51 protein-coding genes and 1 tRNA gene (1 of these 52 running past the window's edge) are annotated in these 57,209 nt (G+C 61.0%); 24 read left to right on the top strand and 28 right to left on the bottom strand.

Annotated features, from left to right (window positions below; translation table 11 throughout):
• Positions 1-200 precede the first annotated feature (200 nt).
• Positions 201-815 carry a L,D-transpeptidase gene (locus tag CO655_RS07460; RefSeq protein ID WP_097609210.1) on the top strand — a complete coding sequence of 205 codons (615 nt, stop codon included), beginning with the start codon at positions 201-203 and terminating at the stop codon, positions 813-815.
• An 81-nt stretch (positions 816-896) separates the two neighbouring features.
• Here the strand turns inward: CO655_RS07460 and CO655_RS07465 are convergent, their stop codons facing one another.
• A complete protein-coding gene (locus CO655_RS07465) occupies positions 897-1,802 on the bottom strand; it encodes a DMT family transporter (RefSeq protein WP_038687854.1) in 906 nt (301 codons plus the stop codon).
• A gap of 145 nt (positions 1,803-1,947) precedes the next feature.
• On the opposite strand from CO655_RS07465, the gene CO655_RS07470 reads away from it, so the two are divergent.
• On the top strand, positions 1,948-2,421 hold the full coding sequence (locus tag CO655_RS07470; RefSeq protein ID WP_003587651.1) for an Lrp/AsnC family transcriptional regulator: 474 nt from the start codon (positions 1,948-1,950) through the stop codon (positions 2,419-2,421).
• A 175-nt stretch (positions 2,422-2,596) separates the two neighbouring features.
• Here CO655_RS07470 and mgtE read toward each other — a convergent pair whose 3' ends face one another.
• The gene (gene mgtE / locus CO655_RS07475; protein WP_010032984.1) at positions 2,597-3,970 is read right to left on the bottom strand and encodes a magnesium transporter; all 1,374 of its coding nucleotides are present in this window, start codon (positions 3,968-3,970) and stop codon (positions 2,597-2,599) included.
• A 264-nt stretch (positions 3,971-4,234) separates the two neighbouring features.
• A complete protein-coding gene (locus CO655_RS07480) occupies positions 4,235-5,464 on the bottom strand; it encodes an MFS transporter (protein WP_097609203.1) in 1,230 nt (409 codons plus the stop codon).
• 292 nt (positions 5,465-5,756) lie between these two features.
• Between CO655_RS07480 and CO655_RS07485 the strand changes: the two genes are divergently transcribed.
• Positions 5,757-6,701, top strand: a complete 945-nt coding sequence (locus CO655_RS07485; RefSeq protein WP_097664252.1) for a diacylglycerol kinase family protein — start codon at positions 5,757-5,759, stop codon at positions 6,699-6,701.
• Between the two features lie 12 nt (positions 6,702-6,713).
• Here the strand turns inward: CO655_RS07485 and CO655_RS07490 are convergent, their stop codons facing one another.
• Complete coding sequence (locus tag CO655_RS07490) at positions 6,714-8,063, bottom strand: glutamine synthetase family protein (RefSeq protein ID WP_097664253.1); 1,350 nt, start codon at positions 8,061-8,063, stop codon at positions 6,714-6,716.
• A gap of 436 nt (positions 8,064-8,499) precedes the next feature.
• On the opposite strand from CO655_RS07490, the gene CO655_RS07505 reads away from it, so the two are divergent.
• Positions 8,500-9,867 (top strand): aspartate aminotransferase family protein, encoded by a 1,368-nt coding sequence (locus CO655_RS07505; protein ID WP_097664255.1) that lies wholly within the window; start codon positions 8,500-8,502, stop codon positions 9,865-9,867.
• A gap of 426 nt (positions 9,868-10,293) precedes the next feature.
• On the opposite strand, the gene CO655_RS07515 is transcribed toward CO655_RS07505, so the two are convergent.
• The 4 genes from CO655_RS07515 to CO655_RS07530 all read right to left on the bottom strand — a co-directional run bounded on the left by CO655_RS07515 (position 10,294) and on the right by CO655_RS07530 (position 15,940).
• Positions 10,294-11,781 (bottom strand): glycosyltransferase family 39 protein, encoded by a 1,488-nt coding sequence (locus tag CO655_RS07515; protein ID WP_097664257.1) that lies wholly within the window; start codon positions 11,779-11,781, stop codon positions 10,294-10,296.
• 1 nt (position 11,782) lies between these two features.
• Positions 11,783-13,282: a glycosyltransferase family 39 protein gene (locus CO655_RS07520; protein ID WP_097664258.1), complete on the bottom strand. Its 1,500-nt coding sequence runs from the start codon at positions 13,280-13,282 to the stop codon at positions 11,783-11,785.
• Positions 13,283-13,294: 12 nt separating this feature from the next.
• The gene (locus tag CO655_RS07525; RefSeq protein WP_097664259.1) at positions 13,295-14,311 is read right to left on the bottom strand and encodes a glycosyltransferase family 2 protein; all 1,017 of its coding nucleotides are present in this window, start codon (positions 14,309-14,311) and stop codon (positions 13,295-13,297) included.
• 135 nt (positions 14,312-14,446) lie between these two features.
• Positions 14,447-15,940: a glycosyltransferase family 39 protein gene (locus CO655_RS07530; RefSeq protein ID WP_097606329.1), complete on the bottom strand. Its 1,494-nt coding sequence runs from the start codon at positions 15,938-15,940 to the stop codon at positions 14,447-14,449.
• Positions 15,941-16,115: 175 nt separating this feature from the next.
• On the opposite strand from CO655_RS07530, the gene CO655_RS07535 reads away from it, so the two are divergent.
• Complete coding sequence (locus CO655_RS07535; RefSeq protein WP_097664260.1) at positions 16,116-17,078, top strand: lysylphosphatidylglycerol synthase domain-containing protein; 963 nt, start codon at positions 16,116-16,118, stop codon at positions 17,076-17,078.
• Here the strand turns inward: CO655_RS07535 and CO655_RS07540 are convergent.
• The 4 genes from CO655_RS07540 to CO655_RS07555 are packed head-to-tail and all read right to left on the bottom strand — an operon-like array spanning position 17,046 to position 19,389.
• Positions 17,046-18,287, bottom strand: a complete 1,242-nt coding sequence (locus CO655_RS07540) for an RNA polymerase sigma factor (RefSeq protein ID WP_097664261.1) — start codon at positions 18,285-18,287, stop codon at positions 17,046-17,048. The two genes, CO655_RS07535 and CO655_RS07540, sit on opposite strands and share 33 nt — an antisense overlap.
• Before the next feature lie 9 nt (positions 18,288-18,296).
• Positions 18,297-18,656, bottom strand: a complete 360-nt coding sequence (locus tag CO655_RS07545; RefSeq protein ID WP_097664262.1) for a YciI family protein — start codon at positions 18,654-18,656, stop codon at positions 18,297-18,299.
• A 3-nt stretch (positions 18,657-18,659) separates the two neighbouring features.
• The gene (locus tag CO655_RS07550; RefSeq protein WP_097664263.1) at positions 18,660-19,019 is read right to left on the bottom strand and encodes a YciI family protein; all 360 of its coding nucleotides are present in this window, start codon (positions 19,017-19,019) and stop codon (positions 18,660-18,662) included.
• Between the two features lie 10 nt (positions 19,020-19,029).
• Positions 19,030-19,389 (bottom strand): YciI family protein, encoded by a 360-nt coding sequence (locus CO655_RS07555; RefSeq protein WP_097664264.1) that lies wholly within the window; start codon positions 19,387-19,389, stop codon positions 19,030-19,032.
• 27 nt (positions 19,390-19,416) lie between these two features.
• Between CO655_RS07555 and CO655_RS33785 the strand changes: the two genes are divergently transcribed.
• On the top strand, positions 19,417-19,557 hold the full coding sequence (locus CO655_RS33785) for a hypothetical protein (protein ID WP_176539228.1): 141 nt from the start codon (positions 19,417-19,419) through the stop codon (positions 19,555-19,557).
• A complete protein-coding gene (locus CO655_RS07560; RefSeq protein WP_097664265.1) occupies positions 19,544-19,759 on the top strand; it encodes a hypothetical protein in 216 nt (71 codons plus the stop codon). Before CO655_RS33785 ends, CO655_RS07560 begins: the two co-directional genes overlap by 14 nt.
• Before the next feature lie 148 nt (positions 19,760-19,907).
• Here CO655_RS07560 and CO655_RS07565 read toward each other — a convergent pair whose 3' ends face one another.
• The 3 genes from CO655_RS07565 to CO655_RS07575 all read right to left on the bottom strand — a co-directional run bounded on the left by CO655_RS07565 (position 19,908) and on the right by CO655_RS07575 (position 22,229).
• On the bottom strand, positions 19,908-21,410 hold the full coding sequence (locus CO655_RS07565) for an AMP nucleosidase (RefSeq protein WP_097606336.1): 1,503 nt from the start codon (positions 21,408-21,410) through the stop codon (positions 19,908-19,910).
• A gap of 84 nt (positions 21,411-21,494) precedes the next feature.
• A complete protein-coding gene (locus CO655_RS07570; protein ID WP_097606337.1) occupies positions 21,495-21,674 on the bottom strand; it encodes a hypothetical protein in 180 nt (59 codons plus the stop codon).
• Positions 21,675-21,890: 216 nt separating this feature from the next.
• On the bottom strand, positions 21,891-22,229 hold the full coding sequence (locus tag CO655_RS07575; protein ID WP_097606338.1) for a DUF2147 domain-containing protein: 339 nt from the start codon (positions 22,227-22,229) through the stop codon (positions 21,891-21,893).
• A gap of 444 nt (positions 22,230-22,673) precedes the next feature.
• Here CO655_RS07575 and CO655_RS07580 point away from each other — a divergent pair, with 444 nt between their 5' ends.
• Complete coding sequence (locus CO655_RS07580) at positions 22,674-22,940, top strand: sel1 repeat family protein (protein ID WP_097606339.1); 267 nt, start codon at positions 22,674-22,676, stop codon at positions 22,938-22,940.
• 187 nt (positions 22,941-23,127) lie between these two features.
• Here CO655_RS07580 and CO655_RS07585 read toward each other — a convergent pair whose 3' ends face one another.
• Positions 23,128-24,240: a pyridoxal phosphate-dependent aminotransferase gene (locus CO655_RS07585; protein WP_097664266.1), complete on the bottom strand. Its 1,113-nt coding sequence runs from the start codon at positions 24,238-24,240 to the stop codon at positions 23,128-23,130.
• A gap of 72 nt (positions 24,241-24,312) precedes the next feature.
• Positions 24,313-24,744 carry a pilus assembly protein PilZ gene (locus CO655_RS07590; RefSeq protein WP_097580237.1) on the bottom strand — a complete coding sequence of 144 codons (432 nt, stop codon included), beginning with the start codon at positions 24,742-24,744 and terminating at the stop codon, positions 24,313-24,315.
• A 436-nt stretch (positions 24,745-25,180) separates the two neighbouring features.
• On the opposite strand from CO655_RS07590, the gene CO655_RS07595 reads away from it, so the two are divergent.
• Positions 25,181-25,627 (top strand): host attachment family protein, encoded by a 447-nt coding sequence (locus CO655_RS07595; RefSeq protein ID WP_097606506.1) that lies wholly within the window; start codon positions 25,181-25,183, stop codon positions 25,625-25,627.
• A gap of 40 nt (positions 25,628-25,667) precedes the next feature.
• Here CO655_RS07595 and CO655_RS07600 read toward each other — a convergent pair whose 3' ends face one another.
• A complete protein-coding gene (locus CO655_RS07600) occupies positions 25,668-26,534 on the bottom strand; it encodes a LysR family transcriptional regulator (RefSeq protein ID WP_010031868.1) in 867 nt (288 codons plus the stop codon).
• A gap of 89 nt (positions 26,535-26,623) precedes the next feature.
• Between CO655_RS07600 and CO655_RS34265 the strand changes: the two genes are divergently transcribed.
• Entirely contained in the window at positions 26,624-26,869 is a 246-nt protein-coding gene (locus CO655_RS34265; protein ID WP_097664267.1) for a hypothetical protein, read from the top strand.
• Here CO655_RS34265 and CO655_RS07610 read toward each other — a convergent pair.
• Positions 26,820-27,152: a hypothetical protein gene (locus CO655_RS07610; protein WP_010031867.1), complete on the bottom strand. Its 333-nt coding sequence runs from the start codon at positions 27,150-27,152 to the stop codon at positions 26,820-26,822. The two genes, CO655_RS34265 and CO655_RS07610, sit on opposite strands and share 50 nt — an antisense overlap.
• 354 nt (positions 27,153-27,506) lie before the next feature.
• Between CO655_RS07610 and CO655_RS07615 the strand changes: the two genes are divergently transcribed.
• Positions 27,507-27,947: a glyoxalase superfamily protein gene (locus CO655_RS07615; RefSeq protein ID WP_097606507.1), complete on the top strand. Its 441-nt coding sequence runs from the start codon at positions 27,507-27,509 to the stop codon at positions 27,945-27,947.
• A gap of 250 nt (positions 27,948-28,197) precedes the next feature.
• Here the strand turns inward: CO655_RS07615 and iolB are convergent, their stop codons facing one another.
• From iolB to CO655_RS07640, 5 genes are all read right to left on the bottom strand, one after another.
• A complete protein-coding gene (gene iolB / locus CO655_RS07620) occupies positions 28,198-28,995 on the bottom strand; it encodes a 5-deoxy-glucuronate isomerase (protein ID WP_097664268.1) in 798 nt (265 codons plus the stop codon).
• A 195-nt stretch (positions 28,996-29,190) separates the two neighbouring features.
• On the bottom strand, positions 29,191-30,108 hold the full coding sequence (gene iolE, locus CO655_RS07625) for a myo-inosose-2 dehydratase (RefSeq protein ID WP_097606344.1): 918 nt from the start codon (positions 30,106-30,108) through the stop codon (positions 29,191-29,193).
• Positions 30,109-30,173: 65 nt separating this feature from the next.
• The gene (gene iolD, locus CO655_RS07630) at positions 30,174-32,024 is read right to left on the bottom strand and encodes a 3D-(3,5/4)-trihydroxycyclohexane-1,2-dione acylhydrolase (decyclizing) (protein ID WP_097606345.1); all 1,851 of its coding nucleotides are present in this window, start codon (positions 32,022-32,024) and stop codon (positions 30,174-30,176) included.
• A gap of 201 nt (positions 32,025-32,225) precedes the next feature.
• Entirely contained in the window at positions 32,226-34,160 is a 1,935-nt protein-coding gene (gene iolC, locus CO655_RS07635; RefSeq protein WP_097606346.1) for a 5-dehydro-2-deoxygluconokinase, read from the bottom strand.
• A gap of 91 nt (positions 34,161-34,251) precedes the next feature.
• On the bottom strand, positions 34,252-35,127 hold the full coding sequence (locus CO655_RS07640; protein ID WP_097606347.1) for a MurR/RpiR family transcriptional regulator: 876 nt from the start codon (positions 35,125-35,127) through the stop codon (positions 34,252-34,254).
• A gap of 208 nt (positions 35,128-35,335) precedes the next feature.
• Between CO655_RS07640 and CO655_RS07645 the strand changes: the two genes are divergently transcribed.
• The 6 genes from CO655_RS07645 to mobC all read left to right on the top strand — a co-directional run bounded on the left by CO655_RS07645 (position 35,336) and on the right by mobC (position 43,137).
• A complete protein-coding gene (locus CO655_RS07645) occupies positions 35,336-36,451 on the top strand; it encodes a Gfo/Idh/MocA family oxidoreductase (protein WP_097606348.1) in 1,116 nt (371 codons plus the stop codon).
• 87 nt (positions 36,452-36,538) lie between these two features.
• Positions 36,539-37,756: an FAD-dependent oxidoreductase gene (locus CO655_RS07650; RefSeq protein WP_097606349.1), complete on the top strand. Its 1,218-nt coding sequence runs from the start codon at positions 36,539-36,541 to the stop codon at positions 37,754-37,756.
• Positions 37,757-38,102: 346 nt separating this feature from the next.
• A tRNA-Ser gene (locus CO655_RS07655) sits at positions 38,103-38,193 on the top strand.
• Between the two features lie 79 nt (positions 38,194-38,272).
• Positions 38,273-39,931, top strand: coding sequence for a tyrosine-type recombinase/integrase (locus CO655_RS07660; protein WP_141514294.1), 1,659 nt, complete (start codon positions 38,273-38,275; stop codon positions 39,929-39,931).
• Positions 39,932-40,275: 344 nt separating this feature from the next.
• The gene (locus CO655_RS07665; RefSeq protein ID WP_097664270.1) at positions 40,276-41,319 is read left to right on the top strand and encodes a hypothetical protein; all 1,044 of its coding nucleotides are present in this window, start codon (positions 40,276-40,278) and stop codon (positions 41,317-41,319) included.
• Between the two features lie 1,494 nt (positions 41,320-42,813).
• On the top strand, positions 42,814-43,137 hold the full coding sequence (gene mobC, locus CO655_RS07670) for a plasmid mobilization relaxosome protein MobC (protein WP_097664271.1): 324 nt from the start codon (positions 42,814-42,816) through the stop codon (positions 43,135-43,137).
• A 95-nt stretch (positions 43,138-43,232) separates the two neighbouring features.
• Here mobC and CO655_RS34270 read toward each other — a convergent pair whose 3' ends face one another.
• Together CO655_RS34270 and CO655_RS34275 are read right to left on the bottom strand one after the other, a co-directional pair.
• Positions 43,233-43,451 carry a hypothetical protein gene (locus CO655_RS34270; RefSeq protein ID WP_245423764.1) on the bottom strand — a complete coding sequence of 73 codons (219 nt, stop codon included), beginning with the start codon at positions 43,449-43,451 and terminating at the stop codon, positions 43,233-43,235.
• Between the two features lie 24 nt (positions 43,452-43,475).
• Complete coding sequence (locus CO655_RS34275; RefSeq protein WP_245423765.1) at positions 43,476-43,721, bottom strand: hypothetical protein; 246 nt, start codon at positions 43,719-43,721, stop codon at positions 43,476-43,478.
• Positions 43,722-43,857: 136 nt separating this feature from the next.
• On the opposite strand from CO655_RS34275, the gene CO655_RS34280 reads away from it, so the two are divergent.
• The 7 genes from CO655_RS34280 (at position 43,858) to CO655_RS07705 (ending at position 54,017) form a co-directional block, all read left to right on the top strand.
• Positions 43,858-44,085 carry a hypothetical protein gene (locus tag CO655_RS34280; RefSeq protein WP_245423766.1) on the top strand — a complete coding sequence of 76 codons (228 nt, stop codon included), beginning with the start codon at positions 43,858-43,860 and terminating at the stop codon, positions 44,083-44,085.
• Between the two features lie 232 nt (positions 44,086-44,317).
• On the top strand, positions 44,318-44,971 hold the full coding sequence (locus CO655_RS07680; RefSeq protein ID WP_097664273.1) for a hypothetical protein: 654 nt from the start codon (positions 44,318-44,320) through the stop codon (positions 44,969-44,971).
• Positions 44,972-45,397: 426 nt separating this feature from the next.
• Positions 45,398-48,196, top strand: a complete 2,799-nt coding sequence (locus CO655_RS07685) for a DNA methyltransferase (RefSeq protein WP_097664274.1) — start codon at positions 45,398-45,400, stop codon at positions 48,194-48,196.
• 3 nt (positions 48,197-48,199) lie between these two features.
• A complete protein-coding gene (locus CO655_RS07690) occupies positions 48,200-50,269 on the top strand; it encodes a DEAD/DEAH box helicase (RefSeq protein WP_097664275.1) in 2,070 nt (689 codons plus the stop codon).
• Entirely contained in the window at positions 50,262-51,449 is a 1,188-nt protein-coding gene (locus tag CO655_RS07695; protein WP_097664276.1) for a GIY-YIG nuclease family protein, read from the top strand. Before CO655_RS07690 ends, CO655_RS07695 begins: the two co-directional genes overlap by 8 nt.
• Positions 51,450-51,498: 49 nt before the next feature.
• Positions 51,499-52,113 carry a hypothetical protein gene (locus CO655_RS33340; RefSeq protein WP_141514295.1) on the top strand — a complete coding sequence of 205 codons (615 nt, stop codon included), beginning with the start codon at positions 51,499-51,501 and terminating at the stop codon, positions 52,111-52,113.
• A gap of 881 nt (positions 52,114-52,994) precedes the next feature.
• Positions 52,995-54,017 carry a porin gene (locus CO655_RS07705; RefSeq protein WP_097664278.1) on the top strand — a complete coding sequence of 341 codons (1,023 nt, stop codon included), beginning with the start codon at positions 52,995-52,997 and terminating at the stop codon, positions 54,015-54,017.
• 197 nt (positions 54,018-54,214) lie between these two features.
• Here CO655_RS07705 and CO655_RS07710 read toward each other — a convergent pair whose 3' ends face one another.
• Together CO655_RS07710 and CO655_RS07715 are read right to left on the bottom strand one after the other, a co-directional pair.
• Positions 54,215-55,111 (bottom strand): alpha/beta hydrolase, encoded by an 897-nt coding sequence (locus tag CO655_RS07710; RefSeq protein ID WP_097606351.1) that lies wholly within the window; start codon positions 55,109-55,111, stop codon positions 54,215-54,217.
• A gap of 64 nt (positions 55,112-55,175) precedes the next feature.
• A protein-coding gene (locus CO655_RS07715) for a lytic transglycosylase domain-containing protein (protein ID WP_097664279.1) crosses the window boundary here: on the bottom strand, positions 55,176-57,209 show its 3' portion. Its footprint extends 42 nt past the window's final position; the window shows 2,034 of its 2,076 coding nt (coding positions 43-2,076); the start codon falls outside the window, past its right edge — the gene reads right to left on this strand; the stop codon is at positions 55,176-55,178.

A 57,209-nucleotide genomic window follows, 5' to 3' on the forward strand; every position in this document is an offset into this window, starting at 1 on the left:
CCAACCAGAACATCAACTGGGTGCCGCCGCAGGGCGGTGAGGGGCCGGTCTATCCGAATATGTGAGGCGGATCGGTATCGCGGCCGACAATTTCAAGTGCTAACGCCTTCGTGATCGGCCGTTGGCGGCCGGTCTTAGCCATTCGTTAACCATAAATTCCTTAGGTTGCGACATCTTCTTGACGCACTAAGGACACATTCATGACGATCTCCCGCCGGGGCTTTCTGATTGCTCTGCCTCTTGTTGTGGCCGGCTGCTCTTCGACCGGCTTGAACAGTCAGACGAATTATGCAGCGCTTCCCGATGAAAAGTTTCCGCTGAAGCAGGTGCCGATCGACAAGATCAAGCCCGAGCTTCGCCGTCAGGAAGTCGCCTACGAAACCGCGCATGCGGCGGGCACGATCGTCGTCGATACGCCGGCGCGTCGCGCCTATTATGTGCTTGGGAACGGCCGGGCGATGCGCTACGGCGTCGGTGTCGGTCGCGAGGGGCTGGCATTTGCCGGGGGTGCCTATATCGGGCGCAAGGCGGAATGGCCGAGCTGGACTCCCACCGAAAACATGCAGCGCCGCGAGGAGCGCTATCGCAGGCTTGCCGGCGGCATGCAGGGCGGTCCGAACAATCCGCTCGGCGCGCGGGCGATGTATCTCTATCGCGGCGGCAACGATACCCATTTCCGCATCCATGGCACCAACCAGCCGGAATCGATCGGGCTGGCCATGTCGAGCGGCTGTATCCGCATGATGAACCATGACGTGATCGACCTCTATAGCCGCGTCGAAGTCGGCGCCAGGGTTGTCGTCATCCAGGCCTGAGCGGCTAAAGCGGACCCATCAAAAAAGCCGCCGCAGCCCTGGCTGCCGGCGGCTTTTGGCTTGGCGCCGATGTTGGCGCGTTCAGCGGCGGCGTGCGGCAATCCCCGTCGAGAGCGCCACGCCGATGCCGGTGATGACGGCGGCGCTGATTTCGGCTGTGCCGACCGTTTCGCCGAGCAGGAAGCCGCCCCCGAGCGTCGCCAGAACCGGCGTCAGCGCCGTGAAGGCGGCGGCCTGCGTTCCGCCGAGGGTGCGGACGGCCGTGCCATAGGCGACCATGGCGACGAGACCGGAAAGAATGCCCTGGCTCAGCACCTGAAGACCAATTTCCGGAAGCGGCGCTTGCGGCAGCGAGATGCCGAAGACGAGGGCCAGCACAGCCATGATCAGGAAAGACCAGACGGCAATCAGCGCGCTGGCCTGAATGGCGGTCAGGCCCGAGCGGCGGAAAGCATGCGTATAGCTTGCCCAGAGTACGGCGCCGGCCGGCAGCAGGACAAAGCTCGTCCAGGGCAGGGAGGCATCGCCAAGGCTGCGGGCAAGCAGGATGAGAACTCCGCCGACGATCGCCAGCAGCCCGGCGATGCGCGTGACATCGGGCCGCTCCCGAAACAGCAGAATGCCGATCAATGCCGTGGCAAGCGGCATCGAGCCGCCGAGCAGGATGCCCGAAGAGGCGGCCGGCGTGGAGTGAATGGCAAGGGTCGTCACCAGGAAGAAGATTGCGCCGCAGCCGGCGACCATGATCGCCAGCACATGTAGCGGCAGCCCCTTCGGCAGCAGGCCGATCCGAAGCCAGACGGGCGAAAGCACGAGCGCCGGAATGCCGAAGCGGATGAGGCCGATATCGATTGGGCCGAGGGAGGTCGCGGCGCTGTGGCGGGTCGCCAGAAACCAGGTCGCCCAGATCAGCACGGTAATCGTGCCGGCGGCATAACCGAGGGACTGCGAAGGCGATTTGTCGTTTGAAAATGCGATCGTGCTCATCGTCCTAATCCTTTCCTCCGTCCGGATCCTGTCCGGTTGAAGTGAAGATTAGCGCCAGATGCCGGGGCATGTCCTTGCTATCTGTGGCTGGAAACTCGTGCTATACGCAATCTTCTGCCAATTGATGCCAATGGATATTATGAAAATGCCAAATCTCGATAAATTCGATATCGCCATCCTGAAGTGCCTGCAGGAAGATGCGCGGGCCACCAATGTCGAGATCGCCGAGAAGGTCAATCTTTCCCCGTCGCCCTGCCTGCGCCGCATCCGCAATCTCGAACGCTCCGGCATCATCCGCGGTTACACCGCCGATATCGACCGCAAGGAAGTCGGTCTCGGCCTGACGGTCTTCGTCGAATTCAAGGTCGTCCACCACAGCCGCGAGAATTCCGAGGCGCAGCAGAAGGCACTGCTCGCCATCCCCGAGATCGTCTCCTGCTTCCTGATCTCGGGAACGGCCGATTTCCTCGCCGAAGTGGTGGTGGAGGATCTCGCCGCCTATGAGCGGCTGCTGACCGAGACGCTGCTGACGCTGCCGAATGTCAGCGACATCCGCTCGAACTTCGCCATCCGCAGCATCAAGACGCATGGGCCGTTGAAGCTGCCCGAGGGGAAATGATTTCCCAATAGTTTTTCTCGCTAATAAAAACCCCTCCCCAACCCCTCCCCACAAGGGGGAGGGACTCAGCTGGGGCACCGTCTCGCTCCCCATCCAGGGTCAATATTTGGGATGCTGGTGCGGCAGTTTAAGCCCCTCCCCCTTGTGGGGAGGGGTTGGGGAGGGGTCTTGGGTGCTACAGCAGCGTCCCGCTGAGGATGAGCAGCGCCACCGAGAAGTAGATGACGAGCCCGGTGACGTCGACCAGCGTGGCGACGAAGGGGGCCGAGGCGCTGGCCGGATCGAGCCGCAGCTTCTGCAGCACGAAGGGCAGCATCGAGCCGCAGATCGAGCCGAAGGTGACGATCCCGATCAGGGCGGCAAACACCGTGATGGCCACCATCTGCCAGTGCGGGCCGTAGTCGTACAGCCCGGCGGTCTGCCAGAAGACGATGCGGATGAAGCCGACGAGACCGAGGATCGCGCCGAGCACGATGCCGGTCGGGAGTTCGCGGAACAGCACCTTCCACCAGTCCGAAAGCTTCAGCTCGCCGAGCGCCAAGGCCCGGATGATCAGCGATGTCGCCTGCGAACCGGAATTGCCGCCTGAGCTCATGATCAGCGGGATGAACAGCGTCAGCACCACGGCCTTTTCCAGCTCGCCTTCGAAATGCTGCATGGCGCTTGCCGTCAACATCTCGCCGAGGAAGAGCGCGGCGAGCCAACCGGCGCGCTTGCGGATCATGCCGGCGAAGCCGATCTTCATATAGGGCTGGCCGAGCGCCTCCATGCCGCCGAACTTCTGGGCCGCTTCCGTCGTATCGGCGATCATCGTATCGATCACGTCGTCGACGGTGACGATGCCGAGCATCTGCCCATGGTCGTCGGTCACCGGCAAAGCGAGCAGATCGTGCTTGCGGATCAGGCGGGCGACGTCCTCCTGCTTCATCAGCGGATCGGCCGCAACCGGAACGCCCTTCTGCGCTACCGTCAGAATGGACGCATCGGGCTCGCCGGTGATCAGGCGGCGCAGCGTCACCACATGCATGAGCGCATGGCTTGCCTCGTCGAGCACATAAATGGCGTAGACGGTCTCGCGCGAACGTTCGACCTGGCGCACATGGTCGAGCGTCTGGCCAACGGTCCAGCTGTCAGGCACGCTGACGAATTCCGTCGTCATGATGCCGCCGGCGGTGCGCGGCGGATAGCCCATCAGGTGCTGGATGGCGATGCGCACCGGCTCGTCGAGGCTGGCGAACAGCCGGGCGCGGGTCTCGGCGTCAAGTTCGAGCAGCACGTCGGCGACGCGGTCGTTGGACATGCCGTGCAGCAGCCGTGCGGCATCCTCGGCGCTCAACAGCGCCAGGATCTGTGCCGCGTTGCGCAGCTCCGGCCGGTCGAGGATGTTGACGGCATAGTCCAGCGGCATGCCGGTCAGCACGCGGCCGGCATCCTGGACGGTGAGTGCGTTCAACGCGTCGACGCGCTCGGCGATCGTTGCACCGCGGCTGTTGTTGATGAAGGCACGGGCGGCATGGCCTGCCCGAAGTGGGAAGCGATTGATATTCATTGAGGCTCGCCTTTCCGTCGATCCGCCGTAGCGTCCCGACGGGCGAGCCGACAGGAGTCGGTCAGCGCACGAGGGCCGCGTACGGCAAAGGCAATCGACTGCTACTGTCGCTTGGCATCTGAGTGATGGCTCCGTTGAAATCCGTGGAAGACAGGTGTCATCCACGTGTCATGCTAGGTGGTCCCGAACGCGGAATAAGTCAAGCGGGAGAAATGCTTAACGCCAGAATGTCGCACCCCCCGGGCGGGTGCGCATACTCATGGCTCAGACGGCCTGCGGACTCCGACCGCGACGTTCCAGCCGGAACGAGGCGGCAAAGACGAAGAGGCCGAGGAAGGAGAGCGCGGCGCCGACGTAACCGGTTGCCGCAAAACCGTAGCCCCAGGCGATGACGAGACCACCCAGCCAGGCGCCAAGCGCATTGGCGATGTTGAAAGCGGAATGATTGGAGGCAGCGGCAAGCGTCTGCGCATCGGCGGCGACATCCATCAGCCGGGTCTGCAGCGCCGGGCCGGCGGCGAAACCGCAGCCGACGAGGAAGACCGAGAGGCCGAGCATGTAGGGGTTGGCGGCGGTCAGCGAGAAGGTGGTCAGCACGACGATATTATAGACGAGCGATCCGCCGATCGTGCCGAGCAGCGACTTGTCGGCCAGCCACGAGCCGATGAAATTGCCGGCGTTCATGCCGACGCCGAAGAGCACCAGCATGATCGGAACCGCAGTTTCCGGCAGCATCGCCACCTCGGTTGTGGTCGAGGCGATATAGCTGAACATGGCGAACATGCCGCCATAGCCGACGGCGGCGATGCCGAGCGTCAGCCAGACTTGCGGCCGGCGGAAGGCGCCAAGCTCGCGCAGGAAGCTCGCTCCTTCGGAAACCCTGTCCTTGGGAACGTGGAACCAGATCAGCGCCACCGTCAGCAGGCCGACGACGCCGACCGTCAGAAATGCCACCTGCCAGTCGAGCGATTGGCCGAAGAGCGTTGTTGCCGGCGTGCCGAGAAGGGTGGCCACCGTCAATCCGAGCATGACGCGCCCGACCGCGCGTGCCCGCCGATGTACCGGCACCATCGAGGCGGCGACCAGGGCCGCAACGCCGAAATAGGCGCCATGCGGCAGGCCGCTGACGAAACGCAGCAGAGTGAAGGTCTCGAAGGTCGGGGCGACGGCGCTGAGAATGTTGCCGGCGGCAAAGACCAGCATCAGCGTCAACAGCAGCGTGCGGCGCGCCATCTTGGCGGCGAGCACGGCGATGACCGGTGCGCCGATGACGACGCCGAGCGCATAGGCGCTGATGACATAGCCGGCCTGCGGCGTCGTCACCGAGAAGGTTTCGGCGACATTGGGCAGCAGTCCCATGATGGCGAATTCGCCGGTGCCGATGGCGAACCCGCCGCAGGCAAGCGCCAGTTGAACCAAGGCTACGGTCGTCGCCGACGGCAGCTCGGCATCCGGCTGGATTTCGACGGGTTCATTGATCGCGATCTGGCTCACGAGAGCTCCTTGAGGCGGTTCTCTGCTTGGCAAAGGCCCTGGCGCGGAGGCGGGCCGATCGTTTGGAATGGCAGGACGTGGAGAGGTATTGGGAACCTCTATCTATCCGTGAGGTCCCTGCCGGCGTCGAGTGCATTTTTTGCAGTGCAGCGTCCTGTTATGTGCATATGTCTATTGCAATTTTTGCATTTCTGGCTCTTCTGAGGAAAAGCGGCGGCGCTTGAAATCGCCGATACCGCAACCATCTCAGGAGCAAGGCAGGAGCAGTTCCGCGCCAGAGAAGGGAGGCCTCATGAAGCTTGTAGGCTTTTTCAATCGCGACGGGGGCACCTTCAGGACCACCGATATGCTGGCCTACGAGAAGAGGGCGGAGGCAGCTTTCCGCGAAGCGGGGCATGATTTCGAAGCCATCGTTTTCTCCGGCAAGGAGATCATTCCCGCCATGGAGCGGGCCGCCAAGCGCGACGATATTGATGGTATCGTCGCCGGCGGCGGCGACGGCACGATTTCGGCGGCGGCATCGATCGCCTGGAAAAACGGCATTGCCCTCGGCGTCGTGCCGGCCGGCACGATGAACCTTTTTGCCCGCTCGCTGCGCGTGCCGCTGGATATCTGGCAGGCCCTCGATGTGCTTGCGACCGGCGAGATCGACAATGTCGATATTGCCAGCGCCAATGGCCGGCCGTTCATCCACCAGTTTTCCGCCGGCCTGCATGCCCGCATGGTGCGCTACCGCAACGCCTACAGCTATCGTTCCAGGCTGGGCAAGATCCGGGCGAGCACAAAGGCCGCTCTCGGAGTGATCTTCAATCCGCCCGAGTTCGAGGTCGAGTTCGAGGCGGCCGGGATGCGCGAGCGCCGCTGGGTGTCCGCGGTCTCGGTCTCCAACAATCCATTCGGCGAGAACGCGCTGCTCTACGCCGATAATCTCAGAAGCGGCGAACTCGGCTTCTATACGGCAAATCCGTTGAAGCCCCTCGGCGTCGCCCGCCTTGCCATCGACATGCTGCGCGGCAAGGTCCGCGAGAATGCCGACGTCATGGTCATGCACCCGGCCGAAGTGCACCTGCACTTCCCGAAACTGCGCTCCAAGGCCAATTGCGTCATGGACGGCGAGCTGCTGCCGCTCGCACGCGACGTCTCGATCCGGCTGCATCCGGGGGAATTGAAAGTCCTCGTCAAGCAGGGGCTCGCCGCTCAGGTGAATGAGGACGAACGCCGCGAGCCTGCAGCCTGAGGCCGGAAGGCTTCAGAGCCGCGGCAGATAGGTGCGGTAGTCGAAATCCGACACGGTGCTGAGATACGCCAGCGCTTCCTTGCGCTTGGTGTCGCCGTAGAGTGCCTGGTAGCGTGCGCCGAAGATATCGGCGATGAAGGGCGAGGTGCGGAACGTCTCGACCGCGCTGAGGAAATCATGTGTCAGCCGCGTCGTATTCGCGGGCGTGTATGAAGGCGTTGTCTCCTCGCCGGGGTCGAGTTCCCGGTCGAGCCCATTCAGCATGCCGCCGAGGATTGCCGCGAGCAGCAGATAGGGATTGGCATCGGCGCCGGCGACGCGGTGCTCGATACGCGCGGCCGGCCCGTCCTTGTCAGGGATGCGGATCGCCGTGCCGCGATGGCCGCTGCCCCAGGTCAGATCGACCGGCGCGAAGGAGCCCGGCTGGAAGCGGCGGTAGGAATTGGCGAAGGGCGCGAAGATCAGCTGCGCCGCGCGCACGCTGTCGAGCAGACCTGCTGTGACCGATTTCAGCAGCTTCGGCTCGCCGCCCTTGGCATCGAGGATGTTGCGGCCCTGGCCGTCTATGACGCTGGCATGCACATGCAGACCGGAACCGGCATGCTCGGAATAGGGTTTGGCCATGCAGGTCGATTTGAGCCCGTGGCGGCGCGCCGCCTGTTCGGCGATGCGCTTGAGATAGAGGCAATCGTCGGCGGCGGCCAGCGCATTGGCGCGATGCATGAGATTGACCTCGAACTGGCCCGGGCCGAATTCCGCCGTCGTCGCATCCGCCGGCAGTTCCTGCGCCTTGGCGTAGGCCTTGAGTGTCTGCAGATAGTCCTCGAGCGCATCGACGGCGCTCATGTCGTAGAGCTGAAAGCCGTTCGGTTCGCCGCGATAGGTAAGGCTTTCGGGCGGGGAGGGACGCCCGGTTTCGCGCCAGTCCGCTGACATCACGTAGAATTCCAGCTCGGTGGCGACGACAGGCGTCAGCCCGCGGCTGCGATAGCGTTCGACCACCGAGGCGAGGATGGCGCGCGGATCCATGAAGCTCGGGCTGCCGTCGAATTCATGCATGGTGGCGAGCGCCTGCATCGAGCCCTCCGGCGCCCAGGGCATCGGCGCAAGGCTGCGCCGGTCGGCGATGACCATGCCGTCGGGATCGCCGATCGTCAGCGACAGGCCGGTAATGTCGTCATTGTCGTCGCCCCAGATATCGAGCGACTGCGTCGACGTCGGCAAGCGGATCTCACCGGCCCAGACCTTGCCTTCGGCGCCTGATGGAAGCTGCTTGCCGCGCAGCTCGCCGTTCATGCCGACGATCAGGATCTCGAAACGCGGGTCGCCACCGGTCTTGCCGTCCATCCTGTCGCTCGCCATGACCTTGAAAATCCTCCGGGACAAGGCCAAGCTCCTATCCCATCGATAGCAGCCTTTCAATCCGCGAGGGTCTTTCACTAGAGCCTTTCCTGGTTAGATTGAAGCATTCTGCCGGAGCAGGTTTTCGTCAGGGCAGAGGCGATTGGCGACGGGCATACCCCAAGGTACGTCCGAGCCGATCGCCTCTGATCCTGGCGGAAACATGCCCGGCCCACCGGGCGCCGCTTCGCTATGGCGAAGCGATAAGTGCGTCCGGCGCTTCCCACGTCTTGCAGATTTGCCAGGCAAATCTGCGGGAGGGTTGGCTGCAACGGGCCGGCTGATCGCCCGGCCGGCTTGGCCGTAGAGCCGGGCTACGACGCGCGCCGGCCGGTCGACCATCCGACTCCGTTTGAGCCAACAGAATGCTTCAATCTAACCAGGAAAGGCTCTAGCCATGCCCGATACTTACCCGCCCTCGAACCTTGCCGCGATCGACGCAGCCCATCATCTGCACCCCTTCGCCGACATGAAGAAGCTGAATGCCGATGGCGCCCGCGTCATCCAGCGCGGTGAGGGCGTTTACATCTTCGATGATCGCGGCCGGAAATATCTCGATGGCTTCGCCGGCCTCTGGTGCGTCAATATCGGCTATGGCCGCCGCGAGATCGCTGAGGCTGTCGCAAGGCAGATGAACGAGCTGCCCTATTACAACACCTTTTTCGGCACCACCTCGACGCCGACGGCGCTGCTGGCGCAGAAGGTGACGTCGCACACGGGCGCGCGTTTCAACCATATCTTCTTCACCGGCTCCGGTTCGGAGGCGAACGACACCTGGTTCCGCATGGCTCGCGTCTATTGGAGCGCCGTCGGCAAGCCGTCGAAGAAGATCGTCATCGCGAGAAAGAACGGCTATCACGGTTCGACCGTCGCCGGCGCCAGTCTCGGCGGCATGAAATACATGCACGAGCAGGGCGACCTGCCGATCCCTGGAATCGTCCATATCGGCCAGCCCTATTGGTACGGCGATGGCGGCGATCTCTCGCCTGATGAATTCGGGCTGAAGGTCGCCCGCGAACTCGACGCGAAGATCGATGAACTGGGCGAGGAAAACGTCGCCGCCTTCGTCGCCGAGCCGGTGCAGGGGGCTGCCGGCGTCATCATCCCGCCGGAAACCTATTGGCCGGAGATCGACCGCATCTGCAAGGCGCGCAATATCCTGCTGGTGACCGACGAGGTGATCTGCGGTTTCGGCCGGCTGGGCGCCTGGTTCGGCCACCAGCATTTCGGCGTCGAGCCGGATCTTGCGCCGATCGCCAAGGGGCTTTCCTCCGGCTACCTGCCGATCGGCGGCGTGCTCGTCAGCGATAGGATTGCCGACGTGCTGATCAACGAGGTCGGCGAGTTCAACCACGGCTTCACCTATTCCGGCCACCCGGTCTGTGCGGCCGCCGCCCTCGAAAACCTCCGCATCATCGAGGCGGAAGGGTTGGTCGAACGCGTGCGCGACGATATCGGCCCCTATTTCGGCAGCGCCTGGGTAGCGCTTGGCGAACATGACCTGGTCGGCGAGGCCGTTAGCATCGGCCTGATGGGCGGCCTGCAGCTCGCTGCCGACAAGAGCACGCGCGCGCGTTATGAGAAGCCCGATCAGGTCGGTGCGCTGGTGCGCAATCACGCGCTGGCGAACGGCCTCGTGCTGCGCGCCACCGGCGACCGCATGCTGGCCTCGCCGCCACTCGTCATCAGCCACGCGGAGGTGGACGAGATGGCCAGGATTACCAAGCTGGCGCTGGATGCGGCCTGGAAAGAGCTGAGATCCTGATGTCGCTCAGCCGGCTGGGTCCATTGCGGTGTGGTGTGTCTCTGTACGCCGGCGGCGAGTTTGGCGAGAACGCCAACCACACTCTCCGTCATCCCAGGCCTTTGAGCCTGGGATCCATGCCGCTGCTGCTGATGGATTCGGTGTGGATGCTCGGCTCAATGCCACTGCTGTTCGGTTTGCGTCGACGGCTGCCCCTCACCCTAACCTCTCCCCGTAAAACGGGGAGAGGGGACGTGCCCCGCGAGAGCGAGGTGGGAACGGAGAGGGCGCGGCAGGTCCCTTCGCCCCGCCTGCGGGGAGAAGGTGGCGGCAGACGGATGAGGGGCGGGCGGCGATCTCTTAGGGCGACGATTTTCTATCACCATAATCACGGCTACACTTATTCCGGCCATTCGGTCGATGCGACCGCCGTACCCCTGATTTCACTCACCCCGACCGCTTGACCCAAGCATATCCGAATCGGTAGCGGTCGTCGCCGCGCTGATAGAGATAGGGCACGTCGATCACCGATGCCGCAGGCGCGGACACGCCGAGATTGGCCTGGAGCCATTCAGCCATGGTCGGCGGAAGCCCTTCGCTTCCCCCCTTCGGCGGGATCAGCCACACGAGAAGCAGCGGTTGCCGGCCGCTAAAATCCGGGCGGAAGCCGGGATAATCCACGGAGAGGACCGGCACATCAGGGATATCCTGCCTGAGATTGCCGGCGAGCAGGCTGTCGCCGGCAAGGATCGCTGCCGGTTCGCCCTGTTTGCGCAAGCTTTCCAGCATCGTAGCATAGGGCCTGTTAAGCCGTTCGTAATGGCCGGTGAAGCGTGCGGCGGCGACGCTGCCGTAAAGGGCGGCCGGCACGCCGATCATGATGACGGCGACGACGGCCATTAAACGCCGGAACGCCGTTTCTGTCGCGAGCCCGGCGGCGTCGATCTTCAGGCAGAAATAGAGCGGCAGGATGAAGAGCATCGGCACCAGCCAGCGATCCTTGATGCCGGCAGCGCCGCCGAAGACGATCAAAAACAGGATGCCGATGACGAAGACGAGCATCATCCGCTCGATGAGCCGCGTCCATTCCGACCGAGCGGCCAATGCCGGGCGAAGGTTCTTGCCGAAGACGACAGCGAACACCGCCACGGTCAATCCGGCAAAGCTGAGGATGGCAAGAGCGAGCGAGCCGACGCCCATGGCCACCTGCATGGGATAGCCGGCATTGTCGCTGGCGGTCATCTTTTCCAGGGTGCGGGCGGTGGCGAAGTCGAGATTGTCCTTCAGCCAGAAGAGATGCGGCAGGGTGATGACGAGGGCAACGATAGCGGTCACCGCCAGCCGTCGATCGAAGATCCGCCCCCGCCAGCGCGCATCCGCCAGCGCGCCGATCAAGGCCGCGGCCGGCAGGATGGCGAAATTATATTTGGCGAGCAGGCCGAAACCGATGCCGATGCCTGTTATCAGATAGGAGGCAAGGCTCGGCTGTTTCAGACTGCGGATGAAGCCGTAGAAGAAGATGCTGGCCGAGAAGAACACCGCGACCGTGTGCGTCAGGTCTCGCTGCATCTCGAAGACCATTTGCGGGATGGTCAGCAATCCGAGCGTCGCGATCGCCACCAGCGCCTTGTCGCGCAAAATGAGACGCGCGGTCAGGCCGTACAGCAGGTAGGCGCTGAACAGCAGGAGATTCTTCACCACCGAAAGCGCGACAAGCGAAACACCGGCAAACTGGAAGACGGCATATTGCAGCCAGTTGTAGAACGGCGGCTGCGGGCCGTAACCGGCGGCGAGCCATTGCGAGCGGAAAACCTGTTCGGCCTCGTCGAGATCGAGTGAATGCGAGGTTGCGAGCCGCACACCGACCTGAAGCGTGAAATAGACGGCCAGCAGCACGAAAATCCAGCGCATGTCGCGAAGACCGGTCTTGATCATTCTATCTGGCCCCCGGCCGAACCCAGGCATAGCCGAGTGCGAAATTATCGCCCTGGCGGCCGAAATAATAGGGAAGCGATAAGGCGCCGATCTCCTGCGGCGTGATGCCCGCCGCCGTCAGCGCCGATGAAAACCGCTCCGGCATGATGGCATCCGCCGCCGTCGCCGTCTTCTTGCCGCGCCAGACGATCAGCACCGGTCCGCCTGCTGTCGCGTAGGCCGGAATGCCGGCAACGGGAAAATCGGGGATGACGACCGGCACATGGGGAAGCTGCAGACGCATGTTGCCGGCGACATAGGGATCCGAGGCAATCACCAGTGCGGGTTCGGCCTGCCGGGTCATTTCGCGGGCGAGATCGGCCATCGGCACATTCGGTCGGCTATAGGTGCCGATCAGCCCGGCGCCGACCACGCGGAAGCCGAGCGCGACCAGCACACAGGCCATCAGCACCGGAACGACCGGCCGGAAGCGGCGCAGCCCGGCGGAAAGATCGAGCCCGGCCGCCTTCATCTTTGCCAGAAAGTAGATCGGCAGCACCAGCAGGAACGGATCGAGCCAGCGCTCACGCACCGTGGTGGAACCGGTGAACAGCACGATCAGAAGGATTCCGGCGAGGCTCGCAAGCATCATCCGCTCCATCATCGCGGTCCAACGGTTTCCGGATGAAAGCATCAGGACAAAATCCCGACGGAAGGCAGCGGCGAAAATTGCGACCGGGAGTGCCGCAAAGGCGAGGATGGCGACGACAAAGGCGAGAATACCTTTGCCGATCCGTACGATGCCGGCGGGTTCGTTGCCGGCGGCCATCTTGACCAGAGTGTCGGAGGAGGCGAATGCGAGATTGCCCTGCAGCCAGATCGCATGCGGCAGGACGATGACGAGCGCGACGGCGACCGCGATCAGCATGCGCCAGTCGAGCGCCCTGCGCCGCCATTCGGCGTCAGGCAGGATGGCAATCAGCGCGACCGCCGGCATCAGCGCAAAATTGTACTTCGAGATCAGCCCGATGCCCGTTGCAAGGCCGAGCAGCAGGTAGCTGCCGACGCCTGGCCGGTCGAGCGTGCGGAAGAAGCCATAGAGGAACAGGGAGCTGGCAAAGAGCAGCGCCGTCGTGTGGGTCAGATCCTGCTGGGCCATGTAGGAGACCTGGGGCAGGGTGATCAGCGCCAGCATGCCGACGGCGGCGAGGGCCTGGTCCTTCAGTGCTTCGCGCCCGGCAAGGCCGTAAAAGAGGTAACACAGGAAGAGCAGGATATTCTTCGGCACGATCAACGCGCTGATCGACATGCCCGTCACCGAAACGACGGCATATTGCATCCAGTTGTAGAAGGGCGGCTGCGGGCCGTAGCCCGCCAGCAGATATTGCGAGAAGAAGGACTGCTCGGCCTCGTCGAGCTCCAGCGAATGCGGAAGCGCCAGTCGCAGCCCGACGTTCAGCACGAAATAGGCTGCAAGCAGCAGAGCCGCGATTCCGATCGTCCTCGTCGCGCGTTCCAGCATCGTGCTGCCGGCTTAGGCTTGGCTTTGATCGTCGAAGATCTGCCGCACGATATAGTTCGGAGAGGCGTCGTCACGGTAATAGGTGCGCGCGATCATTTCCGCCAGAATGCCGGTCGTGATCATCTGCACCGAAGACAGCAGCAGCACGACGCCGACCATCAGCATCGGTCGCGTGCCGATATCATTGCCCATGATGAACTTGTCGAAGCCGAGATACAGCAGGATCAGCATGGCGACGGCGCCGAGACCGAGACCCAGCGAGCCGAAGAAATGCCCCGGCCGCGCCTTGTAGCGCATGAAGAACATCACCGAGAGCAGGTCGAGGATGACGCGGAAGGTGCGCGAAATCCCGTATTTCGAAACGCCGTGTTCGCGGGCATGGTGGGTGACGGCCATTTCGCCGATGCGCGAGCTCGGCACGACACCGGCCACCCAGGCCGGGATGAAGCGGTGCATTTCGCCCATCAGCTTCACCTGCTTGATGATCGAGGCACGGTAGATCTTCAGGCTGCAGCCGTAATCGTGCAGCTTGACGCCGGTGATGCGGCCGATCAGGTAGTTGGCGCACCAGGAGGGTATCTTGCGCAGGAACAGACCGTCCTTGCGGTTCTTGCGCCAGCCGACCAGGAGGTCGAGTTCGCGCCGTTCCAATTCGCCGACCATCGCAGGAATGTCCTTCGGATCATTCTGCAGGTCGCCGTCCATCGTCGCGATCAGGCGGCCCCGGGCGGTATCGATGCCGGCCTGCATGGCGGCGGTCTGGCCGAAATTGCGCTGCAGCTCGACGATTCTCAGCGCCAGCCCCTCGCGCCCGACGTATTTGCGGGCGTTGACGAGCGTCGCATCCGTGCTGCCGTCGTCGACGAGGATCAGTTCCCAGCGATGAGGATATTGGGACATCGCGGCAAGGATACGCTCGACCAGCGGGCCGACGCTTTCCTCTTCGTTGAAAACGGGCACGACCAGCGACAGCTCGAGCGATTGTACCGGATCATTCGTGCCGCGAATGGGCTCTACCGTTGTCTGCAACTTTCATCTCCAAAAGGCCGGGCGGCCTGGCAGTCCTTACTGCCGCCACCGCGTTTGCGGAAGCCTACTACATGAACTGCCCGTCCGTTGCCAGCGGCCAATGCCGGTTTCGCAATCGGCCGACATGCCGCAGCGCTATTGCGCGCCTCCCTCCACCCAGGAGTAGCCAATGGAGAAGGTATGTTTGCCGTCACCGAAAAGATAGGGCAGCGTCAGGGTATTTATCTCTTTCAGATGAATACCCGATCTGACGAGATCGTTGGCGAAGCCGGGAGAGATGGTTGGATCATTTGCGGTTTCGCCGCGCCAGACAACCAGCACCGGCCCCTTCGCAGCCGCATATTCGGGAACCCCGGGGCCGGGGAAGAACGGGATCACGACGGGAACGTCGGGAAATTCGAGCTTCATATTGCCCGCCACGAACTTGGTTCCCGCGACGATGAGAACCGGTTTGCGGGTCGCTGTCAGTTCGGTCACGTAGTTCGCGAAGGGCACGTTCGTTCTCGTATAGGTGCCGATATATTGAATGGCGACGATCCGCAGCAGCAGGATCGACAGGATGACGATCATGAAAACCGGCACCACCGGCCGGAAGCGTGCAAGGCCGGCGGAAAGATCGAAACCTGCTGTCTCCAGTTTCAGGAACAGATAGATCAGCAGGACGAGCAGGCACGGGTCGAGCCAGCGCTCGTGGATGTCGCTGGCGCCGGCGAAGACGACGATGCCGGCGAAGGCGAGCAGGCTGACAACCATCATCCGCTCGATCACCCGGATCATCGGACTGGACGAAGACAGCGCCCGGAAGAAATCCCGCCGGAAGGCAGCCGCGATGAGAACGATCGGCAACGCGGCGAAGCCGAGCACGGCGATGACGAGGGACAACAGCCCCTGTCCGATGCGGGGGAGGCCGGCCGCGGCCTCATGCTCGGCAGTCATCCGCTCCAGCGTCGGGGCCGAAGCGCTGACGAGGTTATCGGGCAGCCAGAGCGCATGCGGCAGAACGATCAGAATGGCGATGACGGCCGCCGCCAGCAGGCGCCAGTCGAACAGGCGGTTGCGCCACTTCCAGTCCGGCAGCACGGCGACGAAGGCGGCAAAAGGCAGGATGGCGAAATTATACTTCGAGATGAGGCCGATGCCGGTGGCAATGCCGATGACGAGATAACTGCCGATCGTCGGCTGGCGCAGCGTCCGGAAAAAGCCGAAGAGGAAGAGCGAGGTCGCAAACAGCAGGGCAACGGTATGGGTGAGCTCGCGCTGCGCCATCAGACCGACCTGTGGCAGGGTAATCAGGCTCAGCATGGCGATGGGCGGGAGCAAACGGCTCTTCAGCACCTCGCGGGCAGCCAGACCGTAGAAAAGATAGCTGCCGAAGAGGATGATGTTCTTGGGAACCGAGAGCGCCCACATCGTAATGCCGGTCACAGAGACGATGGCGTACTGGATCCAGTTATAAAAGGGCGGCTGCGGGCCGTAGCCGGCCAGAAGATATTGCGAGTAGAATGCTTGCTCCGCCTCGTCGAGATCGAGTGTATGCGGCAATGAGATGCGGAGCAGGATGTTCAGCAGGAAATAGACTGCCAGAAAAATGCTGGCGCTCTTGATGCTTTTGGTAATGCGCTCCAACATCGATCTCCAAGTCAAGCCGGCAAGGCCTCGCCATCTCTGCCGCGCGGATCGCCGGCTTGAGGCGATCCCGCCGTCGCCGCCATCAACTCCGCCGTTGTGCGCAACCTTCATTTCTCCTAAAACGCCGGGACGGAACCGAGGCCCATGCCGACGCCAAGCGAGGAATGCCTACTACATGAAGAGTTCGATCGTTGAAAGCCAGCAGTCCTGGTTTATGCGCAATCGCATGACGGCGCTGACGGTCGCAATTGTCGCAGCCTATGCGCTCTTCGTGCAGTGGTTCTGGGGCTGGCCCGTCATCATCCGCCAATGGGCAGATGTCGGGGCAGGCCCCGTGATCGGCGCGCTCGTGGCTCTGACGGGCACCTATTTCCTGCGCACCTGGCGCATTTACGACTATTTTCCGCAGGAGACCGCGGGCCGGTTCGCGACCCTTTTCCGGGTCACGCAGATCCACAATCTCCTGAACATCATGCTGCCCTTCCGGACCGGCGAAACCAGCTTTCCCCTGTTGATGCGCACCGAATTCGGCATTCCGCTGACGCGCGGAACCTCGGCACTCCTCGTCATGCGGCTGCTCGACCTGCACGCTCTGCTGGCGGCTGCCGGCATCGGCTTTGCGCTCGCCGCACCCGATGCGCTCGTCGCATGGTCGCTTTGGGCGGCCTTCCTGCTGCTGCCGGTCGCAGCCTTCGCCGCACGCAAGCCGCTGTTGCGCGTCGCCGCCAGGCTTCTGCCTGCAAAGGTCCAGAGATTGGTCGTTGAGATCGAAAACGGCTTGCCGCTCGATGCCGCGGCCTTTGCGCGCGCCTGGGCGATGACCATCGTCAACTGGCTGGTGAAGGTGATCGTGCTCGCATGGGCGCTCGGCCTGATGGGCGTGTTTCCTATGGCGGCCAGCTTCGGCGGCGCGCTTGGCGGCGAACTCTCCTCCGTCCTGCCGGTGCACGCGCCGGGCGGAGTCGGCACCTATCCGGCCGGCATCACCGCCGGCGCCATTGCGCTCGGAGCGTCGAGCGAACGGGCGGCGCTCGCCGTGCTGGCGCAGGCGAGCGTCAACGCCCATCTGCTGATCATCGTCTCGGCGCTGACGGGCACGGCGATCTCACTGCCGCTCGGGCGCCGCGGCAAGCGCTGAAATCCGCTTTCGCAGAAACGCCTGCTCCGGCTCCTGCCGGCAGAGCGACAAGGCCGTCTGATAGGCTGCGATCGCCTCTTCTCTCCGGCCGAGCCGGCGCAGGAAATCGGCACGGGCCGAATGGGCAAGGTGATAGGCCTGCAGCTCCCGGCGTCCCAGAATGGCATCGATCAGATCCAGCCCTTTTGCCGGCCCTTCGGCCATCGAAATCGCCACGGCGCGGTTGAGCTCGACGACCGGCGAGGGCTGGGCTGCCAGAAGCAGATCGTAATAGAAGGCAATCCGCGGCCAGTCGGTTTCCTCGGCGCTCGCCACCTTCGCATGTTCGGCGGCGATCGCTGCCTGTACCGTATAGGTGCCGATCTCTTCTGTTCGCATTGCCTTGGCCAGGAGCGCCAGGCCTTCCGAGATCTTGGGGCGGTCCCAGAGCGAGCGGTTCTGATCGGCAAGCAGCACCAGCGCTTCCTCCTCGCTGCTGCGGGCGCTGCGGCGGGAATCCTGCAGCAGCATCAGCGCCAGAAGTCCGCAAACATCAGGATGCGGCAGCAGCGCCAGCAGCAGCCGCGCCAGCCGGATGGCCTCTCCGGTCAGGTCGGCGCGAACGACCGCGTCTCCCGACGAGGCGGAATAGCCTTCGTTGAAGACGAGATAGATGACATGCAGCACCCGGTCGAGCCGCTCGGGCAGCGCCTCGCGGCCCGGCACTTCATAAGGGATGTTCGCGGTCCGGATCCTGCCTTTGGCGCGCACGATCCGCTGGGCGACCGTCGGCGCCGGAATGAGGGAGGCATGGGCGATCTCTTCGGTGGTCAGCCCGCAGATTTCCCGAAGCGCCATCGCCGTCTGCGCGTCCGCCGGGATAGCAGGGTGGCAGCAGGTGAAGATCAGCCGCAGCATGTCGTCCTCGATCGCTTCCATCTCGCCCATCTCCGTTTCGTCGACGCTGTAGAGGCTGTCCTCGATGTGCTGCTGCGCGGCATCGAAACGCGCTCGCCGGCGGATCGCGTCAATCGCCTTGAAGCGGCCGGTCGACACAAGCCAGCCGGAGGGGTTGTCGGGAACGCCGTCGACCGGCCATGTTCGTGCGGCCGCTGCAAAGGCATCGTGCAGCGCTTCCTCCGCACGGTCGAAATCGCCGAGCAATCGGATCAGCGTCGCCAGCACCCGGCGAGACTGGCGTCGGTAGATCTCCTCGATGACGCTTTCCAAGGGGGCACCTCAGTTCGGAAGGGTGAGCGTTCGCACCGGTCTCAGTTCGACCGCGCCGTAGCGGGCCGATGGAATTCGCCCGGCGATCTCCTTCGCCTTCGCCATGTCAGGCGCCTCGATGACGTAGAAACCGGCCAGATGCTCCTTCGTTTCGACATAGGGGCCGTCGGTGACGGAGAGCTCATTGTTTCGAACCCGCAGCACGCTCGCCTGGTCAGGCATTTCGAGCGCATCGGAATGGATCATGAAGCCGTCGCGGAACAGCTCCTCGTCGAAGGCGAAATGCGCTTTGATGAGGTCGTCGGTTTCATCAGCTGTCAGTCTGCCGTCGGTGTCGGCGCTGTTATAGATCAGGCAGATGTAGCGCATCGCTCAGCACTCCTCCTTGATCGAATAGGCCGGCCGCACCTCGATCGCGCCATAGCGCGCCACGGGAAATGTCGCGGCGATCGCGGTTGCTTCCTGCATATCCTTGGCCTCGATCAGCACGAAGCCGCCGAGATGTTCCTTGATCTCGGCGAAAGGGCCGTCCGTCGCCGTCACTTCGTTGCTGCGAACCCTGACCGTCACGGCCGTCGACGGCTCGCGCAGCGCAAATGCGACGAGCAGGTGGCCGCTGTCGCGCAGCCGGTCATCGTTGAGGATCGAATCCTTCGTCAGCTTTTCGCCTTCCTCGGCGGAAATGGCGTTGATCTTCGCGGTTTCGAACCAGACCTGGCACAGATATTTCATTGCCGTCTCCTCACGCGTCTTTTCCGAAGGAATGAATGGGCCGCACCTCGATCGCACCGAGCTTTGCAAGCGGGATGCCGGCGGCGATGCGGATCGCTTCGTTGAGGTCCTTGGCCTCGATCAGGATGAATCCGCCGATCGCCTCCTTCGTCTCGGCGAAAGGGCCGTCCGTCACCAAGGTCTCACCGCTGCGCACCCGCACGGTCACCGCCGATGTCGGCGGCTGCAGCGCCTGGGCGACGATCATGTGGCCGCTTTCGGCAAGGTCCTTGTCGTAGTTCAAGGAATTCGCGCCGAGCTCGGCCTTCTCCTCTTTCGTCATCGCGGCGAGCACCGCGCCGTCGAACCAGACCTGACAGAGATATTTCATCGCAGACAGCCTCCTTGGGATGTTTCAATGACTCTGGACGATCGAGCTTCACACATTTCGACAGCGGCGGAAAAAATCTTTGTCGCTGCCGGCTGTCGAAATCGCAAGGCAGCACTCGACAAGGCTTCATCGAAACCTGTCGAGGAGAACGGCAATGACTATTCTTGAAATCGCGCTCGCAAGCCAGATCTGGGCTCGCCGCCATGACAAGCGTCCCCAGGTGTATGACGAAGGCGATGGGCTGAAGATTCTGCTGCGCACCGCTTTCATCGTCGTCGGCTTCACCCTGCTGATAGCAGGGCTGAACCTTGCTGCCGGCCGACCGCAGGTGGTTGCGCAGCAGCCAGCGCCTGTCGTCGCAGGCAGATGAGGAAACGGCCTACAGCAATTCCGGTAAAATGCGCGCCGGTTTTGCCAGGCAAAGCGCGAAGCACTTTTGCCAGGCAAAGCGCGAAGCGCTTTTGCCGGGAATGCGTGAAAACACAGAGATTTCCGTGATTCGAAGAAACGGAAATACTCTATTGGAAGGCTGTCTCGAAGAAGCTGCGCAGCTTGCGCGAATGCAGGGCTTCCTTCGGCATGGCGGCCAGCTTCTGCACGGCGCGGATGCCGATCTGCAGATGCTGGTTGACCTGCGTGCGGTAGAAGGCCGTCGCCATGCCCGGCAGCTTCAATTCGCCGTGCAGCGGCTTGTCGGAGACGCAGAGCAGCGTGCCGTAAGGCACGCGGAAGCGGAACCCGTTGGCGGCGATCGTTGCCGATTCCATGTCGAGCGCGATGGCGCGCGCCTGCGACAGCCGCTGCACCGGCCCGCGCTGGTCGCGCAGTTCCCAGTTGCGGTTGTCGATCGTGCCGACGGTGCCGGTGCGCATGATGCGCTTCAGCTCGAAACCTTCGTAGCCGGTGATTTCGGCGACGGCCGCCTCCAGCGCCACCTGCACTTCGGCGAGCGCCGGGATCGGCACCCAGACCGGCAGGTCGTCGTCGAGCACATGATCCTCGCGCATATAGGCATGGGCAAGCACATAATCGCCGAGCCGCTGGCTGTTGCGCAGGCCGGCGCAGTGGCCGAGCATCAGCCAGGCATGCGGGCGCAGCACGGCGACATGGTCGGTGATCGTCTTGGCGTTGGAGGGACCGACGCCGATATTGATCATGGTGATCCCGGCATGGCCCTTCTTCTTCAGATGGTAGGCCGGCATCTGCGGCAGGCGGGCAAGGGTCGCATCCGTTTCCGGCACGCTCGAGCCGGGCAGGGTGACGATATTGCCGGGCTCGACGAAGGCGGTATAACCGTCGCCGCCCTCGGCCATCAGCTTGCGCGCCCAGCTGCAGAACTCGTCGATATAGAACTGGTAGTTGGTGAACAGCACGAAATTCTGGAAATGCTCGGCATGCGTCGCCGTATAATGCGACAGCCGGGCGAGCGAATAATCGATACGCTGGGCGGTGAACGGCGCGAGCGGCGAGGGCTCGCCCGGCGGCGGGATATATTCGCCGTTGGCGATCTCGTCGTCGGTGGTGTTGAGGTCGGGCGTGTCGAAGATATCGCGCATCGGGACGTCGACGAAGGCGGAGGTCGATGCTTCCACATGCGCGCCCTCGCCAAAGGCGAAGTGCAGCGGAATCGGCGTCGTCGATTCCGAGACGATCACCGGAACATTGTGGCTCTTCATCAGCAGCGACAGCTGCTCCCTCAGGTAATGCTTGAAGAGCTTCGGCCGGGTGACCGTCGTCGTGTAGATGCCGGGCGCCGTGACGTGGCCGTAGGAGAGGCGCGAATCGACATGGCCGAAGCTGGTCGTCTCGATGCTCACCTGCGGATAGAAGGCGCGGTAGCGCGAGGCGATCGGAGCGCCTTGGGCCAGCTCGCTGAAGCTCTGGATCAGGAACGCCGTATTGCGCTCGTAGAGTTCGGTCAGCGTCTCGACGGCCTTGGCGGGATCATCGAAGCTCTGCGGCTGGAAAGGGGATGGAGAGGAAATGTCGAGCGGCGACAAAGGGGAGATTCGTTTGTTCATGACGCATTATAGAGAGTTGTTTTTGACAAGCAAACGACGTGCGCCGGCGGAATCGATTTTTATCTTCTTCCGCGTCTGTACTGCTCACCGCACCGTCGGCGCGCAGAAGCTCCCGTTTCTCTCCAGGCAGGTATAGCTCGCGCCGAAATGCGACTGCGTGCCGCCGCCGCCCTCATGCACGACGACCGCCGAAAATGTGACCGCGAAGATCGCTGCGAACAGCGTGATGATGCTGAAACGTCTTGCCAGAATGTAGAGGTTCATCTCATGCCCCGATACGGCAACCTAATCATGACAAGAGTTTTGTCATGCGGCGGCTGAACGAGTGCTGAGATGCCGGTTCATCCACCGTTCAGCTTGCGGGGCAGGGTCGGGCGATTGTCATCAAGATCGGCGGGCGGAGAAGCTTTCGAAAAATGCCGGCATTTCGGCCGGCATGCTTGGGCGTTTTGGATGTTTGCTGCGTCGGCCTTATCGCCTTCAGAGCCGCGTCCAGGTCTGCGACTTGCAGAGGATTTTCAGGACGCAGCCCTGCATCCGCAGCGAATTGCCGGAAACCTTGCCCGAGCCGCTATAGGTCTTGTCGGCGGCCGGATCGGTGATCTCGCCGGCGTAGCTGCCGCCAGTGCCGGCAAGCGTGCCGATCTTCCGGCCGGTGTATTTGCCGGTTTTCAGCGTCACGCAGTAACTGCCGCCGCAGGCCGCGATCACCGCCGTTTCGCCCGAGGCGGTTTTCCAATTGCCGACGATCGGCTCTTCGGCATGCGCGGTGCCCGCGATCATGGCGATGGCGCCGGCGAGAATGAAGCTGCGGATCATCTTTTCCTCCCTGATGTCCTTTTGACCGGCCGCGAAAATAACTGACGCGAACGTAAAGATAAATACAGGTGATCGCTATCGCCCGAGTTCGGCGAAAGCAGGAAAAAGCGAGAGGTCGAGGCGTTTAAACCTGTCGTCTGCTGATTTCATGATGAACGATCGGTTTATTTTCGAATCTGAATCTTTCGTAAAATTCGAACGAAAACCCCTAAGCTCCAAGGCATCCGATGTTTAACAAAAATCCAATTTTACCAAGTGTTTGCACTTTGTTTGTCTCAAATTAATCATGCATTTTAGGCGTTTTTTGAAAGCCGTTCGGCATAGTGAAGCCATCAAACGAGCGGGGCAAACCCGCCGAAACTGAAGGGCTGCAAGCCGCGATAGACGGCAAGGTCCGGAGGTAAAACAGGGTAAGTCATAAACAGGCTAACAGGGATAAAACCGATGGCACGCTTTGAAATGCACAATGCTGAAACGGCCACCATGGGTGGCGACAACAGCGCCGATGTCTTCTGCGAAATGGGTCTGATGTATGCGACCGGCCGCGGCTGCGCCGTCGATCTCGTCGCTGCCCACAAATGGCTGAACATTGCCGCGATCAAGGGCAACGACCGCGCCGCCGAGCTTCGCGCCGACGTGGCCGCCGCCATGAACAAGATGCAGCTCGTGGAAGCGTTGCGCGCCGCCCGCGAATGGATGACGGTTCACTGAAGCCGTCTCCTGCTGGTGGTTCGACAGAAATAACAACCTCGAAAGAGGGGCGGGCGGGGCGATTTGAAACGCCGATGCCGGGAGAAGAGCACCGCGGCCGGATATCCTCCACCGGCCGCGGTTCTTCGTTAAATTGTCAGCGTGATGTCATCCGAAAACCGCTCACGCTTTTCGGCATCACGCTTGATCAGCCGATCGCCTTCAGCACCTGCGGCAGGGTTTCCTCGAACAGCGCCATGTCGGGCTCCGGTCCGACGCTGACGCGGATGCAGCGATTGAGCGGTGCCACACCGGGCATGCGGATGAAGACGCCATGCTCCATCAGCCCGTCGACGATCGCCCGCGCATAAGCGCCGTCGCGGCCGGCGTCGATCGCCACGAAATTCGTCGCCGAGGGCAGCGGCTCAAGGCCGTTTGCCCGGGCGATGCGGCCGATCCGCTCCCGCGCCGCATGGATCCTGCCGACCACTTCGGTGAGATAGGCCTGGTCCTTGAGGGCGGCGAGCGCGGCGGCCGTCGCCAGCCGGTTCATGCCGAAATGATTGCGGATCTTGTCGAAGGCCTGCGCCGTGCCCGGCGTCGAGATGACGTAGCCGGTGCGGGAGCCGGCAAGTCCGTAGGCCTTGGAGAAGGTGCGGGTGCGCACGATGTTCGGCAGATCGATCAGCGAAGCGATCGACGGCAGCGAATTTGCCGGTGCCGTCTCGCTATAGGCCTCGTCGAGCACCATCAGCGTCGTCTCGGGCAGTGCCCGGGCGAAAGCGACGATGCTGTCGGCGTCCCACCAGCTTCCCATCGGATTGTCGGGATTGGCGAAATAGACGAGCGGCGCATTCTCGCGCCTGACGGCCTCGAGCAGTCCATTGAGATCTTCGCGGTCGTCGACATAGGGCACGGTCACCAGCCGGCCGCCGAAACCGGCGACATGGAAATTGAAGGTCGGATAGGCGCCGAGCGAGGTGACGACCGGCGCGCCGGCTTCGATCACCAGCCGGACGATCTGGCCGAGCAACTCGTCGATGCCGCCGCCGATGGCGAGATTGGCGGGGGAGGTGCCGAGATGAGCGCCGAGCGCTTCCCTCAGCGCGAAATTTTCCGGATCATTGTATTTCCAGATATTGCCGGCTTCCTCGCTTATCGCCGCAAGTACGGAAGGGGCCGGGCCGAAGCCGTTCTCGTTGGCGCCGATGCGTGCCAAGACTGCACGTCCGCGTTGGCGCTCGATGGCCTCGGGGCCGACGAAGGGAACTGTGGAGGGCAGGGCGCTGATGAGCGGCGTGAAGCGCGAAAAGGCGGACATGCGAAGGCAAGTTCCCGGACATGTTGACGGTTGGCGCAACAATAGGCCGGGGTACGGCCAAGGCAAGCCAGATTATTTCGACAGCTGACCGATGGGCGACGCTTGCGGGCGGAAGATCGGCGCACGCCGTGCATCGATCGCTTCCATGTTGCCGACAAGGAAATCGGTGCGCACCACGCGGCGCAGGACCTCGGGATCCATCAGGTTGATGAACCGCACGCCGATGCGTTCCTTGTGACGGTAGACCTCGGCACAGCCGATCCGATAGGCGAGGCCGAGAATGTTGAGATAATAATGCTTCGGCAGACCGGCGGTGGTCGACACGATGAAGGTGGCGCCGCCTTGCGAGATATCGATGATCTCGGCGCTTCGCATCGACACGCCGGTGAGGCACGGCCGGACGGCGACGATACGGGCGGGGCGCTTGACGTGGAACTCTTCCCAGCGCAGGTCGTAAATGGCGGATTTGACCGTGGCAAGGTGTGTGGCGCGGAGCATAGTCATCTTACATTCTCCGTCAGGCAGGGCACAGTTGGGGTTCTTGCTCTGGTGCAAGCTGATCTTGCTCCGGCCAAGGTCACATGAATGTTTTGCGCATTCGTCAAATATAAAATGACAATTTTAACGAGTTTAAATTTTGTTCCCAAGCGGGACGCCCGATGTTCACAATCGGGACGCGGGTCGTCAGTCCAACACCCATTTCGGCCGGGATTTCTGAGGGTGAGATATGCGTCGCCAGCGGTCGGCGCCGCCAATTCCGGCAACACCGCCCACACAAGTCGCCGCGGCGGCGAAGGACAGGAAAACAGCGAGCCTTGGAAACCGGATCGCCGCTCCCATCGATTTCCGGCGCAATTTCTCGAACTCTTTCAACGGCCGGACGTTCTGCCTTGATCGATGAAGCATGGCGCGCTTCGATGACGACAGCGAGGAGTTGAAGATGACCGACGTCAGAATTCCCGGGAAATCATGGGTCGTAGTCTGCAATGGAGCCAAGGCCCTGATCATGCAGAATGCCGGCGATGCCCAACTGGTGAACCTCAAGGTGCTGGAAACCCTGACGCAGCCGAGCGAGCCCGATCGCGAGATCGGCACCGACAAGCCCGGCCGCAGCCACGCCGCCGATGGGTTCAGCCGCAGCGCTGTCGAAGAGACCAGCTGGCAGGAGCAGGCCGAAGCTCAATTTCTGAGACATGTGGCGGAACGAATGGACGAGCTGACCCAGGCAAAGGATGCGCACCGCATCGTCCTCATCGCGCCGCCGAAGGCGCTCGGCACCTTGCGGCCGGCGCTCAGTGCCGAGACGCAGGCAGCAATTTCGACGGAATTGGCGAAAGACTATACCAATCTGCCGATCGACGAGATCGAGCGACATCTCGCCGCCTGATCAAAGGCATCAAGAGAGCGTGGGCTGGCTGGCCCGCGTCTCACCCTGACGATCTGAGCCCGGCAAATAGATCTTCATGATCGGCAAACAGCGCTGCCAGGCGGTCGATGACGATCCTGACCTCCGGCCGTTGTCGTTCATCGTCATGCGCGACGATCCACATCTCGTAGGTCAGATCGTCGATGACAGGCCCGGCGCGCACGAGCTTGCGCTCCTGATCGCCGATGAAACAGGGCAGCACGCCGCGGCCGGCCCCGCCACGGATCAGGTAAAAGAGCATATGCGGCGTGTTCGTCCAGCTGGTGATCCAATAATCCGGCTGTTCGAACGTCCATTTGTCCGCCGGCGTGATTGCGGTGTCGGTGCCAAGCGAAATCCAGTTGCAATTGGTCTGCGCAAAGTCGGCCGCCTGGTAAGCGGCATGGGCCACTTTGACCGAACGGCGGATCGCGACGTTGCCGCTGTCCGGCCGGCTGTGGCGAATGGCGATATGCGCCTCGCGATAGGTGAAGTCGACGCTCGCATCACAGCTCTTGTAGCACATGCGGAAACTGTCCTTCGGCGTCCAGACGCCGGCCAGATGGTCGGCGATGAAGCGCAGGGTCCAGCTGTCGGCGGCCGTGGAGACGATCGGCAGCATCAGCACCTCGCCGCGCCAGTCGGAGATCGCCTGCGCCGCATCCTGCATCCGCCGGACGCGATCGAGCAGCTCCTGACCGTCCTTGGCCAGAAGGTAACCGGTCGGGCCGCGGCTGAACAGCGACCGGCCGGTCACCCGTTCGAGCGCCAGCATGCGCCGTCCGATCGTCGGCGCGCTGAGGCCGGTGCGTGCAGCCGCTGCCGAAAGCCCGCCGCCGGTCGCGACATGGAAGAAGAGTTGCAGATCGTCCCAGCTCGCATCTTTCATGGATGAAAACCCCCTTTCCCCGGCGCCTCTACATAGCCGGCGCGTGAAGGCCTAGCTCAAGTGCTCCAGCAATAGATGGAGGATAGGCAATGCTTCTCAACTGGATCGTTCTCTTCGAGGAAGTCGAAACTCGCAAACGTCGGATGCGCCGCGATCCCATGGCCGATCCGCTCGATGGCCCGGAATGGCGCGGACTTCTCTGGATCATCCCGATCATCGCCTATCTCTCCTCAAGAAGAGGCGAGACGAGGCCGCGCCGCGATAAGGCGCGGATTGAAAGAAGCCTCAGGTTTCGAAGCTCAGTCGCAGCACGTGGTGCAGGAATTCCGGATTGAGCAGCATGTTGAAGCTGACCGTCACCAATTCGCCTTCGCGCTTGACCATGGTGGCGCCGATCTCGTCGTGGATGCCGAGGATTTCGAGAAAGAAATGGCTCGGCATCTCCAGGCCCGGGCTGACTTCGAGCACCGCGCCGGCCAGCGTGATCGTGCGGATCAGGCAGCGCACCTGCGTTCCGGTGCTGAGATGATGGCCGACGAAGATAATGTTGCCCGGCCTGTCGAGGTTGAATTCCCTGTACGCACGTTCCGGCTTGGGATGTTCTGTGTCGAGGTGCATCTGAAAGGCCCTTTTAGCCTCCGCTATCATATGACAAAATTAGCACGAGATTACTGATAGCTGCTGAAGAACATCGTTAAGATTGAAGTCTTCTTGGGAGATTGCCGGAAAATCGCATCGATTTCGGGCAGTTTTGCTCCAAATTTGTTCATGCCCGGCGCATATCGGCCATTCTTGACATGTCGGCGGCCTTCGCGCATACAAAGTCCCGGTTCGAGGCACCGGCCGCTCGCGGATGAAAATCCATGGTGAAGTCCTCGCGATCATGGTCACGGCCCCTTGTGCATGCTGGCTGACGGCAATGCGAGCTCCCATCCACAGTCGAAGAGCATGCCTTTTGCGAAGGCCCACTCCATGACGACGACCTATCCCGGCATTGACGAATTGAAGGCCCAGGCCAAACGCCTGCGCCAGGCGATGAACGATCGCGGCACCGCGCTGACCCACAGTGCGGCGCTCGAAATGATCGCCCGCCAGCACGGCGCGCGCGACTGGAACACGCTGGCGGCGCTGGCGGCGAAACCCCATGCGGCTGCGAAGACACCCCTTTTCGTCGGGGCGCACATTCGCGGCCGCTATCTCAATCAGCCGTTCACCGGCGAGGTTCTGGCGCTGTCGGCCCTGCCGGGAGGCGAACTCCACAGGATCACCATCCATTTCGACGAAGCGGTCGATGTCGTGACCTTCGAGAGCTTTTCAGCCTTTCGCCGGCGTGTGAGCTCGCAGATCGATGCCGACGGCGTCTCACCGAGGAAAACCTCGAACGGCGTGCCGCATCTGGTGCTCGATCTCTAAATCACTTTTGATTCACTTTGAGGCCGTCTGAATCCGGATGATGTCACCCCGGATCGGACCTCGCCATATCGCACGGATTTCTCCATGACCGATCTTTCCCGGGGCAATGCTTTTCTCACCGGCTGGTTGCCGGGCGTCTTCATTGATCGTCCCTGGATCGGGACAGGCTCATAAGATCATCGAGGACCGCGTCGCCGCTGTCGAAATCTTGAGCGATCGATGTCGGGCCTACCTGCGCCGCAAGGCGCGCTTATGCTTTCAGCAGCCATTCGTGCTCGACGGCGTTGTGGAATTTCCAGATCCGCTTCGGCCCGGCCATGACGTTGAGGTAGTAGAGATCGTAGCCGTGCGTTGCCGCGCAGGGATGGTAGCCCTTCGGCACCAGAGTCACGTCACCGTCCTCGATCGCCATCGCTTCGTCGAGCGAACGATCGTCGGTATAGACGCGCTGGAAACCAAAACCCTGCGGCGGATTGAGGCGATGATAATAGGTCTCTTCCAGGAAGCTCTCGTTCGGCAGGTCGTCCTGGTCGTGCTTGTGCGGCGGATAGGAGGAGGTGTGGCCGCCCGGCGTGATCACCTCGACGACGAGCAGCGAATGCGCCGACCTGTCGTCCTCAGGCATGATATTGTTGACGTAGCGCACATTCGTGCCCTTGCCGCGCGTCACCTGCGGATGCGTGCCGGGCGGAATTTCCTTCGCCTGGTGGGTGCCGCCGCCGGGCGCCGAGCAGACGGCGAGCTCGAGATCGGTCTCCGCCGTGACAGACCACGCCGACTCCATCGGGATGTAAAGTGCATGCGGGGCGCCTTCGAACGGGCTCATGCGGCCGCCGAGCGTGCCGAAATCCCTGGTGCCGGCCGACGCCTTGCCCTTGCCGGTGACCCAGACGAGGCAGACTTCCCGATCGCCGGTCTCTCCCGAAACCGTCTCGCCCGGCTTCAAGCGATGCAGATCGAAGCCGACATAGGTCCAGCCGGCATTCTCAGGGGTGACATGCGTGACGCGGCCATGCGTGCCGGATGGTTTCACCTTGAGGTTTGGCATTGGTGGTTCTCCTCGTACGTTAAAAATTCCCCGCCCCAAACCCCTCCCCACAAGGGGGAGGGGCTTAATCTGCGGCGCTGTCTCGCCCATCTTGCGGCGTTCCTTTTGCAAGTGGCGCTGTCTGGAGCGGGGCGGTGCCTCAAGTTAAGTCCCTCCCCCTTGTGGGGAGAGGTTGGGGAGGGGTTTTCTTTTCCGTTATCCCTTCGGGAAACCTTCGGTCTCCACCGAGTAACCGGCAGCCGTCATCACCCGCATCAATTCGGCATGGCCGATCTCGGCCATTTTCTGCGGCGGCGCTTTGCGCGGATCCTGCTCGGCTTCGACGACGAACCAGCCCTCATAGCCGTGGTCAGCCAGCCGCTGGACGATGGCGGCGAAATCCAGCGAGCCGTCGCCCGGCACGGTGAAGGCGCCGAGCGCCACCGCGTCGAGGAAGGACTGCCGGCTGCGGTCCAGCCCATCGACGACCGACTTGCGGATGTCCTTGACGTGAACATGGTTGATGCGGGCGTGGTGATGGTCGATGGCGCGCAGCACGTCGCCGCCGGCAAAAGCCAGATGGCCGGCATCGAGCAGCAGCGGAATGCCTTCGCCCGAATTGCGCATGAAGGCGTCGAGTTCCGGCTCGGTTTCGACGACGGCTGCCATGTGGTGGTGGTAGGAAAGCGGCATGCCCTGCTCGGCGCACCATTCGCCGAACTCGGTGACGCGGCGCGCATAGGCCTTCATCTCGTCGTCGGCGAGGCGCGGCTTGGTCGCGAGCGGCTTGGAGCGGTCGCCCTGGATGGAGCGTCCGACTTCGCCGTAAACGATGCAGGGCGCATTGACCGCCTTGAACAGTTCGATCATCGGCGCGATGCGGTCTTTGTTGGCCGCAAGCTCCTCATTGACCAGCGTGCCGGAGAACCAGCCGCCGCACAGCGTCACGTCGGCGGCGCGCAGGATCGGCAGCATTTCTTCCGGGTTGCTGGGGAAACGGCGCCCTTGCTCCATGCCGGTAAAACCGGCGCTGCGCGACTGCCGCAGGCATTCCTCCAGGGACACATCGTCGCTGAGTTCGGGAAGATCGTCGTTCCACCAGGCGATGGGCGACATGCCGAGTTTGGCCTTCATCAACATTCTCCTTAAAGATAATGCGGAGGAGCGGTGCCGCTCCTCCGAAAAATGACAGCAATGATTTAGCCGATGCGCTGGGCGGCGCGTGCTTCGATATAGCCCTTGCGCGCTTTGTTGACCTCTTCGCGTGGGCTGACCTCGGGCACCGCGACATCCCACCAGTGGCCGCCGGCCTCAGTGGTGATCAAGGGATCGGTGTCGATGACGAAGACCGAGGTTCGGTCGTTCTTCTTCGAGCTGGCGATCGCCTGCTCCAGCTCTGCGATCGAGCCGACCTTGACGGCGATGGCTCCCATGCTTTCGGCATGCGCGCGGAAATCGATCTCCGGCATCACCTCGTGGTAGGAGTCCTTGAGCAGATTGTTGAAGTTGGCGCCGCCGGTGCCCATCTGCAGCCGGTTGATGCAGCCATAGCCGCGATTGTCGAGCACGACGATGTTGAGCTTGAGGCCGAGCATCACCGAGGTCGCGATCTCGGAATTCATCATCATGTAGGAGCCGTCGCCGACCATGACGACGACATCGCGTTCGGGACGCGCCATCTTGGCGCCGAGCCCGCCGGCGATCTCGTAACCCATGCAGGAAAAGCCGTATTCCATGTGATAGCTGCCGGGCGCTGTCGCCGGCCAGAGCTTGTGCAATTCGCCGGGCAAGCCGCCGGCGGCGCAAAGCAGCGTCGTATTGTCGCCGCCGATCGTGCGCACCACCGCACCGATCACCTGCGCGTCGGAGGGCAGGGCGGCATTGGTCGTCGCCATGGCGTTCGCCGCCGCTTCCATCCAGGCCCTTTTCTCGGTCGCGGCTTTCTCAGCAAGTGCTGCCGGCGCCTTCCAGCCGGAAAGGCCCGCCGAAAGCGCCTTCAGCCCTTCGCGGGCGTCGGCGACGACGGGATGGCTGTCGTGCTTCACCGCGTCATAGGCGGCGATATTGAGCCCGATCATTTTGAGGCTGTCGTTCTTGAACAGCGCCCAGGAGCCGGTGGTGAAATCCTGGCAGCGTGTGCCGACGGCGATGACGAGGTCCGTCTCTTCGGCGATCGCATTCGCTGCCGATGTGCCGGTGACGCCGACCGAGCCGAGCGCCAGCGGCAGGGTTTCGTCGATTGACGACTTGCCGGCCTGGGTGACGACGACGGGAATGGCATGGGCCTCGGCAAAGGCGGCAAGCTCCTTCGTCGCCTGCGAATAAAGAACGCCGCCGCCGGCAACGATCACCGGCTTCTGCGAGGCCTTGATCAGCGCGATGGCATTGGCGAGCTCATCCGCATCCGGCTGCGGCCGGCGGGTCGTCCAGACCTTTTCCTCAAACAGGCTCTCCGGATAATCGAAGGCTTCGGCCTGAACATCCTGGCAGAGCGACAAGGTCACCGGACCGCAATCCAGGGGATCGGTCAGGACCTGCATGGCGCGCTTCAGCGCCGAAATGATCTGCTCCGGCCGGGTGATGCGGTCGAAATAGCGCGAAACCGGGCGGAAGGCGTCATTGGCCGAAACCGTGCCGTCGCCGAAATCCTCGATCTGCTGCAGCACCGGATCCGGCGCGCGGTTGGCGAAGACGTCGCCCGGCAGGAAGAGAACGGGAATGCGGTTGACATGTGCGACACCGGCCGCCGTCACCATGTTCAGCGCGCCGGGACCGATCGAGGTCGTGCAGGCCATGAAGCGCGTGCGGAAATTCGCCTTGGCATAGGCGATCGCGGCATGCGCCATGCCCTGTTCGTTGTGGGCGCGATAGGTCGTCAATTCCCCGCGCACCTGATAAAGCGCCTCGCCTATGCCGGCGACGTTGCCATGGCCGAAGATCGCCCAGACGCCGCCGAAGATCGGCACCTTTTTGCCGTCGACAACCGTCATCTGCTTTTTGAGGAAATGCGCGACGGCCTGCGCCATCGTCAACCGAATCGTCTTGCCCATCGGGGTCTCCCGGAGTTTTAACTCTTTATCTTTTTCCCTCCCCAACCCCTCCCACAAGGGGGAGGGACAAACCTGTTCGGCTCTCTGCGTTCCCGCCGCAACCTTTCATCCGGAGGATGCTCGATGATGGCGTGAGGCGGCGCCTCAAGTTAAGTCCCTCCCCCTTGTGGGGAGGGGTTGGGGAGGGGCTTAATTCTATTGCTACTGAAGCCCGCGCGTCTTCAGCCACGCCTCTGTCAGTTGCCGGAAGCGGCCGGCCATGTCGGCGATCGCCTCCTCGTCGTTCATGGCGCCCGAAAGCCAGGCGCGCGCCGCGTCGGCAAAGATCGTCCGGCCGACGGCGAAGCCCTTCACCGAAGGAGCCGCCAGCGTCGCCTCGAAGCAGGAGATCAGTTCCTCGGCGGGCGCCTCGAGGCCGAGGAGCACGATACCGCGGCACCATGGATCATTTTTGGCAATCACCGCGTCGATCTTCTTCCAGGCTTCGCCGGAGGCTTGCGGCTCCAGCTTCCACCAGTCCGGCTTGATGCCGAGCGCATAAAGTTCTTCCAGCGCGGTCGCGATCGTATCGTCGGTAAGCGGTCCGTTCTTGCCGGCGATGATTTCGACCAGCAGCTCCCGGCCGACCTTGCGTGCGGCTTCGAACAGCGTGCGCAGCTTCTCCTGCTGCTCGCCCTTCAATTCGGCCGGGTCGTCGGGATGATAGAAGCACAGGCATTTGATGCAATGGCCGAGCGGCCATTCGACAAGCTGCGAGCCGATATCCTGGCTGAATTCGAAGCGCAGCGGCTTCGAGCCCGGCAGCTCTACCGGCCGGCCGATCCAGGAGAAATTCTTCGTCGCCGCATCGAAAAAGGCGTCGCGGCCGAAGCGTTCGTCGATCAGCATGCCGTAGCCGTCACGGCCGTTCGAAACGCGCGCTGCAGCTTCGACCGCCAGTCGCTTGAAGGCGACGATTTTCTCGTGGCCGACGCCGACTTCATCGGCGACGCTGACAAGTTGCGAGCGGTGATCGATCGCCAGCGCCATCAGGAGCGGGATGTCGCCGCGCCGGGTGGATGCCCAATGAATATGGTTGATCGCCTCGTCCTTGCGCAGCGCCCGATGTTTGCTGCCGGTCTTCAGGAAGAAGTCGAGTTCCGCCCAGGTCGGATATTCCGGCGAGCAGAGCAGCCGGGAGACGGCAAAGGCGCCGCAGGCATTGGCCCAGGTCGCGCAGGTCTTCAGCGGCTCGTCGCGCAGGAAGCCACGCAGGAAGCCGGACATGAAGGCATCACCGGCGCCGAGCACGTTGAAGACCTCGATCGGGAAACCCTGGCCGACGATGCCGGCTTCGAGATCGTCGGCGATCGGCCCGTCATAGACGATGCAGCCCATGGCGCCGCGCTTCAGCACGATCGTCGCCGGCGTCAGGCGGCGGATTTCCTTCAGCGCGCCAAGCACGTCGTCGGCGCCGGAAGCGATGAGGATTTCCTCCTCGGTGCCGACGATGAGATCGCAATCGGGCAGCGTCTCCTTCATCTTCGAGGAGACGCGGTCGGATTTGACATAGCGCTCGAAGCCTTCCGCATGGCCGGCAAGGCCCCAGAGGTTCGGCCGGTAGTCGATGTCGAAGATCACCTTGCGGCCGTTCTCCTTGGCGATGCGGATCGCCTTGCGCTGCGCGGCCTCGGTGTTGGGCCGCGAGAAATGTGTGCCGGAAACGAGAACGGCGCGTGACGACTTGATGAAGTTTTCATCGATATCGCCTTCCTCGAGCGCCATGTCGGCGCAGTCGGAACGATAGAAGATCATCGGCGATACGCCCTCGGCCTCGACCGCAAGCAGCACGAGCGCCGTCAGCCGCTCCTTGTCGGTGACGATGCCGTCCGTCGCGACCCCTTCGCGCGCCGCCTGCTCGCGGATGAACCGTCCCATCTGCTCGTCGCCGACGCGGGTGATGAGGCCGGATTTGAGGCCGAGCCGCGCCGTGCCGATGGCGATATTGGACGGGCAGCCGCCGACCGATTTGGCAAAGGAGGCGATATCCTCCAGCCGCGAACCGATCTGCTGGCCGTAAAGATCGACCGAGGAGCGGCCGATGGTGATTACATCAAGCGCCGGCTCCGGCTGTGAGCCCGGATTCGATTGTACCATGATGTCCTCCCGCTAGATTTTGCGCGGCTTCCAGTGCCTGCGAATTTCAATAATGAAACATTGGTTCCGATATTTTGTCAATTCGGAATGTTTATTCCATTTTCGCTTTTCCAGCTTTTGCGTGCTGGCGCTTGCGCCGCCGCTCGGCGATGGCGACCGGCAGCGCCATGGTGAGCGCCATCGAGGCCGACAGCGAGCGGAAGCCGGCGAAATCGGCCTCCGCCACTTCGAACCAATGCGTGGCGCAGGCGGCAAGCGGCGAGAAGGCCGAATCGGTGATCGCGATAATGGGGACGCCGCGGTCGGCAAGCTCCTGACTCTGGCTGAGGCTGTCGGCCGCATAAGGCGAGAAGCTCGCGGCGATCGCTGCATCCTTCGGCGTTGCGAACTGCACCATCTCGGGATCGACGCCGTTCGGCGAGGCGACGATCTGGTGGCGGATGTTGAGCTTGGAAAAAGCGTAGGTCATATGCGCCGTCAGCGGATAGGAACGTCGTTTGGCGATCAGATAGATCGTTTCGGCGGCGGCCAGGATATCCACCGCTTTCGTGAACGTATCGCTCTGCACCGTCGCCGCCAGCCGGTTGACCGACTGGCTTGCCGCGGCAATGAAGCCGGAGAGCAGGTTGGCGTCCTCGTCGTCGCCGCTCGCCTGCTCCAGGGTGACGAGCCGTTCTTCATAGCTCAGTGTCCGGTCGCGCAGCCTTTCGCGGAAGATGCTCTGCAGATCGGAAAAGCCTTCGTAACCCAGATGGTGTGCCAGGCGCACCAGCGTCGAGGGCTGGACGTCGGAGGCAGCGGCGATGCTCGCCGTCGTGCCGAAGGCGATTTCGTCGGGATTGCCGAGCGCGAAGGCGGCGACCTGCGCCAGCCGCTTCGGCATGCTCGCCTTGCGCTCGATGATGGTGCTGCGCAGGCTTTCGAAATCGCGCGGCACACGTGCGTGCCTCTGGGGGTCATTATCCATGCTTGCGGCTCACGGGATGAAACAAATATTCCATATTGTTGAGCATAAACGATTTCAAACGACACGCCTAATTGTTTTTAATCGCCTGTAATTCAAGGCTTTTAAACAGTTTTGGCAGGGAAGGATACGGAAATGCCGGTGAACGGTCTCTTGTCAAAATGATCCAAATATTCCAAAAATCCCGCGCGCAGTCCTGGAGGAGACGGAAATGAAGCCACTTGGCATCGGTTTGATCGGTACGGGTTATATGGGCAAGTGCCATGCGCTGGCCTGGAATGCGGTGAAGACCGTGTTCGGCGATGTCGAGCGTCCGCGACTCGTGCATCTGGCTGAAGCCAATGCCGGGCTTGCTGAGGCGCGCGCCTCCGAATTCGGCTTCGAGAAGGCAACCGCCGAATGGCGGGCGCTGATCGCCGATCCGGAGGTCGACGTCGTTTCCGTCACCACGCCCAATCAGTTCCACGCCGAGATGGCGATTACAGCCCTCGAAGCCGGCAAGCATGTCTGGTGCGAAAAGCCGATGGCGCCGGCCTATGCCGATGCCGAGCGCATGCTGGAAACGGCGGAACGATCAGGCAAGGTGGCCGCCCTCGGCTATAATTACATCCAGAATCCGGTCATGCGGCATATCAAGACGCTTGTCGGTGAGGGCGCCATCGGCACGGTCAACCATATCCGCGTCGAAATGGACGAGGATTTCATGGCCGATCCCGATGTCTTCTTCTATTGGAAGAGCGAGCTTGCCGCCGGCTACGGCGCGCTTGACGATTTCGCCGTGCATCCGCTGTCGTTGCTCTGGTATCTTTTCGGCCACGTCGAGGCCGTCATTACAGATATGGTGAAGCCCTATGCCGACCGTCCGCTCGGCGCGGGTGGCCGCCGCGCCGTCGAAAATCACGACGCTGCCAACGTGCTGATGCGGCTGGGCGGCGGCATCTCCGCCGTGTTGATGGCGAATCGCGCCGCCTGGGGCCGCAAGGGCCGCATCGCCCTGCAGATTTACGGCTCGAAAGGCTCGATCGTCTACGATCAGGAGCGTATGAACGAATTCGAACTCTATCAGGCCGAGGGGCGCGGCTCCGAACAGGGTTTTCGCAAGATACTGGCGGCCCCCGCCCATCGGCCGTATGATCGGTTCATTCCGGCGCCCGGCCACGGCCTCGGCTTCAATGATCTCAAAATCATCGAATGCCGCGAGCTGATCCGGGCAATATCGGGAGAACCGTCGTCGATCGTGACATTTAAAGACGGTCTCAGGATAGAGAAGTCGGTGCATGCCATGGCACAGTCTTTCCACGAGCGTCGCTGGATCGAAATCGGCTGAAGGTAAGAAGCCGCTTTCCGTTGACGGCGCTCCGGGCAGGGGATAGGCCTTGACGTGGTTGTCGGGCGCAGTTTCGGGAGTGAAATCGTGACGGATAGATTGGTGATCATCGGCGCGGGGCAGGCCGGTTTCGCATTGGCGGCCAAGCTGCGAGCATTGAAGGATACGCGCCCGATCACCCTTATCGGCGCCGAGGATGTGGCCCCCTATCAGCGCCCGCCGCTGTCGAAGAAATATCTGCTCGGCGAAATGAGCTTCGACCGCCTGCTGTTTCGCGACCAGCACTGGTATGGCGACAATGACGTCGACCTTCGCCTTTCCACCTGGGCCGAGGAGATCAAGCCGGACAGCAAGCAGGTTCTGCTGCAGGACGGCTCCGTTCTCGACTACGGCACGCTGGCGCTGGCCACCGGCTCGACGCCGCGCCGGCTGCCGGCCGCAATCGGCGGCGATCTCGAAGGCGTCTATGTCGCCCGCGATAAGCGCGACGCCGATCTGCTCGCCGACGAGATGCGGCCTGGCCGTCGCGTCCTGATCATCGGGGGCGGTTATATCGGCCTGGAGGCGGCGGCCGTTGCCCGCCATCTCGGCCTTGAGGTCACCGTCATCGAGATGGCCGACCGCATCCTGCAGCGCGTCGCGGCGAAGGAGACGGCCGACATCATGCGCGCGATCCATGAGGGCCGCGACGTGGTGATCCGCGAGAAAACCGGGCTCAAGCACCTGATCGGCAAGGACGGCCGCGTCGCTGGTGCGGCACTTTCCGACGGATCGACTATCGACGTCGATTTTGTCGTCGTCGGCATCGGCGTCGTGCCGAACGATCAGCTTGCCAAGGAAGCCGGCCTCGAAGTCACCAACGGCATCGTCGTCGACGAATTCGCCCGCACTTCCGATTCGGCGATTTTCGCGGCCGGCGATTGCGCGGCCCTTCCCTGGCAGGGCGGCCGCATCCGGCTCGAATCGGTGCAGAACGCCGTCGACCAGGCCGAAGCGGCGGCCGCCGTCATCGCCGGCGGCAACGAGCCTTATGATCCCAAGCCCTGGTTCTGGTCCGACCAGTACGACGTCAAGCTGCAGATTGCCGGCTTCAATCTCGGTTATGACGATACGTTGCTGCGTCCCGGCGCCCGCGAAGGCGCCCATTCGGTCTGGTACTTCAGGGAAGGCCGGCTGATCGCCGTCGACGCGATCAACGACGCCAAAGCCTATGTGACTGGCAAGAAACTGCTGGAATCTGGAATTAACCCCGACCGATCGATTCTCGCCGACCCATCCGCCGATCTCAAGAGTCTGCTCGCCTGACCGGGAGGCGATGCCGCAAGGAAAGAGCCCTTTGCCTGACGCAGAGGGCGCGGCCCTCTGCTGAAAGGGCGTGATTGCAATGGTTTGGTTAACCTGTGGTCGCGCGTCATTTTTGCGATCCGAGTGCCTGCGAATCGGAACCGTTTCGCACTCGCTTTCCCCGAGCGCCTGGCGGTAGAGCGCGGTCTCGTATTGAAGAGACGCGCGATCGAATCATGCAGATCACGGGCAGGCAGCAATGCCCCCGTTGCCCAACCGGGTCGAAATGCCGGCCGCTGCATTTCTTCTTATGAAAACTCAAAAAACCCTTGCATTCACAGACCGGTCACCATAGTTAGGCCGCACCGGAGAGGTGGCCGAGTGGTCGAAGGCGCTCCCCTGCTAAGGGAGTATACGTCAAAAGCGTATCGTGGGTTCGAATCCCATCTTCTCCGCCATTTTCCTTTTATTGATTCCATTGAGCTTTCTGGCGTCTTGGTTTGGGTTCGTACCCACACAAGTACCCGGGGCCTGTTCATGTATATCACTCGTCGTGACAACGGTTTTCGCTTCCAGCGCCGTATTCCCAAGGATTTGGAGCCGATTCTCGGCAAATCCCCTATTCGCCTTCATCTCGGTCAGCTTCCTGCCCGCAAGGCAGCGCTGATCGCCCGTTTACTTGTCAGTCATTCCGACCGGTTATTCCACAACCTCCTTCAAAACGGGTGCCGATCCATGTCAGAGACTGCCGATCCCAGAGATGTCATCATTGCCGAGTTGCAGCGTCAGCTTGCGGAGGTCATGGATGTGGCTCGACAGACGATGGAGGCCGGCGAGCAGGCAATGGCGGCGCAGGATAGCTTACATGTCGCCGAACTAGAGCGACAGGCGAGCGAGATCAGAATTGCCGCCCTCGAACGCGAGAATGCCCTCCGGCACGGTGTGAACGCGGTCTATTCATCATTCATGGATACGCAAGCCACGGTTCTACAAACTCTGGAAAAAGCGAAAGCCGAGCGGGACGTTACCTCGGTCACACCCAAGCTGGAGGTACTGTCAGAGAAGATCGCATCTCTGAATGCCGCAGTGGAATTGAGCCTCGGCGGAGGATATGATCGACCGCTGATGTCGATAGCACTGGACCAGTGGCACCGCGAGATTCGCGTCAATCAGGGGATTGCAGAGAAAAAGACGGATACGGATTACAACCGGCTCACGGATTTCGTAACCTTTGCCGGCGATAGGCCGATCAACAAGTATCGGTTTTTCGACTTCCAGAAATTCGCCAACCTGCTGGCGGTCGTGCCCTCGAACTACAACAAGATTCCTGAGCTACGCGGGAAGACACGAGAAGAGGCTGCAACCTACAATGCGAGCCTGTCTGCGGATGAGCGGCTCGAAACTTTATCGATCACTACCATCGAGACGAACTATTTTTCGCCGCTGCAGGTGTTCTTTCAGGATGTAGCGGCCGAGTACGAGTTCCGTTCTCCGTTGGCAGACGTCAAAATCCGCATTCCCAAGTTCGTCAAGGGCAAGACGGTACGTCGTCCATTCACGATCGAGGAACTGAACAAGTGGTTCCCAATTGCCGCCGCGGAGAAAAGGGCGGACATGAAATGGTTCGCCTTGCTCGGGGCGCTATTGGGCGCGCGGGTTGGTGAACTCGTACCGTTGCAGGGCAAGGACGTCTATTGTGTCGAAGGAAATGTGTGGGTCATCGATTTGACCACGGACCTGACAGGCGAGGTGGGGGAGGCCGAAGAACGCCAGGTCAAGAACCCGAGCAGCCGGCGCATCATCGCGCTTCCCGACATCATTATGCGTACGAGTTTCATCGACTACGTGAAAACCCGCCGCCTCGAGGATAATCTTTTCCCGGCCTGTTTTTATCATGGGAAGAAGCGGGTTAAAGACCCAGCAGGCGCAGCGTCGAAGCGGTTGAACGGACAATTGAAGGAGGTTGGAATTCATCGCGTGATGGAAACCACCTTTCACTCGACACGTCATACAGCCAAGGACATCATGCGCCTTGCGAAAATTGACGAGCGCATTCACGACAAGCAGACAGGGCACGCAAACAAGACGGTTTCTCGCGGTTACGGCTCGAAGACACTTCTGCGCGAGGAGATCGAGGTATTGCGGCAGCTGCCCCTTCCAGAAGGATTGGACCTTTCTCCCTATTTCGTTCGCTGATCAATCTGTCGGCGCTTGACCCATGCATCGGTGGCTAGGACCATCTCAGGATCGTCCCTGGGCTGGAACCCTGGAGACTGTGCACGGAGAAAGTTCATGAAAGCCAATGTAAAACTCCACCGATTAGACCGGTGACGCGCGGGCTGGAAGGTCCCACCGGCGAATCCTTGGCGTCGAGCGCGACGTCACGTCCCCAAATTGGGAAGGGACGTTCCCACGCGAGTGGGATATGGCAGTGTCGGAGCCATGACCAGGCACTGCGTTTGTCATTGCGCTGCAACGCCTACGCACTAGCCAAGCGCGTCGACCTTCCGCTTGCGGGATCGACAAAGAACATGCGAGCAATGGTTGCCGTCGTTGCTGATGCCATCCTCACGGCGCGCCACGCTCCTGAACTACGGATTTCGTATCCCCGGCGGAACGGTTGGTGGCACGAGACGCGGCGCTACCGCGATCCCAATCTCACCTTCTACAATGTCGTGCCGGCGATCGACGACCTCTTGGATGCGGGCCTTTTGGTCGAACATGATCTCCAACCCGCCGGCCGTCCAACCGGTATCCAGTCGAGCTATCGTCCAGCTCCATGGCTTGCCGACGTAGAAGTACCTGAATTGCGTCACGAGGTCGGCGAAGTCATCCGTCTGAAAGATGCCGCGGGACGTCTGATCGATTACCGTGACAATGACCGGACACGGCGCGACCGCGCCCTATTGGCAAAAATCAATCGCAGCCTCGTCGAAGCCGAGATTGAGTTGGACGTTCCCACCGCCGTTCGAGACGGCAACGCGATACGCCTTGACGGCTATTCCGTTTTCCCGAGCATGATGTCCCTATACCGCGTCTACAACGGAGCATGGGATCGCGGCGGGCGGTTCTATGGCGGTTGGTGGCAATCCTGCCGCAAGGCGCATCGGCGGCACCTAACCATCGACGGCCATTCCACGGTTGAACTGGACTATCAGCAAATCCATCCTCGTCTTCTATACGGCCTTGCCGGCTGTCAATTGGAGGGGGACGCTTACACATTGCCCGGATGGAGCCGCGGCGTTGTAAAGCAGGCATTCAACACGCTTCTGAATGCCGGGAGCCTTCGAGAGGCGCTAGGGTCGATTTCCGAGAACTTGCGTGAAGACCGTAATGCGGCCAAAGCTTTGATCGCTGATATCAGAACGCTGCACCCTGACATTGAAGCCTATTTCCACAGCGGAATCGGTCTACAACTCCAGGCTCTCGATTCTGAAATCTGCCGCAAGGTTCTTGTGGAGATGCATCGAAGAGGCATCGTCACGCTCCCCGTCCATGATTCCTTTATCGCCGCTGACGAGCATGAGGACACGCTTTCGCAGGTGATGCAAAAAGCCTTCTCACTGGTTTCGAAAACCGTCTGAAAGCCTTTTTGAAACATGGGTTTATTCGCAAACTAGACTACAAACGGGGCCCGTAGGCCCCGCGACGCATACGTTCTTCTCTCTATGGACGGCCTTTGTTCTATCTGTGAGGTCGTACATGGAGACGGGCCATTTCATCTAAGACCACGCACCCTAAATCCGATATAGCCAGAAACGTGGGATTCCGCCTCGCCAGACATATGAAAGAACTTTGGATGAGGCCGACATCATTTTCGACCGCCGACCCAATCTAGCGGTCAAGGAAACCCCAAATGCGGCAATGGTGCATGAGGTGCGGCGCTCATTGGCGCTGGCCTAGTCCCGGCCATGTGTCTCATGTCCGGGGATGGGATCGTGTGGGGCATCCGATCCGTCCAGTCCCGCCTTCTCGACCCGAGGCTCGGCTATCCCTGCGCCCGCGCCAGTCGCTCGCCGGGACCGGACGGCTCTCCAGCCCGAAAACAGATGGTTCGAAAGTCGAACGACATTGCCTCGACACTCGAACGGTTGACTGTTCGGCGGTCGAACCGGCATCACGCACTTGCCTGATTATAGCAGGGCCGATGTTGACGCTGGTCATTCGTGTGTCCAGTCATTCGAGATTCGAGACAATTTATGTCGAGTTTCGAACGGTCGAGCGTTCGACTTTCGAAACATCTGACAAACGGAGTGCGAAATCGGCGGCGGTCGATCCCGGATCGCGATGAACGCGACCTCCTACGGCAGCCGTTCTCCCGATTTCGTCACGCGCGAATTCCCGAAGTCCCGCAAGACCGGCGGCGCGATGCTGACTTCTCCGATACGCTCATGGTCAGGGAGGTGTCGCTATCTAACGACGCTGATCGCAACCATTCGAACGTCGAACCTAACGTTTCGAGTTTCGAGATGCCGGCGGACGTTTCGAAACTCGAATGGTCGGCAACACCGGAGCATCGCTTCTCGGCCCAACAGCGTAGAACAGGTCATTAAAATCTGAGAGGTCACGTTAAAGACTGCTCCGGGGTGTTCCTGGGCATTCCTGGGCTCGATTCCGTCGTTGCGATAAAATCATGCCATTGATGTTGCATGGGAAAGGCGCGAGGAAATGAGGTCGAGGTCGATAGTTTTCGAAAGACCTGAATTCCGTCTCATCGTCGAGGAGCTTAACGAAGTCGATCGCTCCGGAAGAATTCTGATGTACGTGGCGTCTCTGTATTTTCAGTCCCGCGGATCGTCGCGGCTGCGTCTCGTTCGTCGTTCCCGTGTTCCAGGTTCCGCTACAGACCTAGAACGTGACGCTCGGCTCGGGCGAGTTGATGTTGGCGGCCTGATCGCGCGTACCGCCTAAAATATTCCCGCCATTTGCGCCGGTGGAATTCAGCACCCAGAATTCAGGAAGACAGAAAGGGGAGCCAGCAATGCCTTGTGCCTACGCACAGGCGACTGGTCAGGGGGAGGAACCTCCCCCGTGAACCCCCTCGACGGCCATGGCCGTACTGAAGGAATTGGGCGGCGATGCGCGACAGGATTATTCGTATTCGAACCACGCATGAGGAGGCGACGACAATGAGAGACCTTGCTGTCGCACGAGGTCTCACATTGTCCGATCTCGTTCGTCGCGCAGCGCTGGGCACTCGTATGCCAGCCCGTCGCTTTGACCGGACGCATGCCGCTCTTATCGCGCGGTTGCTCGGTGAACTCGGTCGGATCGGTGGAAATCTGAATCAGCTTGTTCGGCGCGCCAACGGCGGCAAGCTCGTTGGCCAAGATGCCGAGCTTGCATCGACGCTCGCCGAACTCGACGCACTGCGGGCTCTTGTCCGGGATATCGTCGCATGATTGTCCAGGCGACGCGCATCAGCCGCGCTGGCGGCGTTCATTATCTTGCGCGTCATTTGCTCGACAAGACGACGGAGAACGAGCGTATCGAGGTGTTAGCCGGCGACAGGAACGCACTTCACGACGCTCAGGCGCTCGCGTCGGTAAAGGGCTGCCGTTATGTCATCCGACATCTTTCGATCTCCCCACAGGAAGAAATGACGCCGGCCCAGCTCAGCCAGTTCCTGAACTCGATCGATGTGGAGTTCGGCGTGGGGCCGGATCGCCCGCGCCTTGTCGTTCGCCACGTTAAGAAGGGCCGATCCCACTTTCATGTAGCAGTTGCCGAAGTCGATCCTTCAACGCTTCGTGTTCTCGATTGTCGTCATGATTTCCGTCGCCTCGAAGACCTCGCCCGTCGCTACGAAGAAGACCATGGCGAGACCGTGCAGCCGCCCCGTGCCGAGCGCAGGGCCAACAAGGTGGAGGGCTTTTCCGACGTCGCGAGGAAACGCGCCGAGAGAGCCGCGCCGAAGTTCGATCGGACCAGCCTTCGCCAGGCCGCAGCGCGCGGATACGCGGCGTTCGTCCAGGAGGTCGGTCACCAAGGTCTTCAAATATCGCACGGAGACAAGGGGCCGATCCTCGTCACGCCGGCCGGCGCATTCGTGGCGTCAGCCAACCGCACGGCCGGCATGAAGCGTGGCGAGTTCCAGAATTTTCTACCGGAGGGAATCGAGAATGAACGACTTATCGGAAACCAGACCAGCGTACCAGACCACTCTTGCCACGGTGGAAAGCAACACAGAGCGTCTCTTGCCGCTCCTGAAGCTGCTGGAGACGCCGGAACAAACCGACAGGATAGACCAATTGATAGAATTGCTCGGTCTGATCCTCGACTCCCAGCACCAGCAAGCGCAGGCACTCCAAAACCTCGGCGACAAAATCGACCGGTTGCCGCGGCGATAGGACGACGGAGTCGGGAGACGTTGTCTCTGTACGGTCTGACGAGATTGGACCTAGACGACCTTCTCAGGCGTGCAAGGGAAATCGCGACGTCGATCCGCTCAATGTTCGAAACTGAACGGGACCGCCTTACGCGGCAGATCGTTGAGGCTAAGCGGACGTGGAAATCATTTCCACCGGCGGAGGTCCAGCGAGCCTCCGCGCCGAGCTATGATTATCGGCGGAGGATGACACCATGAACAAACCTGATCCTAAGACGCGGAGGAAAAGAAGACGCCGTACCTGTTATGATCGGCTGCGCGCGCGGATGATCACCGCCCGTCGTGTGCGTCGGGTCGATCCGGCCTCATCTGCCGCGGCGCAGTTGCTGGCGATCATTGCCTCTCTTGTGGGGCGGATGCCACTCACGCCACCAGCACCGGTCAAGTATGCTGCTCCCTCTGTCTCTCCCGCTTGGGCGGAGAGGAAGCAGTTGGCCCAACGGCTTGGAGTGCCCGTCCGCTACGTCGAGATAACGATGGCACGCGGTGAGGTTCCCTATTCGATACTTTTCCACCACATCCGTGGCGGTGGCGCATCGCGTCGCGACGCGATGACGGTCTTGCGCACCCGTGCACCGGAGGCTTCGATCGACTGGCTCGACCACGTGGACGTCGCGGGCCGATGGTCGGACCTCCTGTTGTGTTTTGTCCGTGGCGAGTACGAAGAGGATACCGACATCAAGCTCCTGGCTTCAACGATCGCCTGGCTCGACACGCTTTCCCCCCGCGGAGACATTGCAGGCCCGGAGGAAACCGGAACAGGCATGGGTAGTAGCCTTGTTCCTCGTCCCAGCAAAGACTCCGACCCGACCAACGATGAGGGCGGACCGAAGGGTCGCCGGCCGTAACGCCGCAAACAAATCCTTCAAATCATTACCGAGGAGAACCGACGAGTGCCTAAACCAAATTGGAAACTGATCGAACCATTCATCAAAGCCGTGCGAGACCTTGAGTTTGCTATCGCAGAAGCCGATCGTATCGGAGGACGGGCATGGGACTACGAATGTACCGCAGCAGAAGAACGGAATAGGCCATCCGGAAACTTAGCGTTTCAGCATCTCAATGACGCCCTTAAAGACCTTGATCGGGCGAGAGAAGCGGTTGTCGCCGTCCAAGGTCATCTTCGAAAGATCACGTCGAATCCTTGAATTTCTCTGCGCTAGTGTTCACACGTGACGACTCAACTTCTGTCCGTTAATGATTGCCCTCAACAATCGACATCCTTGGACATTACGGGCCAGGGGACAAGAACACGGGCATGAGGAAGACGTCGCATGAATGCGGTCGAAATCGAAGAAGCTGTATCGGAACTGGCCGGGCAGCCGTTCGACTCTGCGGAGTTTCCGTTCGCCTTCCTGATGGCATTCGGCAATAAGGAAACGACGGTCAGGCGTCTGCGTACGCCGTCCGCCAATGCGTCGGACCTGACCGGCGGCGTGCTCCAGCGGACAAATATACATATAGCGACCTGTGCACGAGGTAAGGTCGGCGAGACGCTTGTCTTGCTGCGCAACAGCCCGAAGACGACGTCCAACAAAGCCAAGTTCATCCTGGCGACCGATGGCGTCACCTTTGAAGCCGAAGACCTCACCAGTGGCGAAACGGTCGCCTGCACTTATCCGGAATTTGCCGACCATTTCGGGTTTTTCCTGCCGCTGGCGGGCATCAGCACCGTAAGGCAAATCCGCGAGAGCTCGTTTGACATCCGCGCCACGGGCCGTTTGAACAAGCTCTACGTCGAACTTCTTAGGGATGAGAAAAACGCTGACTGGGCGAAGGCCGAACGCCGTGGGGACATGAACCATTTCATGGCGAGGCTGATCTTTTGCTTCTTCGCCGAAGACACCGATATCTTCCATGGCGAGGGCCTCTTCACGGCCACAGTCGACCAGATGAGCGAACGCGATTCATCAAATACTCACGAGGTCATAGGCACACTCTTCAGGGGTATGAACACAAAGATCGTGGATCGCTCCAACTTTCCCCGCTGGGCCAATGGATTTCCGTATGTAAACGGCGGCCTATTCTCCGGGAGCACCGAGGTTCCGCGCTTCAGCAAGATCGCCCGTTCCTACTTGCTCCATATCGGCGGTCTCAACTGGCGAAAGATAAACCCGGATATCTTCGGATCGATGATCCAGGCCGTCGCTGACGATGAGGAGCGTGGCGCACTCGGCATGCACTACACCAGCGTGCCAAATATTCTCAAGGTACTGAACCCGCTCTTCCTTGATGACCTTCGGGCAAAGCTGGACGAAGCGGGCACCAACCCTCGCATGCTCCTAAATTTGCGCCGACGCATGGCAAGGATCAGAGTTTTCGATCCGGCCTGTGGCTCCGGCAACTTCCTTGTGATCGCCTACAAGGAAATCCGGGCTATCGAGGCCGAGGTCAATAAACAGCGCGGAGAACCGGATCGTCGGACAGACATACCGCTAACGAACTTCCGAGGGATCGAATTGCGAGATTTCCCCGCGGAGATTGCTCGGCTTGCGTTGATCATCGCCGAATATCAGTGTGACGTCCTGTATCGCGGCCAGAAAGAGGCGCTGGCGGAGTTCCTTCCGCTCGACGCCCAGAACTGGATTGTTTGTGGAAATGCCCTCCGGCTCGACTGGCTCAGCGTTTGTCCACCAACGGGGACGGGCGTCAAACTCCATGCTGATGATCTCTTTCATACGCCGCTAGATCAGGCACAGATCGATTTCGAAAACGAGGGCGGAGAGACATACATCTGCGGAAATCCGCCATACAAGGGCGACAAAGTCCAAACGAAAGAGCAAAAGCTTGACATGAGTGCGGTCTTTTCCGGCCTAACGGATCAATGGAAATCCCTTGATTACGTCGCGGGATGGTTCATGAAAGCCGCAGAATACGGCACGGCCGTTGACTGCTCTTGCGCCCTTGTGAGCACCAATTCGATATGCCAAGGCCAACAAGTTCCAATCCTCTGGCCACTTGTCTTCGCTAAGGGACAGGAAATTTTCTTCGCACACAAATCATTCAAGTGGGCGAATTTGGCGAGCTACAACGCGGGCGTCACGGTAGCAATAATTGGTTTCAAACGTGAGGCAGGATCGGTACGACAAATCTATGAGAGTGGCGAAAACGGCGAACTGACGATCCACGAAGTGCCGAAGATCAACGCCTATCTCACTAAGGGCGAAAATCTCATAGTTGAGAAGTCGTCGCGCCAAATCTCATCGCTTCCTGAGATGACGCTGGGGAACATGCCGAAAGATGGCGGAAATCTGCTCATGGATCAGCAGGAGCTAGATCGATTGGGTCTCAGCGATGAGCAGCGTCGGTCCTTTGTTCGGCCTCTGGTCGGATCGCGCGAATTTATTAGCGGCGAAATGAAGTATTGTCTCTGGATTTCGGATTCAGATTTGCCCCAAGCGGAAGCGATACCGAGCTTGGCTCATCGTATCGCTGCAACCCGTCAGATGCGTTCTGAGAGCGAAAAGGAGGCAACTAGGCGATACGCAAGAACGCCACATCGGTTTGTGGAGATAAGATATGATCCAGCTGGCGGCCAGCTTTCACAACAGCCAATAATCGTATTGCCTCGAATTACTTCCGAAAACCGTGAATACCTGCCGGCGGGAGTGTGTTCTCCCGAAAGTATCCCAAGTAGTCAGAATTTTGCGTTTATAGATACTCCCTCGTGGACGCTCAGCTTGGTTATTTCTCGCCTCCATCTAACGTGGATTGGGACCGTGTGCGGCAGAACAAGGACGGATTTCGCATATTCAAATAGTTTGGGTTGGAACACCTTTCCTGTGCCGCCGCTTACTGAAAAGAACAAGGCAGACCTCACCCGCTGCGCGGAAGAAATCTTACTCGCTCGTGAGGCTCACTTCCCTGCGACCATTGCCGATCTCTACGACCCCGACGCCATGCCTGCGGACCTTCGCGCCGCCCATGAGCGTAACGACGAAGTCCTGGAGCGCATCTATATCGGACGTCGCTTCCGGAATGATACCGAGCGGCTGGAAAAGTTGTTCGAGCTATATACGAAAATGACCACCGATAAGGCACCGAAGCAATCGACTAGGAAAGGCGCGGCCTGACCCATGACCACGACAAAGACAGTCCCATCTGTTTCCATGCGCACGGCCGGAACAGGTGCGTCTACAAAGGCCAACGAACTCGGCATGAGAACGATGCAGGAGCGCGCCTACGAACGCCGTGGCGAGCAATACCTGTTGATCAAGTCGCCGCCAGCATCGGGCAAATCCCGTGCATTGATGTTTATTGCGCTCGACAAGCTCCACAATCAGAATGTCCGTAAGGCCATCATCGTCGTTCCAGAACGCTCTATCGGCGGCAGCTTCGCCGACGAGCCGCTGTCGAAGTACGGCTTCTGGGCCGATTGGACGGTCAAGCCGCAGTGGAATCTTTGCAACGTCGCCGGCATCGAAAACACGTCCGTCGCCAAGTCGAAGGTCAAGGCCGTTGGCCAGTTCCTCGAAAGCGAGGATCGGGTCTTGGTTTGCACCCACGCGACGTTTCGATTTTCCGTCGAAGAACTTGGAATCGAAGCCTTCGATGACTGCCTGATTGCGGTCGATGAGTTTCATCATGTCAGCTCGAATCCGGACAACAAGCTCGGCTCGCAACTGGGGCAGTTTCTTTCCCGAGACAAGGTACACCTCGTCGCCATGACGGGGAGTTATTTTCGCGGCGATGCCGAGGCCGTGCTAGCGCCTCAGGACGAGTCTAAGTTCGTCACCGTAACCTACACGTACTACGAACAGTTGAATGGGTACGACCATCTGAAATCTCTCGATATCGGCTACTTCTTCTATTCCGGCCGGTATCTCGATGCGATCACCAAAGTCCTCGATGCTGCCCTCAAGACCATCGTGCACATTCCCAACGTCAACTCGCGCGAGAGCACGAAGGACAAGGTGAAAGAGGTCAACGAGATCATGGATGCGCTCGGCACCTGGGAAGGGGAAGACCCTAAGACCGGGTTCCACCTTGTTCGCCTGCCAGACGGACGTCTGATCAAAGTCGCCGATCTCGTCGATGACGAGCCGGCACGACGTGACAAAGTCGTTTCTGCATTGAAAGACCCGAAACACAAGAATGACCGCGATCACGTCGACATCATCCTAGCGCTCGGAATGGCCAAAGAAGGTTTTGACTGGATTTGGTGCGAGCATGCGTTGACTGTCGGCTACCGTGCCAGCCTCACCGAGATCATCCAGATCATTGGTCGCGCCACTCGCGACGCCCCGGGGAAGTTGTCGGCGCGCTTCACCAACCTGATCGCTGAGCCAGACGCCAGCGAAGAGGCCGTCGTGGACGCCGTCAACGACACGCTGAAGGCGATCGCAGCTAGTCTGTTGATGGAGCAGGTGCTTGCGCCGCGCTTTAACTTTACGCCGAAGAACGCTGAAAGTGGGCCGCTGCCTGATTTCGATTACGGCGAACAGGGTTATGACCCCAAGGGCACGAATGTCGGCTTCAATGAGGCGACCGGCCAGTTCCATTTCGAGATCGGCGGCCTCGTGACGCCGCAGAGCAACGAAGCCAAACGCATCTGCCAGGAAGACCTTAACGAAGTGATCACGGCGTTCGTTCAGGACAAGCCCGCCCTCGAAAAGGGGCTGTTTGACGACGAGACAGTGCCGGAAGAGTTGACTCAGGTCCGAATGGGAAAAATCGTCAAGGATCGCTATCCTGAGCTCAGTGACGTCGACCAGGAAGCCATCCGCCAGCACGCTATCGCCGCCTTGAACCTGACGCAGAAATCCAAGTCAGTGGCCGCCGAATTGGAAGAATCCGGCCAACTGACTGGTGGATCGGCGCTGATCGACGGCGTCCGGAAATTCGCGATGGACGTCCGTAATCTGGATATCGATATGATCGACCGGATCAATCCCTTCGAGGCTGCCTATTCGATCCTGGCAAAGTCCATGAGCGAACAGACCTTGAAGCAAGTTGCCGCGGTCATCGCCAGCAAGAAGATCAGCATTCCTTATGAGGAAGCTCGCGATCTGGCGCTACGTGCTAGGAAGTTCATGCAGGATCGCGGTCGTGCGCCGGACATCACATCGGCGGACGCCTGGGAAAAGCGTATGGCGGAAGGGGTTATCGCCCTGAGGCGACATGTAGAGCAGCAGAAGAATGGTTGATATTTCCGACGACGACCTCCTTGCCGAACTCGGGGCGGCACCGGAAGCCAAGAAGCAAAGCGCGAGAACCCCACGCGAAGAACGGATCATCGCCGGCTTTGAAGACATCGTCCGGTTTCGAGAGGAGCATGGCCGCACGCCTCAGCATGGAGAAGCGCGGGACATATTCGAACGGCTCTATGCCGTTCGGCTTGACCGACTACGCGAACAGGAGGATTGCCGATCGCTGCTTCGTGCATTCGATCGGTACGGCTTGATGGCGGAAGTCACCGCAACCAGTGTTCAGATTGAAGACCTCGACGACGATACCCTATTGGCGGAACTCGGCGTCGAACCAGTCGGTGATGTGGACTTGACAAATCTAACCCATGTTAAACCGCGCGCTGAGGTTCGCGCCGCCGAGGACGTTGCCAACCGGACGCCATGCGCGGACTTCGACAAGTACAAGCCGTTGTTCGATGCAGTGCAAACCGAGCTTGAAACCGGATTACGTCAAACCCGACCGTTCGAATTGAAAGCTGAAATTCGCCCAGGTGCCTGGTTCATCGTCGGCGGACAGAAGGCATATGTCGCGGAAATGGGAGAGCAGTTTACAACCGAACACGGTCGAACTGACGCCCGCTTGCGCGTGATTTTCGACAACGGCACCGAGAGCAAAATGCTCATGCGCTCTCTTCAGCGTTCGCTGAACAAGGACGAGGCCGGCCGCAGAATAACCGACCCAATTGCGGGACCGCTGTTCTCTGGTCAGGAGTCTGACGGCGATACGGAAAGCGGCACCATCTACGTGTTGCGAAGCAATTCGGACCATCCCGTCGTCGCGGCGAACAGGGATGTTGTCCATAAGATCGGCGTCACTAACATGACTGTCGAGCAACGGATCGCGGGCGCTCGACTGCAATCGACCTACTTGTTGGCCGACGTCGAAGTCGTCGCCACCTACAAGCTTTTCAATATCAACAGGACCAAGCTGGAACATGTGCTTCATCGCGTCCTGTCGCCGGCGCGCCTAGACCTCACCGTTCGGGATCGGTTCGGCAATCCAGTGAAACCCGAAGAATGGTATCTCGTGCCGCTCCACGTCATCGATGAGGTCGTGGAGAAGGTCAAGGATGGTTCAATTACGGGGTACGAGTACGATCCGGGGGAGGCGAGCCTGCAGCGGGTTGTCTCTCAGTGAACGTTAACGGTTACCTGTCTAGTTTTGTACGGACATCGAAGGGGCGGTTATGCCGAGCTGCTACAATTGTGGTGGGAGGATAGAATTTCGATATCAAGGCGGCCGCCCGATTCCCATCCACGTTGATGGTGGGTGGTGCTCCGGCTATAGGAGTAGTCCTGATCCCGCAGTTGTCAGGCAATTCAACTCGGTTGCTTCTTACGTCAATCCGAACGCCGAATGTCCGGTTTGCCATAACCGCGTATTTTTTTATCAAAGCCCCCACGGGGGGCGGGTATTTTTCGACAACCTGGGCTGGCCTTGGCCAAAACATGCATGCACGGACAAACAGCAGGCCCAGACAGGTTCGATAAAAGCCACCAGCCAGAGCAACCATTCGCCTTTTCGCAATAGGCAAGGAGAGAGCCTGGATATCTACCGCCTGGAAACGCTTCAGGTGCAAGATGGCACGATCCTCATGGTGTTTCGGACCATGGGGGGAGATCGAAAGTTCAATGCCACGATCACTGCCCTCGATTTGGCCGATCAGGGCGTATCGCCCGATGACCTGCGGCTCGCCCCGTCATTTGCTGTGCGGAAATATCCGTCATACCGCCTGCTTGAATTCATCTCCGATCGAAAGAAGCGCATTGATCTAATCAGGCTACCAAAAGTGCAAGCCTGACGAGAGGCCTCGCATGACTGGACCTGATCGTTCGAACCGGTCGCTGGCAAATGGAGCCCTATGTGTGCGATCGGCAGGCCAAAATCGCGGAGCTCTCCTGACAGATTTCGATGATGGCTGCATGCGCCAGTCGATGATCTCCTATACGGCGTTCATGTCGAAACAAACTTGCCTGAGAAAATCCGTTGACGTAACGACGCGGAACTCCTAATTTTGCGCCTGTACCCACGTACGTACCCGAACCGACGTTTTGGCGACTCGTGAATCAATAGGTTACGGCCGACTTGGCGAGGAATCCCATCTTCTCCGCCATTTCAATTTCCGCAGCGCATCTCGTGTCTTACCCTCGGGCGGGGAATTATGGTCGATTAGTCGGCTATGCCTCGCAGTCGCGCGGTGGAGAAATCTCCTCCCTTCGAAGAGAGAGAATCGCCGGCGAGAATCACGTCCCGCGTTCCTGTCCTCGGCGACCGGCGAAAGTGGATCGGTGAACGGCCGGTTACGCTTCCGAGGATCCGGATGTCTCCCGCAACAATCGGATTTTGTCAGAAAAGCGTCATGAATGTGTCGAAAGACGCATGTCCAGCACGTTGTCGATCTCGCCTAAGCTGCCGCAAAATCAGGCTTTTCTTAACAAACTATAAAGGAAACCGGGGCCGGCTGCCCGACTTGTGTCCTTTCAGCAACAGAATGCGGGGAAGGCTCCCTCAAACCCCCTGTTGGAGCAAGTTGGTGATTGCGTGACGGCCGCCGTCTTGTATTTTCACCCTCGGAAGCAAGGGCGACGGATCGTCCACTTCTTGAAACACGGGGATGGGGCAGGGAACGCTGCTCAGCGAAAGATCCCAAACCCGATCGAAACTTTGAATTGGAGGTCATTTATGAACATCAAGAGCCTTCTTCTCGGCTCCGCTGCTGCTCTCGCAGTAGTTTCCGGTGCTCAGGCTGCTGACGCTATCGTTGCTGCCGAGCCGGAACCGGTTGAATATGTTCGCGTCTGCGACGCTTACGGCACCGGCTATTTCTACATCCCGGGCACCGAAACCTGCCTCAAGATCAACGGTTACGTCCGTTTCCAGGTTGACGTTGGTGATCAGCCGCTCAACGGTTCGGACAGCAACGACTCGGACTGGGACGCCCGTACGCGCGGCCAGGTTCAGTTCACGGCTAAGAGCGACACCGAATATGGTCCGCTGACCGGCGTCATCGTCATGCAGTTCAATGCTGACAACGCTTCGGATCAGAGCGCCAAGCTCGACTCCGCTTACATCGACATCGCCGGCTTCCGCGCCGGTCTGTTCTACAGCTGGTGGGACGACGGCCTCTCGGGCGAAACCGACGATATCGGCTCGCCGGTCACGCTGCATAACTCCATCCGTTATCAGTACGAAACCGACGCCTTCTACGCTGGCATCAGCGTCGACGAACTGGAAGACGGCTTCTACAAGACGGACGAAGAGCCGAACAACGTCGGCGTAGCCGTCGGTCTCGGTGGCAAGGCTGGTGCGTTCAGCTACCAGATCACTGCCGGCTATGACGTCGACAACGAAGAAGGTGCTGTCCGTGCAATGGGTACGGTTGACATCGGTCCCGGTACGCTCGGCCTCGCTGCCGTATACGCTTCCGGCCCGAGCTCCTACTACACCAAGGCTGAATGGGCTATCGCTGCCGAATACGCAATCAAGGCAACCGACAAGCTCAAGATCACTCCTGGCGTCCAGTACTACAGCAACTACTACGTTGCTGGCGACGACTTCAGCGATGACGACGCTTGGAAGGTTGGTCTGACGGTTGATTACCAGATCGTCGACAACTTCTACGCCAAGGCTTCGGTTCAGTACCTCGATCCGGAAAACGACGACGACTCGACGGCTGGCTACTTCCGCCTGCAGCGCTCGTTCTAATCTGATCTGACCTCGGTCAATCAGGAAAGCCCGGCTCTCGAGCCGGGCTTTTTTTGTATCTGCACGAATGGCATGGAGGCAGTTGGGGCAGCGGCCTGGAAATCGGAGCCGTTTCGGAAAGCCCGCCGGCTTGCAAGGTTATGGCGCCTTTGCCTGTCTCAAAAGGCGCGCGGCTGCGGCTGAACGATCTCTGTCAGCTATCGGCAGCTGGTGAGGAAGGCTCCAATGGCTGCAGGGATATTGCCAAGATGGAGGAGGGGCGCATGTCCTTGTCCCTGAGCTGCGTGCAGGATCAGGCTCGGATGCCGGCGGACCATTTCCGCGGCCGTCTCCTTTGAGAGCAGAGCCGTATTTTCGCCGCGGATCAGCATCAGCGGCAGCCGGCTCAGGCTTTCGAACTGCTCCCAGAGCTCGGGCAGCGGCTGGCTGAAATCGACCGATCGCAGCGCCTCGGCGATTGCCGGATCGAAGTCGGCGACCGGTCTTCCGTCGGTGTCGCGGTAAAGCGCAAGCGCCATCTCGCGCCAGTCTTCCCCTGCAAGCGCGGTAAACGAGGCACCGTGATTCTGCTTCAGTATATCGGCCGCCTCGTTCCAATCGGCCGGCTTCCTGCCGCTGTTCAAGTAGTCGCGAATGAGTGCCAGCCCTCCGGCCTCGATCGCAGGGCCGATGTCGTTCAGGATGACGGCTTCGAGAAGATCCGGCCGTGTCGCCGCGATCAGATGCAGGATCAGTCCGCCACGCGATGTGCCGATGAAAACCGCCCGCTCGATGCCGAATGCCGCGCAGGCGGCAATAATGTCGCCGGCCTCGACGGCGAGAGTGTAATTGGCCTTGTTCTCATCCCATGTGGAATTTCCACGTCCGCGCGAATCGAGCGCGATCACCCGGCGTGGGCCTGTCTCGTCGCGGCAGAGACGCAGCGCAAGCGGGTGAAAATCCCGGCTATTGCGGGTCAGACCGGGCAGGCAGATCACCGGCAGCCGTGCCGCGGCTGCCGCCTCGTCCGGCCTGTAGTCGCGGGCATAAAGCGTCAGCCCATCGGCAGAAGAATAATATCGTTCCTGGAAACCGCCTGCATCCATGTCCGCCATCGCATCCTCAAGACCTATCTGAGCCCGAAGATGTAGCCTGCTTTTCAAGCCGCGCCAAACGGCTTCAGGAGGCGCTGCGTCCGCCGATCAGGTCGCGCTCGATATCCGTCGGCTGGCCGAGGCGAGCCTTGTAGACTTCGTAATTCTCCATCACCCGCTGCACGTAGTTGCGCGTCTCGGGGAAGGGGATGCGCTCGATCCAGTCGACGATCTCGTCGATCGGCCTGCCGCGTGGGTCGCCGTAGCGGCCGATCCATTCCGGCACCCGTTTCGGCCCGGCATTATAGGCGACGAAGGTGAGAATATAGGAGCCGCCGAAGGCCTCGATCTGCTCGCCGAGATAATGCGCGCCGAGCGTCGCATTATATCCGGCATCGGCCGTCAGCTTGTCCTTCGAAAACGTGATGTTGTGGCGCTTGGCCACCGCCTGGGCCGTGCCGGGCAGAAGCTGCAGCAGACCGCGCGCATTTGCTGCCGAAACGGCGGCCGGATTGAAGGCGCTTTCCTGCCGGGCGATGGCATAGGCGAGCGCCTTGCCGGAGCCGGATATATTGGCATTCGCCGGGATCACCCCGACGGGAAAGGCAAGCGCTGCGACGTCAATGCCGCGGCCATAGGCGATCTTGCCGATCTGCAGCGACAGATGGTGATTGCCCGATTGCTCGGCCTGCGCTGCGAGGATAGCCAGTTCCCCCGGGCTCTGCAGCTGGTCGGCAAGCGCGAGATAGAGAATGTCGGCGCGCCAGCCGTGACCTGCCGCCTCGAGCCGGGTGATCGCCTGCACGGCTTCGCGCGCCTGAAGGCGCTGGCGGTCGGCCGTGCTCGGCGCGGGATAGGCGACATTGAGCGTTTTTCGTCCCAGTTTTTCGGCTGCGAGCTGGCCGTAGAAAGTGCCGGGAAAATTTGCGGCCTTGCCGTAGAATTCGCCTGAAATGCCAGGGCCGCCGGCTTCGGCTGCCCGCCCGAGCCAATACCAGGCGCGCGACACCGAGATCGGTCCGTTCGACGTCGCCAGAATCTTGCGGAAATGTCTTTCCGCCGTCGTCGGGTCCTGCAGGCCGCGAAGCGCATACCATCCGGCGTGGAACTCGGCCTCGACAATGTCGGTCTGGCTGGTTGCCGCGTAGTTTGCGACGATGCGGTAGGCCGGTTTGAATTGTCCCTGGTCGACGAGGCCGCGGCTGACGATCCGCTGCTCGTTCCACCATTCGCCGGAATTGACGAGTTCGCCGGCTCCGCGCGGCATCTTCTCCAGCAGGGCTGCGGCCTCGGCATATTTGTCCTGCTTGCGCAGATATTCGATCTTCGCAAACAGCAGGCCGGCATCGCCTCGCCATCTCGCGTCGACGGCATTGATGAGCGCGCCGGCGTTGGCGGCTTTGGCGTCGACGGCGGCCCAGGCCTTGTAGAGCGATTGCGCCTCACCCATGTCGCCGAACCGCTTCGCCTGCGCCACCCGGCCGCGATACATCAGATAGTCCATCCGCGCCTTGTGGTCGGCCGGCGTCAGCAGGGCGGAAAATTCGACGAGGATCTTGTCTTCACCCGCCTTGTCGAGCGCCTCCGTGCGCCAGAGCTTGCGGATATATTTGGCCGCCTGCGCCTGCTTGCCTGAGGCAACCAGCGACCGCCCGAGAATGACGGCGCCCTGCATCGTCTCGGGCGCGGTGTCGCCGAAGGCGGCAAGCACGGCTGATGGGGCGGGGTTTTCATCGTAGAGCGCCCGTTCGGAATAGGTGCGCAGCCGCGAAAGGCCGGGCCATCCCTTGAGCTCCTGCGCTGCGCTGGCGATCTCATAGGAGGGAACGCCCTTCAATCCGGATACGGCGATCGCCCAGGTGAGGATATGGCGGTCGAGCATCCCCTGCCGCATGCTGTCGCGGATCGACAGAGCCAGTTGCGGATTCTTGGCGCTAAGCGCGTCGAGGCCGGTTTTCAGATCACTGGCAACAGGCGCGATGGCCGGATTGCGCGGGATGGCGCCGGTGGTCAGCGCCTCCGGTATCGATGTCTCGGGCACGAAGCCGATCGGCTTGACGTCGGCCGCAGGAAGGTTTTCGCCGGCAAGCGGCGACGCAACGCTGCCCCACGCGGCGGC

This window comes from Rhizobium sp. M1, from assembly GCF_002531805.1.
In the GTDB taxonomy this organism is placed as follows: domain Bacteria; phylum Pseudomonadota; class Alphaproteobacteria; order Rhizobiales; family Rhizobiaceae; genus Rhizobium; species Rhizobium etli_C.

Coding starts and splice junctions, on each gene's coding strand:
- iolE (WP_097606344.1), bottom strand. CDS start 30,108: ATGAAGGCCAAACTCGGCATGTCGCCCATCGCCTGGTGGAACGACGAT.
- CO655_RS07710 (WP_097606351.1), bottom strand. CDS start 55,111: ATGGCGGACATGGATGCAGGCGGTTTCCAGGAACGATATTATTCTTCT.
- CO655_RS07570 (WP_097606337.1), bottom strand. CDS start 21,674: ATGAACCTCTACATTCTGGCAAGACGTTTCAGCATCATCACGCTGTTC.
- CO655_RS07575 (WP_097606338.1), bottom strand. CDS start 22,229: ATGATCCGCAGCTTCATTCTCGCCGGCGCCATCGCCATGATCGCGGGC.
- CO655_RS07550 (WP_097664263.1), bottom strand. CDS start 19,019: ATGAAATATCTGTGCCAGGTCTGGTTCGAAACCGCGAAGATCAACGCC.
- CO655_RS34270 (WP_245423764.1), bottom strand. CDS start 43,451: ATGAAAGTGGGATCGGCCCTTCTTAACGTGGCGAACGACAAGGCGCGG.
- CO655_RS07600 (WP_010031868.1), bottom strand. CDS start 26,534: ATGAAAGATGCGAGCTGGGACGATCTGCAACTCTTCTTCCATGTCGCG.
- CO655_RS33785 (WP_176539228.1), top strand. CDS start 19,417: ATGACTCTGGACGATCGAGCTTCACACATTTCGACAGCGGCGGAAAAA.
- CO655_RS07565 (WP_097606336.1), bottom strand. CDS start 21,410: ATGAACAAACGAATCTCCCCTTTGTCGCCGCTCGACATTTCCTCTCCA.
- CO655_RS07515 (WP_097664257.1), bottom strand. CDS start 11,781: ATGATCAAGACCGGTCTTCGCGACATGCGCTGGATTTTCGTGCTGCTG.
- CO655_RS07640 (WP_097606347.1), bottom strand. CDS start 35,127: ATGGATAATGACCCCCAGAGGCACGCACGTGTGCCGCGCGATTTCGAA.
- CO655_RS07665 (WP_097664270.1), top strand. CDS start 40,276: ATGGTTGCCGTCGTTGCTGATGCCATCCTCACGGCGCGCCACGCTCCT.
- CO655_RS07615 (WP_097606507.1), top strand. CDS start 27,507: ATGACGACGACCTATCCCGGCATTGACGAATTGAAGGCCCAGGCCAAA.
- CO655_RS34280 (WP_245423766.1), top strand. CDS start 43,858: ATGAACGACTTATCGGAAACCAGACCAGCGTACCAGACCACTCTTGCC.
- CO655_RS07705 (WP_097664278.1), top strand. CDS start 52,995: ATGAACATCAAGAGCCTTCTTCTCGGCTCCGCTGCTGCTCTCGCAGTA.
- CO655_RS07580 (WP_097606339.1), top strand. CDS start 22,674: ATGGCACGCTTTGAAATGCACAATGCTGAAACGGCCACCATGGGTGGC.
- CO655_RS07460 (WP_097609210.1), top strand. CDS start 201: ATGACGATCTCCCGCCGGGGCTTTCTGATTGCTCTGCCTCTTGTTGTG.
- CO655_RS07645 (WP_097606348.1), top strand. CDS start 35,336: ATGAAGCCACTTGGCATCGGTTTGATCGGTACGGGTTATATGGGCAAG.
- CO655_RS07610 (WP_010031867.1), bottom strand. CDS start 27,152: ATGCACCTCGACACAGAACATCCCAAGCCGGAACGTGCGTACAGGGAA.
- CO655_RS07555 (WP_097664264.1), bottom strand. CDS start 19,389: ATGAAATATCTCTGTCAGGTCTGGTTCGACGGCGCGGTGCTCGCCGCG.
- CO655_RS07485 (WP_097664252.1), top strand. CDS start 5,757: ATGAAGCTTGTAGGCTTTTTCAATCGCGACGGGGGCACCTTCAGGACC.
- CO655_RS07685 (WP_097664274.1), top strand. CDS start 45,398: ATGAATGCGGTCGAAATCGAAGAAGCTGTATCGGAACTGGCCGGGCAG.
- CO655_RS07520 (WP_097664258.1), bottom strand. CDS start 13,282: ATGCTGGAACGCGCGACGAGGACGATCGGAATCGCGGCTCTGCTGCTT.
- CO655_RS07590 (WP_097580237.1), bottom strand. CDS start 24,744: ATGACTATGCTCCGCGCCACACACCTTGCCACGGTCAAATCCGCCATT.
- CO655_RS07465 (WP_038687854.1), bottom strand. CDS start 1,802: ATGAGCACGATCGCATTTTCAAACGACAAATCGCCTTCGCAGTCCCTC.
- CO655_RS07545 (WP_097664262.1), bottom strand. CDS start 18,656: ATGCGCTACATCTGCCTGATCTATAACAGCGCCGACACCGACGGCAGA.
- CO655_RS34265 (WP_097664267.1), top strand. CDS start 26,624: ATGCTTCTCAACTGGATCGTTCTCTTCGAGGAAGTCGAAACTCGCAAA.
- CO655_RS07695 (WP_097664276.1), top strand. CDS start 50,262: ATGGTTGATATTTCCGACGACGACCTCCTTGCCGAACTCGGGGCGGCA.
- mgtE (WP_010032984.1), bottom strand. CDS start 3,970: ATGAATATCAATCGCTTCCCACTTCGGGCAGGCCATGCCGCCCGTGCC.
- CO655_RS07595 (WP_097606506.1), top strand. CDS start 25,181: ATGACCGACGTCAGAATTCCCGGGAAATCATGGGTCGTAGTCTGCAAT.
- CO655_RS07680 (WP_097664273.1), top strand. CDS start 44,318: ATGAACAAACCTGATCCTAAGACGCGGAGGAAAAGAAGACGCCGTACC.
- CO655_RS07585 (WP_097664266.1), bottom strand. CDS start 24,240: ATGTCCGCCTTTTCGCGCTTCACGCCGCTCATCAGCGCCCTGCCCTCC.
- CO655_RS07535 (WP_097664260.1), top strand. CDS start 16,116: ATGAAGAGTTCGATCGTTGAAAGCCAGCAGTCCTGGTTTATGCGCAAT.
- CO655_RS07560 (WP_097664265.1), top strand. CDS start 19,544: ATGACTATTCTTGAAATCGCGCTCGCAAGCCAGATCTGGGCTCGCCGC.
- CO655_RS07660 (WP_141514294.1), top strand. CDS start 38,273: ATGTATATCACTCGTCGTGACAACGGTTTTCGCTTCCAGCGCCGTATT.
- CO655_RS07530 (WP_097606329.1), bottom strand. CDS start 15,940: ATGTTGGAGCGCATTACCAAAAGCATCAAGAGCGCCAGCATTTTTCTG.
- CO655_RS07505 (WP_097664255.1), top strand. CDS start 8,500: ATGCCCGATACTTACCCGCCCTCGAACCTTGCCGCGATCGACGCAGCC.
- CO655_RS07690 (WP_097664275.1), top strand. CDS start 48,200: ATGACCACGACAAAGACAGTCCCATCTGTTTCCATGCGCACGGCCGGA.
- iolB (WP_097664268.1), bottom strand. CDS start 28,995: ATGCCAAACCTCAAGGTGAAACCATCCGGCACGCATGGCCGCGTCACG.
- CO655_RS33340 (WP_141514295.1), top strand. CDS start 51,499: ATGCCGAGCTGCTACAATTGTGGTGGGAGGATAGAATTTCGATATCAA.
- mobC (WP_097664271.1), top strand. CDS start 42,814: ATGCGCGACAGGATTATTCGTATTCGAACCACGCATGAGGAGGCGACG.
- iolC (WP_097606346.1), bottom strand. CDS start 34,160: ATGGTACAATCGAATCCGGGCTCACAGCCGGAGCCGGCGCTTGATGTA.
- CO655_RS07490 (WP_097664253.1), bottom strand. CDS start 8,063: ATGGCGAGCGACAGGATGGACGGCAAGACCGGTGGCGACCCGCGTTTC.
- iolD (WP_097606345.1), bottom strand. CDS start 32,024: ATGGGCAAGACGATTCGGTTGACGATGGCGCAGGCCGTCGCGCATTTC.
- CO655_RS07470 (WP_003587651.1), top strand. CDS start 1,948: ATGCCAAATCTCGATAAATTCGATATCGCCATCCTGAAGTGCCTGCAG.